The 57,671-nt window shown below is 58.1% G+C and carries 44 protein-coding genes, 5 tRNA genes and 2 rRNA genes (2 of these 51 only partly in view); 20 read left to right on the top strand and 31 right to left on the bottom strand.

The features are described 5' to 3' along the window. The 7 genes from CIC07_RS00765 to CIC07_RS00735 form a co-directional block, all read left to right on the top strand. Positions 1 to 654, top strand: partial view of a bifunctional glycosyltransferase family 2/GtrA family protein gene (locus tag CIC07_RS00765; RefSeq protein WP_076359589.1) — the 3' portion only. The gene continues 384 nt to the left of window position 1, outside the view; 654 of the gene's 1,038 nt are visible here — the last part of the coding sequence; the start codon falls outside the window, past its left edge; it ends in the stop codon at positions 652 to 654. A 373-nt stretch (positions 655 to 1,027) separates the two neighbouring features. Beyond that, positions 1,028 to 1,942: a class I SAM-dependent methyltransferase gene (locus CIC07_RS00760; protein ID WP_175619222.1), complete on the top strand. Its 915-nt coding sequence runs from the start codon at positions 1,028 to 1,030 to the stop codon at positions 1,940 to 1,942. Between the two features lie 211 nt (positions 1,943 to 2,153). Next, on the top strand, positions 2,154 to 4,055 hold the full coding sequence (locus CIC07_RS00755; protein ID WP_076359591.1) for an S-layer homology domain-containing protein: 1,902 nt from the start codon (positions 2,154 to 2,156) through the stop codon (positions 4,053 to 4,055). Positions 4,056 to 4,348: 293 nt separating this feature from the next. Further along, positions 4,349 to 5,041, top strand: a complete 693-nt coding sequence (locus CIC07_RS00750; protein ID WP_076359592.1) for a response regulator transcription factor — start codon at positions 4,349 to 4,351, stop codon at positions 5,039 to 5,041. Positions 5,042 to 5,121: 80 nt separating this feature from the next. Next, on the top strand, positions 5,122 to 6,048 hold the full coding sequence (locus CIC07_RS00745; protein WP_076359593.1) for an ABC transporter ATP-binding protein: 927 nt from the start codon (positions 5,122 to 5,124) through the stop codon (positions 6,046 to 6,048). Further along, positions 6,041 to 6,796 (top strand): ABC transporter permease, encoded by a 756-nt coding sequence (locus tag CIC07_RS00740; protein ID WP_076359594.1) that lies wholly within the window; start codon positions 6,041 to 6,043, stop codon positions 6,794 to 6,796. The genes CIC07_RS00745 and CIC07_RS00740 overlap by 8 nt, the downstream gene beginning before the upstream one ends. Before the next feature lie 21 nt (positions 6,797 to 6,817). Continuing rightward, the gene (locus CIC07_RS00735; protein WP_234993105.1) at positions 6,818 to 7,717 is read left to right on the top strand and encodes a sensor histidine kinase; all 900 of its coding nucleotides are present in this window, start codon (positions 6,818 to 6,820) and stop codon (positions 7,715 to 7,717) included. A gap of 104 nt (positions 7,718 to 7,821) precedes the next feature. Here the strand turns inward: CIC07_RS00735 and CIC07_RS00730 are convergent, their stop codons facing one another. Continuing rightward, positions 7,822 to 9,213, bottom strand: coding sequence for an MFS transporter (locus CIC07_RS00730; RefSeq protein WP_234993106.1), 1,392 nt, complete (start codon positions 9,211 to 9,213; stop codon positions 7,822 to 7,824). A gap of 137 nt (positions 9,214 to 9,350) precedes the next feature. On the opposite strand from CIC07_RS00730, the gene CIC07_RS00725 reads away from it, so the two are divergent. Both CIC07_RS00725 and CIC07_RS00720 read left to right on the top strand, forming a co-directional pair. After that, entirely contained in the window at positions 9,351 to 10,196 is an 846-nt protein-coding gene (locus CIC07_RS00725) for a helix-turn-helix transcriptional regulator (RefSeq protein ID WP_094248304.1), read from the top strand. Between the two features lie 152 nt (positions 10,197 to 10,348). Then, positions 10,349 to 11,881, top strand: coding sequence for a carboxypeptidase M32 (locus CIC07_RS00720; protein WP_076359596.1), 1,533 nt, complete (start codon positions 10,349 to 10,351; stop codon positions 11,879 to 11,881). A gap of 150 nt (positions 11,882 to 12,031) precedes the next feature. Here CIC07_RS00720 and CIC07_RS00715 read toward each other — a convergent pair whose 3' ends face one another. The 4 genes from CIC07_RS00715 to CIC07_RS00700 all read right to left on the bottom strand — a co-directional run bounded on the left by CIC07_RS00715 (position 12,032) and on the right by CIC07_RS00700 (position 16,948). Next, on the bottom strand, positions 12,032 to 13,786 hold the full coding sequence (locus tag CIC07_RS00715) for a methyl-accepting chemotaxis protein (protein ID WP_076359597.1): 1,755 nt from the start codon (positions 13,784 to 13,786) through the stop codon (positions 12,032 to 12,034). Between the two features lie 116 nt (positions 13,787 to 13,902). Further along, positions 13,903 to 14,454 (bottom strand): MORN repeat-containing protein, encoded by a 552-nt coding sequence (locus CIC07_RS00710; RefSeq protein WP_076359598.1) that lies wholly within the window; start codon positions 14,452 to 14,454, stop codon positions 13,903 to 13,905. Between the two features lie 195 nt (positions 14,455 to 14,649). After that, positions 14,650 to 16,248, bottom strand: coding sequence for a hypothetical protein (locus tag CIC07_RS00705; protein ID WP_076359599.1), 1,599 nt, complete (start codon positions 16,246 to 16,248; stop codon positions 14,650 to 14,652). Then, positions 16,232 to 16,948 (bottom strand): ABC transporter ATP-binding protein, encoded by a 717-nt coding sequence (locus CIC07_RS00700; protein WP_076359600.1) that lies wholly within the window; start codon positions 16,946 to 16,948, stop codon positions 16,232 to 16,234. The genes CIC07_RS00705 and CIC07_RS00700 overlap by 17 nt, the downstream gene beginning before the upstream one ends. 206 nt (positions 16,949 to 17,154) lie before the next feature. Here CIC07_RS00700 and CIC07_RS00695 point away from each other — a divergent pair, with 206 nt between their 5' ends. Continuing rightward, positions 17,155 to 18,138, top strand: coding sequence for a diaminopimelate dehydrogenase (locus tag CIC07_RS00695; RefSeq protein ID WP_076359601.1), 984 nt, complete (start codon positions 17,155 to 17,157; stop codon positions 18,136 to 18,138). Positions 18,139 to 18,749: 611 nt separating this feature from the next. Here CIC07_RS00695 and CIC07_RS00690 read toward each other — a convergent pair. From CIC07_RS00690 to CIC07_RS00680, 3 genes are all read right to left on the bottom strand, one after another. Beyond that, positions 18,750 to 19,955, bottom strand: a complete 1,206-nt coding sequence (locus CIC07_RS00690) for a hypothetical protein (protein ID WP_139334465.1) — start codon at positions 19,953 to 19,955, stop codon at positions 18,750 to 18,752. 655 nt (positions 19,956 to 20,610) lie between these two features. Further along, positions 20,611 to 21,657, bottom strand: a complete 1,047-nt coding sequence (locus CIC07_RS25260; RefSeq protein ID WP_234993107.1) for a sulfurtransferase — start codon at positions 21,655 to 21,657, stop codon at positions 20,611 to 20,613. 434 nt (positions 21,658 to 22,091) lie between these two features. After that, the gene (locus tag CIC07_RS00680) at positions 22,092 to 23,609 is read right to left on the bottom strand and encodes an MFS transporter (RefSeq protein WP_076359602.1); all 1,518 of its coding nucleotides are present in this window, start codon (positions 23,607 to 23,609) and stop codon (positions 22,092 to 22,094) included. 132 nt (positions 23,610 to 23,741) lie between these two features. On the opposite strand from CIC07_RS00680, the gene CIC07_RS00675 reads away from it, so the two are divergent. Next, the gene (locus CIC07_RS00675; RefSeq protein WP_076359603.1) at positions 23,742 to 24,242 is read left to right on the top strand and encodes a GNAT family N-acetyltransferase; all 501 of its coding nucleotides are present in this window, start codon (positions 23,742 to 23,744) and stop codon (positions 24,240 to 24,242) included. Positions 24,243 to 24,353: 111 nt separating this feature from the next. Here CIC07_RS00675 and CIC07_RS00670 read toward each other — a convergent pair whose 3' ends face one another. Then, entirely contained in the window at positions 24,354 to 25,583 is a 1,230-nt protein-coding gene (locus CIC07_RS00670; RefSeq protein WP_076359604.1) for an EAL domain-containing protein, read from the bottom strand. Between the two features lie 254 nt (positions 25,584 to 25,837). Then, entirely contained in the window at positions 25,838 to 26,131 is a 294-nt protein-coding gene (locus CIC07_RS00665) for a hypothetical protein (RefSeq protein ID WP_076359665.1), read from the bottom strand. A 209-nt stretch (positions 26,132 to 26,340) separates the two neighbouring features. Here CIC07_RS00665 and motA point away from each other — a divergent pair, with 209 nt between their 5' ends. Further along, positions 26,341 to 27,144 (top strand): flagellar motor stator protein MotA, encoded by an 804-nt coding sequence (motA, locus tag CIC07_RS00660; RefSeq protein WP_048745204.1) that lies wholly within the window; start codon positions 26,341 to 26,343, stop codon positions 27,142 to 27,144. After that, complete coding sequence (gene motB / locus CIC07_RS00655) at positions 27,128 to 27,958, top strand: flagellar motor protein MotB (RefSeq protein ID WP_021882141.1); 831 nt, start codon at positions 27,128 to 27,130, stop codon at positions 27,956 to 27,958. Before motA ends, motB begins: the two co-directional genes overlap by 17 nt. 266 nt (positions 27,959 to 28,224) lie before the next feature. Here motB and rluF read toward each other — a convergent pair whose 3' ends face one another. Both rluF and CIC07_RS00645 read right to left on the bottom strand, forming a co-directional pair. After that, positions 28,225 to 28,947 carry a 23S rRNA pseudouridine(2604) synthase RluF gene (rluF, locus tag CIC07_RS00650; RefSeq protein WP_076359605.1) on the bottom strand — a complete coding sequence of 241 codons (723 nt, stop codon included), beginning with the start codon at positions 28,945 to 28,947 and terminating at the stop codon, positions 28,225 to 28,227. An 87-nt stretch (positions 28,948 to 29,034) separates the two neighbouring features. Further along, the gene (locus CIC07_RS00645; RefSeq protein ID WP_076359606.1) at positions 29,035 to 31,236 is read right to left on the bottom strand and encodes a HAMP domain-containing histidine kinase; all 2,202 of its coding nucleotides are present in this window, start codon (positions 31,234 to 31,236) and stop codon (positions 29,035 to 29,037) included. Positions 31,237 to 31,706: 470 nt separating this feature from the next. On the opposite strand from CIC07_RS00645, the gene tadA reads away from it, so the two are divergent. Then, on the top strand, positions 31,707 to 32,189 hold the full coding sequence (gene tadA, locus CIC07_RS00640) for a tRNA adenosine(34) deaminase TadA (protein WP_076359607.1): 483 nt from the start codon (positions 31,707 to 31,709) through the stop codon (positions 32,187 to 32,189). Between the two features lie 57 nt (positions 32,190 to 32,246). On the opposite strand, the gene CIC07_RS00635 is transcribed toward tadA, so the two are convergent. From CIC07_RS00635 to CIC07_RS00625, 3 genes are all read right to left on the bottom strand, one after another. Then, positions 32,247 to 32,459 (bottom strand): aspartyl-phosphate phosphatase Spo0E family protein, encoded by a 213-nt coding sequence (locus tag CIC07_RS00635; RefSeq protein WP_234993108.1) that lies wholly within the window; start codon positions 32,457 to 32,459, stop codon positions 32,247 to 32,249. 162 nt (positions 32,460 to 32,621) lie between these two features. Further along, a complete protein-coding gene (locus CIC07_RS00630) occupies positions 32,622 to 33,728 on the bottom strand; it encodes a DUF1648 domain-containing protein (RefSeq protein ID WP_076359608.1) in 1,107 nt (368 codons plus the stop codon). Continuing rightward, a complete protein-coding gene (locus CIC07_RS00625) occupies positions 33,725 to 34,141 on the bottom strand; it encodes a GntR family transcriptional regulator (protein WP_076359609.1) in 417 nt (138 codons plus the stop codon). The genes CIC07_RS00630 and CIC07_RS00625 overlap by 4 nt, the downstream gene beginning before the upstream one ends. Positions 34,142 to 34,355: 214 nt before the next feature. Between CIC07_RS00625 and CIC07_RS00620 the strand changes: the two genes are divergently transcribed. The 6 genes from CIC07_RS00620 (at position 34,356) to CIC07_RS00595 (ending at position 37,663) form a co-directional block, all read left to right on the top strand. After that, entirely contained in the window at positions 34,356 to 34,556 is a 201-nt protein-coding gene (locus CIC07_RS00620) for a hypothetical protein (protein WP_076359610.1), read from the top strand. A gap of 49 nt (positions 34,557 to 34,605) precedes the next feature. After that, positions 34,606 to 34,682, top strand: a tRNA-Arg gene (locus tag CIC07_RS00615). 129 nt (positions 34,683 to 34,811) lie between these two features. Further along, complete coding sequence (locus tag CIC07_RS00610) at positions 34,812 to 35,189, top strand: PH domain-containing protein (RefSeq protein WP_076359611.1); 378 nt, start codon at positions 34,812 to 34,814, stop codon at positions 35,187 to 35,189. 85 nt (positions 35,190 to 35,274) lie between these two features. Further along, positions 35,275 to 35,351 (top strand) — tRNA-Pro (locus CIC07_RS00605). 134 nt (positions 35,352 to 35,485) lie between these two features. Next, a complete protein-coding gene (locus tag CIC07_RS00600) occupies positions 35,486 to 36,553 on the top strand; it encodes an SPFH domain-containing protein (RefSeq protein ID WP_076359612.1) in 1,068 nt (355 codons plus the stop codon). Positions 36,554 to 36,559: 6 nt separating this feature from the next. Beyond that, positions 36,560 to 37,663: a TFIIB-type zinc ribbon-containing protein gene (locus CIC07_RS00595; protein ID WP_076359613.1), complete on the top strand. Its 1,104-nt coding sequence runs from the start codon at positions 36,560 to 36,562 to the stop codon at positions 37,661 to 37,663. 75 nt (positions 37,664 to 37,738) lie between these two features. On the opposite strand, the gene CIC07_RS00590 is transcribed toward CIC07_RS00595, so the two are convergent. The 16 genes from CIC07_RS00590 to CIC07_RS00515 all read right to left on the bottom strand — a co-directional run. Continuing rightward, positions 37,739 to 43,927: an alpha-amylase family glycosyl hydrolase gene (locus tag CIC07_RS00590; protein ID WP_094248302.1), complete on the bottom strand. Its 6,189-nt coding sequence runs from the start codon at positions 43,925 to 43,927 to the stop codon at positions 37,739 to 37,741. A 250-nt stretch (positions 43,928 to 44,177) separates the two neighbouring features. Further along, a complete protein-coding gene (locus CIC07_RS00585) occupies positions 44,178 to 45,248 on the bottom strand; it encodes a hypothetical protein (RefSeq protein WP_076359615.1) in 1,071 nt (356 codons plus the stop codon). A 183-nt stretch (positions 45,249 to 45,431) separates the two neighbouring features. Then, positions 45,432 to 45,587: a small acid-soluble spore protein P gene (locus tag CIC07_RS00580; RefSeq protein ID WP_076359616.1), complete on the bottom strand. Its 156-nt coding sequence runs from the start codon at positions 45,585 to 45,587 to the stop codon at positions 45,432 to 45,434. Positions 45,588 to 45,615: 28 nt separating this feature from the next. Beyond that, entirely contained in the window at positions 45,616 to 45,789 is a 174-nt protein-coding gene (locus CIC07_RS00575; protein ID WP_165895281.1) for a hypothetical protein, read from the bottom strand. Positions 45,790 to 45,807: 18 nt separating this feature from the next. Beyond that, complete coding sequence (locus CIC07_RS00570) at positions 45,808 to 46,155, bottom strand: hypothetical protein (RefSeq protein ID WP_076359617.1); 348 nt, start codon at positions 46,153 to 46,155, stop codon at positions 45,808 to 45,810. Positions 46,156 to 46,349: 194 nt separating this feature from the next. Further along, positions 46,350 to 46,438: transfer RNA gene (locus tag CIC07_RS00565), tRNA-Ser, on the bottom strand. Between the two features lie 107 nt (positions 46,439 to 46,545). After that, entirely contained in the window at positions 46,546 to 47,829 is a 1,284-nt protein-coding gene (gene serS / locus CIC07_RS00560; protein ID WP_076359619.1) for a serine--tRNA ligase, read from the bottom strand. A 78-nt stretch (positions 47,830 to 47,907) separates the two neighbouring features. Beyond that, entirely contained in the window at positions 47,908 to 48,498 is a 591-nt protein-coding gene (gene pdxT / locus CIC07_RS00555) for a pyridoxal 5'-phosphate synthase glutaminase subunit PdxT (protein WP_076359621.1), read from the bottom strand. 31 nt (positions 48,499 to 48,529) lie between these two features. Further along, a complete protein-coding gene (gene pdxS / locus CIC07_RS00550; protein WP_200801164.1) occupies positions 48,530 to 49,414 on the bottom strand; it encodes a pyridoxal 5'-phosphate synthase lyase subunit PdxS in 885 nt (294 codons plus the stop codon). Positions 49,415 to 49,655: 241 nt separating this feature from the next. Next, positions 49,656 to 50,981, bottom strand: a complete 1,326-nt coding sequence (locus CIC07_RS00545) for a D-alanyl-D-alanine carboxypeptidase family protein (RefSeq protein ID WP_234993109.1) — start codon at positions 50,979 to 50,981, stop codon at positions 49,656 to 49,658. A 148-nt stretch (positions 50,982 to 51,129) separates the two neighbouring features. Then, positions 51,130 to 52,587 (bottom strand): IMP dehydrogenase, encoded by a 1,458-nt coding sequence (guaB, locus tag CIC07_RS00540; protein WP_076359625.1) that lies wholly within the window; start codon positions 52,585 to 52,587, stop codon positions 51,130 to 51,132. A gap of 186 nt (positions 52,588 to 52,773) precedes the next feature. After that, positions 52,774 to 53,730, bottom strand: a complete 957-nt coding sequence (locus CIC07_RS00535; RefSeq protein ID WP_234993110.1) for a putative glycoside hydrolase — start codon at positions 53,728 to 53,730, stop codon at positions 52,774 to 52,776. A gap of 543 nt (positions 53,731 to 54,273) precedes the next feature. Then, positions 54,274 to 54,390: ribosomal RNA gene (gene rrf / locus CIC07_RS00530) — 5S ribosomal RNA — on the bottom strand. A gap of 88 nt (positions 54,391 to 54,478) precedes the next feature. Continuing rightward, positions 54,479 to 57,407 (bottom strand): 23S ribosomal RNA (locus CIC07_RS00525). A gap of 146 nt (positions 57,408 to 57,553) precedes the next feature. Next, positions 57,554 to 57,629: transfer RNA gene (locus tag CIC07_RS00520), tRNA-Ala, on the bottom strand. 25 nt (positions 57,630 to 57,654) lie between these two features. Beyond that, positions 57,655 to 57,671, bottom strand: a tRNA-Ile gene (locus CIC07_RS00515); it runs 60 nt beyond the window's last position.

The following is a 57,671-nucleotide window of genomic DNA, read 5'->3' as shown; positions in this document are numbered from 1 at the left end:
GGGAATTCGGCGACGCGGATGGTCTATGCCCTCGCGACAGGAAGGCCTGTCCAGGATACGCAGACCGGCCTGCGCGGGTATTCCTCCGACATGCTGGACTGGCTGTGCGAGGTTCCGGGCGAGCGCTTCGAATACGAGATGAACATGCTGCTCGAAGCTCCCCAAGCCGGCTACGGACTGGTCGAGGTGCCGATCGACACCGTCTATCTCGAGGACAACAAGTCCTCCCATTTCCGCCCGCTCGCCGATTCCGCCCGGGTCTACTTTCCGTTCCTGAAGTTCTGCGCGTCCTCCGGGTTCGCCGCGATTGTGGACTTCTCGCTGCTGCTCCTGCTCCAATGGCTGACGTCCAGCCTGCTCCTGTCGGTCATCGGAGCGCGGCTATGCAGCTCCATCTTCAATTACACGATGAATCGCCGCATGGTTTTCGACCCTGGCAATAAGGCCGCGATCCGAAAATCGCTGCCCCGGTACTTCTCGCTCGTTCTAGTGATCGTCCTGCTGAACTACGGCCTGATGCTCCTCTTCCATTCCGGCATCGGCATTCCGCTTGTCGCCGCCAAGCTGATGACGGAAGCTTCCCTCTTCCTGTTCAGCTATTGGGCGCAGCGGCAATTTGTATACGCACTGGAGGCCAAAGCGACAGACTGTTGACGAGAGCCGATCCCAGAGGACCCAGCTGTCCAGCAGACTTAAGTCCAGGCGCCATCCTGCGGCACGGCTGCTTGATCGAGCAGATCTTCGGCCTCCAGCCGTGCAGCGGGTTGTCCGTCCTTGCTTTCATCACCGTCTTTCCTGAAGCGCAATCAAAGCAACCAAACGTATCGCGAGTTCGTTCTGGCCCCTCTCGATCGACAGAGTGAAATAGCAGACTGATTGGCCAGACACCCAAAAAATCGCCTCAAATATGTCTAAATCGTGAAATATGCAAAAATTAACGCAATATTATAACATAAATATACAATAAAGTCAAGTGTTGTTTCTTCATTCACCCCAATGATACAACGGAATAGAGGTGATGATGATCATGGAAACAAAAAGCTTGACGGCACTCGTCAGCGCTTTCTCGCGCGCCTACCACGCCGAGCACAATCCGGTCAAAATCTTCGACGACCGGATCGCCAGGCTGCTGCTGACCGACGAAGAGTACGGCGGCATCTCCGCCAACATGTCGCAGGCGATCGCGTTCTTCAAGCCCGGGTTCTCCGGGACGAGGGAGCAGGCTCTCCGCCAGGTTGTCGACCATCAGCTTTCGCCCACTCCGCTCGGGCGGGCGGCCTTTGCCGAGCAGGCACTGGCTTCTGCCGCCGCGCTTGGAGCCCGGCAGTACCTCATCTTCGCCGCTGGCTACGATACGTTCGCCTACCGCCAGCCGGAATGGGCCTCGCAGCTCGACATCTTCGAGATCGACCATCCCGTCACCGCCGCCGACAAGCAGGCCCGCTTATCCGGCCTGGACATGGACCCGCCTCCCAATCTTCATTTCATCTCCGCCGACCTCCGCGAGCCGGACTGGCGGAGGCATGTGCTGGCCAGCCCCGGATTCAATCCCGAGCGGGTCAGCTTCTGCAGCCTGCTGGGCATCAGCTACTACCTGGCCAAAGAGGACTTCCGGCAGCTGCTGTCCGGCATCGCCTCCCTGCTTCCGGCCGGCAGCGGCATCGTCTTCGATTATCCGGATGAGCAGACCTTCACTCCGCAGGCAGGCGAACGGGCGCAGAAGCAGCTCATGATGGCCGCCCGTGCCGGCGAGCCGATGCAGGCAGCCTACTCCCGCTCCGAGCTGGAGCGGATGCTTGAAGGGCTGGGCTGGCGGATCGATCGGCATCTGGAGCCGGAAGAAGTCACCCTTCAGCTGTTCCAAGCCTATAATGACAGCCAGCCTGAGCACCCGATTGCGGCTTTCGATCATGTGAACTATTGCTTGGCGGTCAAAAGGTAGCCTGTCCTTTTTCTGCCTTCCCTGTGCCGGCAACAACCCGCATCCATGCTTTCCTTTGAGGTCGACGGCCTGCTCTCATCTGCAGGCTGCCGGCTTCTTTCTTCATGCGCGATCGCCCGTCGCCCGGCTTGCGGCCTACCGATTCTCTCCTTTGCCGCCGATAACGAGGTGAAGGCCATGAGATGAAATAGAGAGAAGAGGGTGGGAACAAATGAACCGCAATCAAACCGCTTCAAAGCCCCGCGATTGGATGCCGAGGACGGCTGCCGTCTTCTGCGCAGGCGCCCTGGCCGCAGGCATGCTGGCCGTTTGGCCGCAGGCAGCCGAGGCTGCTGACAACATCAGCAGAACGACCGCAGAGAGAACGAAGGAGCAAATCGTCGAGAAATGGATGCAGAATTATTTGCCGATGAAGCGCTCTTTCTCCTACATGAGCGGAAACGACATTTACGAGCAACTGCCGAGCCTGACGGCTCCTTTCCAGGAAGGCAAATTAAAGGCCGAGTATATCGAAGACGGCGTGCGGGCGGCGAATTTCGTCCGTTATTTGGCCGGAGTCCCCGATGACGTGCAGCCGGACTGGAGCCTCGACCGTCAGGAGCAGACCGCATCGCTGATCAACGCCTTGAACGATAAGCTCAGCCACTCCCCGGCCAAGCCGGCTGGGATGGAGGAGGGACCATACAAGCTCGGATACGCCGGAGCGGGCAGCAGCAACCTCTATATGGGCAGCCCGACGCTGTACAGCAGTGTCCTCGGCTACATGTCGGACAGCGATCCGAGCAATATCGACCGGGTCGGCCATCGCAGATGGATTCTGAATCCGGCGATGACCAAGACGATGTTCGGCTACGTCCGGGCAGCCGAGACGGGCGGTTACGGGTCGCCATACTCCTCCATGTACGTTTTTGACAAGGGAAGGGCGGCAGGCAGCGTCGATTATGATTTCATCGGCTGGCCGGCGGCAGGCTACTTCCCGTCCGAAGCGTTCTCGCCCTCGGATGCCTGGTCGGTATCGCTGAACACGGACCGGTACGACAAAACCGACACGGACTCCATCACCGTAACGGTGACCCGGCAAGGAGACGGCCGGAAATGGATGCTGGACAAGTCGGATACGGACAAGTCCGGCGAATACTTCCGTATCGACAAAGGCGGTTACGGCGGCATTCCGGTCTGCATTATATTCCGTCCGGAAGGCATATCGGACTTCAAAGAGGATGACCGCTTCCATGTGCGCATAGACGGCCTCCGCTCCAAGACCGGTCCGGAAACGTCGATCGAGTATGATACGGTCTTCTTCCGCATGACGGAAATGAAGCGGTTCGGCAGCGACGCGATCGCGATAACGCCGGGCGAGAGCGTGCCGCTGCGCCTCTACTCCACAGGCGAAGGCGCGGTGGCAGGCCGAGTGGCCGGACAGCTGGAATCGAGCGATCCTTCCATTGCATCGGTGGATTCCTCCGGCATCTTGCGCGGCGTGAAGGCCGGTGCCGCCTATATCCGCTACAGCAACTATTTGGGACAGGAGAACTCGCTCTACGTCACCGTGCGGCCGTCAGCGCCGGGCGACACCCCGAGCGGCTGGGCGAAGGAAGCCTATGCGAAGGCGAAGGGCGCCGGTCTCATTCCCTACTCCCTGGACACTCAGTATCAGACGCCGATCCGCCGCATCGACTTCGTCCGCATGCTCGTCGGGGTTTACGAGAACACGACGGGAAGCAGCCTTCCGGCCGACCAGAAGCCGTTTCAGGATACGAGCGACTCCAATGTCTCCAAGGCGGTGTCTGCCGGACTGATCAGCGGCATCTCCCCGACCGAATTCGCTCCCTTGGCGAAGATTACCCGCCAGGAGGCCGCGGCTCTGCTGACCCGGCTGGAGGGCAAGCTCTCAGCCGCTGCCGGAAGGCCGCCAGCATCCGCCGCTCCAGCCGCTGCGTTCGCCGATGACGGAGCCATCGCCTCGTGGGCGAAGGCCGACGTCTACCGCTCCGTCGGCCTCGGCCTGATGCAGGGCGTCGGCCGCAACAGCTTCGACCCGATAGGCAGCTTGACGGTGGAGCAGTCGATTCAGATTTTCCAGAGAACGTTTGAGCGATTCACGGAGAACTAGATCCGCTTGCCGTGCGGCTTCAGCCTCCGCCGCTGTTCTCCTGCCGCATGAAAGGCGCCAAGGGACACCTCGCCGGGTGTCCTTTTTTTCATGGAAGAGAGGCTTCGGATCGTCGTGCCGCCGCTCCTCCACCCTCGCATATTGCCGGCACGGGCGCATGGCGGAGATGCGGCATGCGCGGGCTCATAACCCGCGGCGGCGTCGCCTCCGTCTCGATATGCAAGCAGAAATCGGCTATCATAGGGGCTAGACAACCCGATGACGGCAAATTACAGATCGGGAAAGGAGAGCCCATGGACAGCCCGATCCATATTCTGGTTGCTGAAGACGACAGCGATATCAGCCGGCTGCTGTGCAGCATCATCAAAAAAAGCGGGTACACGCCGCAGCCCGCCTTCTCCGGCACGGAAGCGCTGCTCTATCTGGAGCAGCGCCGCTGGAGCCTCGTCCTGCTGGATCTGATGCTGCCCGGAATGCCGGGCGAGGAGCTGCTGGAGCGCATCCGATTGATGGCGGATACGCCTGTGGTCGTCATTTCAGCCAAAGCGGAGCAGCGGACCAAAGTGTCGGCGCTGCGCGGAGGCGCGGACGACTTCATCACGAAGCCTTTCGATATCGAGGAAGTATCCGCCCGGATCGATTCCCATCTTCGCCGCTATGCGAGGATTGCCCAGCCCGTCATGCCCGGGCTGCTGCGGCATAAGGGCCTCATGCTGGACCGCAGCATGAATTCGGCGGCGGCGGATGGAACGGAGCTTGCGCTGACCGTCCGGGAGTATGAAATTCTCGCGCTGCTTCTGTCCGCACCGACCAAAGTATTCACGAAAGCCAATCTGTACGAAAGCGCATGGAACGAACCCTTCTATGGAGATGTGAACACGATCAACGTCCATATGAGCAATTTGCGGAGCAAGCTGGCGAAAGCCGCGCCAGGGAGCGATTTTATCGAAACCGTCTGGGGCATCGGGTACCGGCTCAAGCCTTAAGACATTCTTTAGAATCGGCTTTAGCTCCTCTTATGGTTTCGTTTCTATACTTGGTCTATCAACAGAAGGAGGCCAAGACCATGACGGGCGACTATGTCCTGCAGACGAACCAGCTGTCCAAGAAATTCAAAAGCAGCACAGCGCTTCACAACGTGGAGCTGTCTATCCGCAAAGGCTCCATATATGGATTCATCGGGCAGAACGGGGCCGGGAAATCGACCTTGATCCGCATCGTTGCCGGACTCGCCTTTCCGACCGAGGGCTCGATCGAGCTGTTCGGGGCCAGCGACGAGCGGTCCTTGATCGAGGCCCGCAAGCGGATCGGGTCCATCATCGAAAGCCCCGCCCTGTTCCCCCATATGACCGCCAGCGAGAATCTGGAGGCGAACCGGATCCTGCGCGGCATTCCCGGCAAGGATTGTGTCCCGAGGACCCTTGAATTGGTCGGACTGCAAGGAACCGGCAAGAAGAAGGCGAAAAACTTCTCGCTCGGCATGAAGCAAAGGCTGGGCCTGGCGATCGCGCTTCTGGGCGATCCGGAATTCCTCATTCTGGATGAGCCGACCAACGGGCTGGATCCGATGGGCGTCGTGGAAATGCGGGAGCTGCTCAAGCGTCTCAACCGCGAGCGGGGCATAACGATCCTGATTTCCAGCCACATCCTGAGCGAGCTGTATTTGCTGGCGAGCCATTACGGCATCATCCATCGCGGCCAGCTGCTGGAACAGCTTACCGCCCAGGAATTGAACGGCAAATGCCAGCAGTACGTGCTGATCAAAGCCGACAATCCGAACATGGCGGCAGCGGTTGTCCAGCGCGAGCTGGGCACGGCCGAATTCGAAGTGCTGCCGGATGGCGCGATCAAGCTGTACAGCCCCATCGACCAGCCGGGCAAGGTATCATCGGCTCTCTTTTCGGCAGGACTGGAGATCGAGCAGTTCACTCCGATGGGAGAAGATCTGGAGAGCTACTTCACCAAGCGGATCGGCGGTGGTTCCCATGTATAATCTTATCCGTGCCGAGCTCTTCAAGCTCCGCAAGGACCGTTCGTTCCGGATGCTGATGCTTCTGCTCGCCTGCGCTTCGCTGGGCTATCCGCTCCTGTACTATTTCGACAGCGTCGGAGAGCCGCAGAGAACGGGCGCCGATTTTCTGGTCCAGTTCATCTCGGGAAACGGATTCATCATTAAATTCGGAGTCGCGATCCTGGCCGGATTTTTCATCGCCAACGAATATTCGACCGGTGTCATGAAGACGATCGCCTCGTCGGGCAACGACAGATGGAAGCTGTTCGCAGCCAAGCTGGCCGGCTTCCTGGCCGGAGCCATGGCTCTCTCCCTCGTCTTTCCGGTCGCAAGCACGATTGAAGCTTCGATTCTATCCGGCTTCGGCCATCTCCCGGAGGGAACCTCGGCTCTCTACATCCCGAGGGCGCTCGGACTTACGATGCTGTATGCGGCCGGATACGCTGCTCTCGGGGCTCTATTCACCGCCATCCTGACCGATAGCGGCAAGACGATCGGCTTCAGCATCATTTTTTTCGTGATGATCGATTCCGTTCTGGTCGGCTTGGGCACACGCATTCCTTTCCTGGCTACCGTGTATGACTATTCCATCTTCAAGCGGATCGGCGATATCGGCGCTCCCCGCATCGACAGCGGCGAGCTGCCCGCTATGGTGCTTGTGCCCGTGCTGACGATTGTCGCATCGGGACTGCTCGGCATTGCCGTCTATCGCAGAAAAGAAATCAAATAACAATAAAAAGGCGGCGGGAGAATGCTGCTGATTCTAACGATACTGTCCGTTGCAGCGGCGGCTCTCCTGCTTGCCCGTCTGCTCCTGACGAGGCGGGAGCTGGGACGGATGACAGAGCAGCTGCGACGCTACAACGAGCGGACAACCGGCAAAAAGCTCGATGCCGCTCTGTTCGACCGAAAGCTCGAAGACCTTGCCGGGCAGATCAACCGCCAGTCGGATCTCATCGTGGAAGCGGAGGCTCTGAGAAGACGAACCGAGAATGAGCTCAGGCAAGCGGTAGCGAACGTTTCCCATGATATCCGCACTCCTCTGACCTCCATCATGGGCTACATTCAGCTGCTGGAAGCGGACTCGATCACTCCCGAAGAGAAGCTGGAGTACGTCGCCATCGTGAAAAACCGGACGAAAAGGCTGCAGGCGCTGCTGAACGATTTCTTCGAGCTGTCCGTCGTCGAATCCACGGATTATCATCTTGCATCGGAGCGGCTCGGGATGACCGCGCTCCTGTCCGACATCCTGGTCGGGTTCTACGACCGGTTCAGCGAACGCGGCATCATGCCGAACCTGATGCTTCCGGATGAAGAAATCCTTGTATATGCCGACGGGCAAGCCGTGCGCAGGGTCGTGGAGAATCTGCTCGTCAATACGATCAAGCATGCGGACGGACGGGTCGACGTCTTCTTCGAGCGGCGCGGGGAGCAAGCCGAGCTGCGAATCGTCAATGAAGCCAAGGAATTATCCGGCAGCGATTTGAGCCTTCTATTCGACCGCTTCTATACGCTTGACCGCACCCGATCCTCCCAAGGATCGGGGCTTGGCCTTTCCATCGCCAAAAGCTTGATGGTGAAGATGAACGGCTCGCTTGCCGCGGAAATGGACGGCGACAGCTTGACGATGACTTGCCGCTGGACGCTCTGAACCGGGTATTCCGTCGCTCCTATCTGTCATTGCCTGACGGTCAAGGCCGGCCTTCGAGGCCGGTTTATTGCCTGCATGGAGGCTGCAAGAAACTTGCAGCCTTTTTACTTTCGGTCCTGGTCTTTGCCGATGTACAGGAACGAAAGCAAGCCGCCGCCGATCAAAACAACCGCCGTCACGATCAGCGCCAAGTGCATCCCGGCCCTCAACGAATTGCTGCCGCCCAGTATCGAGCCGAGAATGGCGACCCCCAGCGCCGCTCCAACCTGGCGGCTGGAATGGAGAGCGCCTGACACCGCGCCGGTCTGCTCCCTTGGGACGGAAGACATTACGGCCGTCATCAACGCCGGAATCGTAAAGGACACTCCGAAGCCGAACAGCACCAATCCAATCGGCGCAAGGGCGTCGCTTGCGTCCGCATCCGTCCACACCAGCAGCCATGTGCCCGCCGCCGCAAGGCCAAAGCCTGCTGCCATCGGTATCCGCGCGCCGATGCGGGCCACGATCCGACCGGTCAGAATGGGATTGAAGGCCATCGGAACCATCATGGGAAGGAGCGCGAGGCCTGTTGTGTGCGCCGAAAATCCGCGTACTTGCTGAAGGAACAAGGGCAGCACAAATAGAATTCCCGCCAAGCCGATGTTGATCGCCATCCCGGCAAGCAATCCCGCCGATACCGTCGCATTCCTGAATAAGCGCAGCGGAAGGAGCGGCGTCTTGCCTTTGGCTTCCACAAGCACAAAGAGGACGGCGCCAACCAGGGCCAGACTGATTGCCGCCATGACAGCCGGCGATCTCCATCCGTACGTTTGCCCTTGCATGAGTCCGAACGATAAGGCAGCTATGGCTGCAACAGCCGTGATTTGCCCGCCCCAGTCAAAGCCGCGGCTCGGCTTGAGCTCCGTTTCCCTGACGAACAGGAACGTCATGAGCAAGCTGATGAATGCAAGCGGCAGGTTGAGGAGGAATATGCTGCGCCAACCGAACGAGTCCGCAAGCAGCCCTCCGACAACAGGTCCTGAAGCCATCGCTATCCCCGTAACCGCAGCCCATATGCCAAGCGCCCGGGCACGTTCCGCAGGCACAGGGTAAGCATGGGCGATCAGGGTGAGCGAGGCCGGCGTCAGTGCCGCCGCTCCTACGCCAAGCAGCGCGCGCAAGCCGATAAGCGCCCCGAGAGTCGAAACGGCTCCCGATAAGGCCGATGCTGCGAGAAAAAGGGTAAGACCGACTGCATAGACACGCTTGGCCCCGAGCTTGTCGGCAAATGCGCCCATGGACAGCAGCAGCCCGGCAAATACGATCGTGTAGGCGTTGACCACCCATTGAAGGCCGGATATTCCGCCGCCCAAGTCATCGCGGATCGCCGGCAGCGCGACGCTCACCACCGTCATATCCAGAAGCACCATAAAGTATCCGATCGAAAGCCCGAAGAGCAGCATGGCTTTAGCCGGCTTGCCCAAGCTGTTGGACTTTGTTTGCATTGCTTTTTCCAAAGCAAGTCCCCCTCCATGACAATGGTAAGCATTCTCCGTGTCTTCATGGATAGGGTATAATGATTCGCATACTGGAATAAGATGAGGGATTATCCTAGGAGTCGTCCTCCTACGATAACAAGGAGGACAGAGGAGCTATGGAACCATCCGACTCTGCGAGGCTTGTTGAACTGGCGCAGTTTCTGAAAACGCGCCGAGCCCGGATCTCGCCCGAGCAAGCCGGCTTGCCTCATGGCGGCCGGCGGCGCACGCCTGGACTCAGGCGCGGGGAAGTGGCCCAGCTGTCAGGCGTCAGCGTGGACTGGTACACATGGCTGGAGCAGGCGCGGAGCATTCAAGTATCCGCCCAAGTGCTGGACAGCATCGCAAGGGCTCTCCAGCTTGATTCCAATGAACGGAACCATTTATTCCTGCTGGCCCTGCAGCAATCGCCCGTCAGCCCGATGCCGGCCGTCAACACGATCAGTCCGACTATCCAACGCTTCCTTAACCTCCAGGGAACAAGTCCGGCCTATGTGACCGATCAAGGCCTCAATATTGCGGCTTGGAACCGAGCTGCGAACTTGATCTACGGGAATTACGAGGGGATGTCGGCACGCGAGCGAAATACGATATGGCGGACATTCACTTCGCCGTATGTGCGGCAGCTGCTTCGGGATAACTGGGAAACTCACGCCCGGCACCGCTTGGCTCTGTTCCGATCCAGCTACGGAAAATTCGCCGGCAATCCTTGGTGGGTGGAGCTCATCGAGGATCTCAACCGGGCTAGCCCGGAGTTTAAAGCATGGTGGCCGAAGCACGATGTTCTGAATGGCCCTGAAGGAAAGAAAAGAAATCATCTCCCGGAAGTCGGGCTGCTCGTATTTGATCAGGTGTCGTTTCTTGTATCGGATGCTCCCCACCTTACCATCACGATCAATATCCCATCCGATGACGATACGACCTCCAAGGTGGGCAGGCTTCTATCCCAACCCCCCTCCTAGCAGCGGGCCCTCTTCCTCTGCCGCGGAAATCTCCCGGATATTTCTGTTCCTGAATTCTCTTGATGACAGGAAAAAAAAGTGATTAAATAAAATAGACTGATCAGTCTTTTTCATGAAGGAAACAACAATCGTTTCTAATGGGAGGCTTTTGCATGGAACTGAAATCCCTCGACCCTAACATTCGGACAGCTGTCGGCCAGTTCAAGGCATTGGAAGAGAAGATCGCTCATCTAAGCATGATCTCGAGTCTGGTCGGGTGGGATCAGAAGGTGACCGCTCCCAAGAAAGGGAGAGACTTGTTCGCCAAAGCATTCGGGACCTTCCGCACGGAGCAGTTCAAATTATCCGTGTCGGAGGAGATGGGCTCGCTTCTCCGCCTCCTGTCCGCTCCCGAGGTAATGGCTGACCTGGACGAAATGACGCAGGCGCAGCTTCGGGAGCGCACCGCAGAATATGAGCGCTTCAAGAAGATCCCCGAAGACATGTACCGCGATTATGTCGTCCTCACCTCCAAAGCCAACCATGCATGGGAAGAAGCCAGAGAGAAGAGCGACTTCTCCCTCTTCCAGCCTTATTTGGAGAAGATCGTGGACTTCAACCGCAGGATGGCGGAGATTTTCGGCTATGATCACCATCCTTATGATGCGCTTCTGCATGAATTCGAGCCGGGCTTGAGCGTCGCGGCATTGGATCCGTTGTTCGCCAAGCTGAGGGAGAGCAGCGTAGCCTTGCTGGAGAGGATCAACAGCTCCGGCAGCAAGCCTTCGACAGCCGTCTTCGAGCAAGCCTTCGAGGTGGATCAGCAGAAAAAATTCAACCACTACTTCCTTCCGATCCTCGGCTTCGACATGAACGCGGGACGGCTGGACGAGACGGTGCATCCGTTCGCCCAGTCCATGAACACCGGGGATGTCCGGATTACGACCCGATATCTCGAAAACAATGTGCGTTCTGCGGTATTCGGGACGATCCACGAGGCAGGACACGGCATTTACGAGCAGAACATCGATCCGCGCTACGAAGAAACCGTTCTATCCAGCGGAGCATCCTTCGGCATCCACGAATCCCAGTCCCGCTTCCTGGAAAATATGATCGGCCGCAGCGAGTCGTTTTGGGCGTATTTCTATCCCAAGCTCCAGGAGCATTTCCCGAAGCAGCTGGAAGACGTCAGCCGGCATGACTTCTACCGGGCGATCAACAGCGTGCAGCCGACGATGATCCGGGTGGAAGCGGATGAGCTGACGTACAACCTCCATATCATGATCCGGTATGAGATCGAGAAGGCGCTGATCAACGGAGACATCGAGGTGGCGGAGCTGCCGGCGATCTGGAACGGGAAGATGCAGGAATACCTCGGCATTACGCCTGCCAACGATACGGAGGGCGTCCTGCAGGATGTCCACTGGTCCTTCGGCGGCTTCGGCTATTTCCCTTCCTACTCCCTCGGGAACCTGTACGCAGCCCAGCTGCTGAACACGATTCTGCGCGAGAAGCCCGACTTCTATGCCGACATCGAAGCCGGCCGCTTCGAAGGCATCCAGGAATGGCTGAAGGACAAGATTCATCGTCACGGCAAGCTCTACACGCCGGAGCAGCTGATCCGCCAGGTCACCGGCGAGGATCTGAAGGCCGACTATCTAGTGGACTACCTGGAAGAGAAGTACAGCCGCATCTACGGTCTTTAGCTCAGGCGCAAGACAGGCAGCGGCATATCGCTTCAACAAAGAAAGATGGAGGATCCATGAGGGATCCTCCATCTTTCTTTGTTAGGTCCGCATTAAAAAACCAGAGCCGAGGTGATCGTCCCCCCCCCCCGGCTCTGCATGCCTGATCCGTCACAAATTGAACCTTCCGACCGCCGACTCCAGAGTGGAGCTCCTTTTCTTCAGCAGCTCCGTTGTATCCGTAATCCGTTTGGCCGCTTCCAGCTGATTCGTTGACATCCGCTGGATCGATGCCGCGTTCTCCGCCGTTGCCGCTGTGATCCGGGCGATCTGCTCTACCGATGCGGCGGCCTCCTCGGAGCCCGCCAGCACCTCTTCCGCAGCGGCGGAAATCTCCTGGATATGGCTGTTCACCATATGGAACCGATCCACCGTATCGACAAACAGCGCCTCCACCTGGGTGGAAAGCTCTGTTCCTCTGGCCATCTCCTCGGCTTCCTCCGCCATCCTCTCGCCGATAAGAACCGACTCCTGCCGGATTTGCTGAAGGAGCGAGGTAATCTGCGTCACGGACACGGAAGACGACTCCGCCAGCTTCCGGACTTCGCCGGCCACGACAGCAAATCCCGCTCCATGCTCTCCCGCCCTCGCAGCCTCTATGGAGGCGTTCAGAGCGAGCAGCTTGGTCTGTTCGGCGATGGTCGCAATCGCGTAGAGCACGGGTTCTATCTCATGCATGTACCTGTTCAGCACCTGCACGGAATTCGTCGTCTGCTCCGCCACATCGGAGATGGATGCGACCTGCTCTCTCAGCCAGAGAATCGAGCTTCTGCCCTGCTCCGCTGTTTCCAGCGCTCCCATGGAAGCGATCGACACGCTGGATGAAGCTTCCGACACCCGTTGGATGGCCTGGGTAATCTCCTCCATCGATTTTGCGCTTTCCTCCGCCCCGGAACGCTGATGCTCCGCTCCCTCGGCCATGTCCGCGATCGATTGTCCGAGCTGCACGTTCAAAGCTACCATTCCGTCCGCTTCCGTCTGGAACTGATCCGTGGAATGGACGAGGTCATGCGTGGTCATCTTCACATCGCGGACGACATCCCCGAGCGTGACGCCCAATCTCTCGGTCATCTTCATCATGGCCGAATAAGCTTGTCCGATCTCGTCCTTCGAGCTCGCCCGCCGAATATCCAGATGGCTTTTCGCCTCCGCGAGATCCCCCCGGGCCATCGCTTCCGCACCCTGGACGATCATTCCCAAGGGCCTCAGAGCCCGGGACATGAACAGCGCGATGAGCAGAAACACAGCCAGCGTCAGGATTCCCATCAGAGCGAATACGGGCATGCTCTTATGCATGACTTCCCGATAGATCGTATCGTATACCGATACATCCGTATCGATTCCAATCGCCCCGATAACCGTTCCGGCCGAATCGTGAAGCGGCGCATAAGAGGAAATGTAATCCCCGTACTCCGGATTCTCGATGATGCCGGTTTTGGCTGTATGTCCCTTCAGGATCGCTTCGACCGCTTCCTTGGGCACATCGGTCACCTCGCCGATCGGCGACGCCGAATCCGATCCCTTCGGCTGGCCGTCGATGACAATGATGGGCTGACCTTTATCGTCGATTCTCACCGTATAGACGTACTGCGCCCCGATCTGCAGCCGATACCGGTTCAATTGCTCGCGAAGGCTCCAATAGAGATCATTTGCCCGCGCATCCTTCAGATACGTTTCATAGGACTTCAAATCGAATTGCCCCGCATAAGCTTCCGCCGTGTGCATGCTGAAGCTGCCTATCGCTTCTTCGCTTGCCTTCTTGGTGCTGCGTATCTGCAGATAGATCAAGGCGGAAGACAGGATGACGAGGGTCGACAAAATCATGATCGACAGCTTGAATACCAGACGGCTTCTAAATCTAAACATGCAGTCCATGCTCCCTTTGAAATCGTTTGCTAAATCGGCCCTGTTTCGGCTGGGTCCCCCGGCAATGAAGGGATCATCCTTATATCGGAATCAGCCGAGGGCATGTTTAGAGGATCCTATTTCAAGGGAACCTGCTTGGACAACCGTTCAAACTCTTCCATGTAGGGCCCCAAGCGGGTCTGAATGCCCTGCAAATACTTGAGGGCCGCATCTTGCTCACGCTGAGCCGCCTTGGTGTCTGCCGGGAATATGGAGCAGCTCTTGCGGATGGAGCCCTTGCGGTAATCGATGCTGAAAAGAGTTCCCTGTTTCAAGGAGGCCTTCAAATTCTCATGTCCTCCCATGATCTGCAGCGTCTCCTGGTTGCTTCTGTAGCTGAAGCTGAAATCGGGATCCGCGACCGCATGGATGACATCATATCCGTATAGAAGCGAGCCGTTCTTGAACGTACCGGTTTGAATCTCGTTCATTCGGACAACGCCGTCTTCCTTGGTTGCTTTGCGGGTAAGAGTTCCGTCTCCATCCATCCGATCCTGTTTCCAGGCTCCGGAGTACACGACTTTTTGCCGTTCGCCTTCAAGAACGTATTCGTTGATATATTTTCCGGTTCCCGCACGTTTGCCGTCAATAAAATCACCCGAGTATTGCTTGCTGTATCCCCAGTTCATCGTGCCTGTCTTTGAGATGATCAGGTTTTGCCAACATCCTTAAAGACGCCATAACGGCCGGATATGTTGTTTCAACCCTAAACATGAAAAGCAAATCGGCCGCGACTGCACGCGGCCGATTGCGCTTGAACCGTTTCGGAGAGGCCGCTGGGCGAGCTCTCCCTCCCCTTTTGAGCAGCCGATGTCCGCTCTTCTTCACTTCACGCGGAAAGTGCGCTTGCCGCTGCGGCGGATGATCAGCAGCGCGGCCGCCAGATACACCAGCGCCAAGCCTGCCGCCAAGGAGGCGAAGGCGCCCGCTGCCGGCTTAAGCACGATGCAGGCTCCTCCCAGCATGGAAATGATCAAGCTGAAGATGAAGTACAGCGGATTTTTCACATTGAGCTCTGTAGAGTAGGGCTGGAAGAAGTAGTACATGAAGAGATGATGGACGGAGTAGAAGAGCGACAGGAACACGACCGATATCCATGCCAGCGCAACCTCCATCCCCCACCATTCCTTGCCCGCCGCGGCTTGCAGGATGGTGAGGACCGTGCCGAGAGCCGCAGCGATCAGCAGGTTGAACGCTGCGATCCGGACAAGGCGCAGGCGGAAATGCTGACTCGCTGCCGACCGGTAGAAGCTGTGCCGCATCAGGCTGAGGTCGCAGTGATAAAACATGGCCTTGCACATTTTTTCGCCGACCGCGATGAAGTTGAACCCCAGCAAAAGATACGGATATATCATCGCCAGCTCCAGTCCGAGCCCGTCGAGCTGCCCGCGGAATGCCAGCGCGGCTCCGGCCAGCAAGGCTCCCCCCGCTCCAATGACGATGAGGCGCATTTTGACCGGAGCCGCGAGCAGGCTCCGATGGCGGGCAAAAAAGATCGCATTCAAATAGCGGTAGCCTTCCAGTCCTTCCAGCTTGCGTCCGGCTTGCAGGGAGTAGTCGCTGTCCTTCGATCGGACGCTTGTCTTCTGCGCCTCCGACATCATCCGTCCGACGTCCAGCAGCGGGTCATCCCGCTTGGCGGCGGCATCGACCGTCCTTCTGTAATGCTTGTAGCGCCACAGCCGGACGGCCGCAAGCAAGCCGGCCGCCGCCATCAGGAGCTGAATCGGCAGGCTGAGCATCCAGGCTCCGGCCGCGGGTACGGCATCGTTCAGGAGCGGCGCATACGCAGCCGCGAACGAGAGGCAGATGACGGTCCAGACCAGCCCGACTTTCTTGATCAGGATGATGCCCTTGCGGTCATAGAGCAGCAGATGAAGGTATTCCATGAGAATCCGCCACAGGGTCAGCGCCGCTGCAAGCAGGATGGCATCCAGCGCGCCAGCCCCTAGCGCCGAAGCGAAAATGATCAGGACCGGCACATAAAAAACAAAATATGTCCCATAGCGGTACGCCAGAGTCGCCTTCATGTATCGGACCGGAGACAGCCTCATCAGCTTGACGGCGACGTACTTCTCCCGCTTGGGCTCCAGAATGGTCGCTGCGCTGACGCCAGCCGCGACAAAGCTGGTCAGGAAGAACAGATGAAGAAACAGCGTCCACCGCCCGTCTCCGGATAGATCCGGCATGACCGACACCGGCAGATAGAGAAGAAGTCCGACAAACGCCAGCTTGCCGGCAAAATTCCCGAGCAGGCTGAGAAGGAATGCCGCTGCCGACAAGATCCTCTTCGCGCCCAGCTTGGCGTAGAGCCCGTCGGGAATTCGCTTGCCGACAAGCGGCAGCTTCTGCAGGTAATAGACGAACAGATTCGCCATCGACGAGGTGCGGATCGCGATGAGAATGCTAAGCGTTCTCTGCATGGCTCTCATCCTTCAGCAGATCGATGACGCTCTGCTCGAACTCCGGGCTGCGCAGCAGATCGGCAGGCACGGAGGACAGCCTGCCCTTGCTCAGAACGACCAGCTCGTCGCATAGGTCGGAGGCGAGCTGCAGGATATGCGTGGAGAAGATGAGGATATGGTCCTTTTTCATTTCCCGCAGCATGGTTTTCATTTCCAGCGCCACGATGACGTCGAAGGAAGTAAGAGGCTCATCCAGCAGGATGACCAGCGGCTTGGTGATGAGAAACAGCAGCGTCTGGAGCTTGTTCTTCATGCCGTGGGAATAACCTTTGATCAGCTTATGCCGATCCTCCTCGGTCATGCTCATCATGTCGAAGTATTCATCGATGGTCCGGTCCATTTGCAGCCTGCCCCGGTTGATGTCCATGAAGAACCGCACGAACTCGTAGCCGGTCAGGAACTCGGGCAGGATGGGCAGCGAATAGACGTAGCCGACGTCCTGCTCGTCCAGCTCCCGCGCCTGACGGTCTTCCTCCAGAAGCACTTTCCCTCCGTCCATCCCCATTTCTCCGCTCAAGCAGTTGAACAGCGTTGTTTTGCCCGCGCCGTTGCGTCCAAGCAGGCCGTAGATTTTCCCTTTCTCAAACGTATAGGACGCTCCCTGGAGCACCTTTTTGCCGTCGAATTCCTTGACGACTCCATCGATCCGCAATCGCATTCGCAGTCCCTCCATCTTTGCCAAAAAACGGATTTTTGTGTTATCCGTACTATACGGACCAACCGCGGAGAGGTCTCAAATGGGAACGGGACGGGGTCGAAGGGTTTCTCCCGAATCCTCTTTTTTCATGAACTAATTTACACTTCATGTAACCTCTATATATACTGGATGGATATACATAATGAACCCAATCGGGAGGGATTTTGGTGCAAAAGACAATCAAAATAGGCATCGTAGGTTACGGAAACCTCGGAAAAGGCGTGGAGAAAGCGATCGCTCAAAATCCGGACATGGAGCTTGCGGCTATTTTTACCCGCAGACAGCCTGATGAAATGATCGGCGGAGAAGGTATCCGCTTCGAACATATTTCAGCCGTAGAGCAGTATAAGGGGATTATTGATGTCATGATCCTATGCGGAGGCTCGGCTACCGACCTTCCTGAGCAGACTCCCGCGATTGCGGGAATGTTCAACACCGTCGACAGCTTCGATACCCATGCCAAAATTCCGGAATTCTTTGAAAAGGTCCATGCCGTAGCCCTGCAGTCCGGCACCCTCAGCATTATCTCGACAGGCTGGGACCCGGGTCTGTTCTCGCTCAACCGTCTTCTGGCGGAAGCCATTCTTCCCCAAGGCCAAGAGTACACGTTCTGGGGCAAAGGCGTCAGCCAAGGCCACTCCGATGCGATCCGCCGGGTACCTGGCGTCAAGGCAGGAGTTCAATATACGGTGCCGGTTCAAGAAGTCATCGACCAGATCCGTTCGGGTCACACGCCGGAGCTCGCGACGCGGGACAAGCATGTAAGGGAATGTTATGTCGTTGCGGAGGAAGGCGCGGACAAAGAGGCGATTGCCGAGACGATCGTCACCATGCCGAACTACTTCTCCGACTACGATACGACCGTAACCTTCATTACCGAAGAACAGCTGCAAGCCGAGCATCAAGGCATGCCGCATGGCGGTTTTGTCATCCGGAGCGGTGTGACCGGTACAGGAACGAAGCAGATCATGGAGTTCGGCCTGAAGCTCGAAAGCAATCCGGAATTCACGGCAAGCGTTCTGGTCGCCTGCGCGAGAGCGGGGCATCGTTTGAGCCAAGAGGGAAATAAGGGGGCGAAAACCCTTTTCGACCTTCCGATCGGCTATTTGTCGCCGAAGTCGGCCGAGCAGCTGCGGCGCGAGCTTCTGTAGCCGTTTCCTCCGAAATATAAAAAACGGCATTGCCAGGCAATCTTGCCCTGGCAGTGCCGTTCTTCCTTTTCACAGACTATGCCTATTCGCTAATCAGACGCAAAGAATTCAAAGAGATTTTCGTAGACGTGGTTTTCCTTGCTCCGCTTCTATTTGTAGCGCTAGGCCGCGGAGTCTGGGATACGAGGGAGAGAGCGGATAAGGCCTGAATGGCAGCTGGGGAAATTTCTCGGATGGCGGAACGATAAAGCGGAAAGGAAAGGCCCCTGCAGATCCTTCTGCGGGGCCTTTTTGGTGTAGCTGATGAGTCTGTGCTCAATGGTTGTCGCTTCGTGCTGAGTACAATAAAATAATTCCAGCTATTACAAGCAAAACAGGAGCAAGGAACCAGAATATATGGACGTCAAATAAGCTGTACCGGAACGCTCCTGCGTTGTCATAGCCTGCGGTATATAACGATTTTAGACATGAAATAATGAAGCCTGTACAGAGTACGATGACAGCTGAAAGGAGAGAAGTACACCCTAGAAAAATTCTAATGTTAATCCCCCCGTTTATTTATTTCCATCCACGATGATAGTATTCCTTTTCAATTGATAAGTCTAGTTCAGTCAGAAGCTGTAGGATAAATTCGTTGCCGTTGTCGTATACCATGTAAGGTTATTCGAATATAGGTTTCCGTTGCCAAATTGATGACTTGCCGAGAATGATAATACCTTGTTGGTTGCATTGATTAAAGCCCCATGGCCGACTGTGAATTTTGAACCGGAGAGCCCATATCCTGAAATGGAATTTCCATTTCTGGAATAATAATTGGTTGTAAGCCCACTTGTCTTATCCCCTATTCCCTGCATTACAGTGGAAGATTGACCTTGCCAAGTATAGTTGAAACTCAATTCAATTCCCGTACCGCTTACACTAGCACCAATTTGGTATTGAGTAGCATTTTCCAAATTAAGACCCGACGTATTAGGGGACCAACTAATCAGTTTATTGGTTGTTGAGTTCGTTCTAATATTGGATTTATAACCAGCCGTCCATACCGCATTGTTTGTATCCGCCACACCAGCCGGTGAAATTTGGGAATCCGCAAGAATATAAAAATGTGTACCCGCACTATTAGCATATAAAATATAATCAGTTACTGCCTTTCCAGCGACATAGCTTACTGAGCCTCCACCCGGAGGTGTATATGAACCATTTACAGAAAAGGACTTCCTAATGCTTGTTAAAATATCGCCTTGTTGTGCCGTTGCCTGAGTAGAAACCTTAAAGTCCCTTGAAGAAAACTTGGCATCCATGTCACTTTTAAATTGAGAAATCAACGGATTCATTTCATTTGTCCCAATCATCTCTTCGGCGGAATTAAGCTGATTCGCAGCTCTTGAGGGCTCCTCGTTTTGAAGGACCGTTACTTTACCATTGGCATTATAAATGGCAATTAGATTTGTTTTCATGGGGACAACAACGTTTTTTTCACCATTAACAGTAGGTGTACTTTCATCAAGCTGAGCGTTAGGCTCTATTTCAGAGAACTCATCATTATCCAAAAACAATGGTACATGCAATGGCCGCAAAATTTCTTGGTACAGCGAAAGCTTTTGAATATTCTCTCCAGTAAAAACAATAGTGTTTCCCGGTTTATCCAGATGGTTTTTAATTTCACTTAATTTAGGAGCTAGCTGCGATTGGGATAATACATCAAGATTATAAGTTATGGTCGTTTCATTTTCGGCGGCTGAAGCAGTAAGCGAATAGGTGCCAGAAAGAAGAATGCTCAATAAGGAAAGAATTATAGACCATTTAAAAATTTTCAACTTCTGAGCCTCCCCAAGAGAATTATCGGCCGATGGTGAATATTAAACAAAATGATTTTATCTAAATCCCATATTTTATAATATTATTAATTATCTTGGGTTTTCCTTGTCCCGGTTGACTGCCACTTGTTGTAACGGGGGTGGCAGCGAACGGGAATCGTAGCCTAAGGTGCAGCGGAACAAGATTTGTCACGCCCGAGATGCCGATGTGAACCCAAGAACAACTGAAATGCAATATTAGATGGCTCGGAACCGAGGTTAGAAGGTGACAGCGTGACAAAAGTTAAGCTCGGAGCCGCGGAGAAGGAGCGAAAGGAACTGCCACCAAGGTGACAGAAGGTGACCGAGGGTGACAGTGGAGTGACAGTGGAGTGACAGGACAGAGCAAAAGAAGAAGTTTCTTCTTTTAGTTTAGCTAGCGCTCCGCTTTTTGCCTTATAAGGGTGTGGCTGAATAATGCTTTTGACCTTACAGCTCTTCAACAACCATTTGACCCGATCACCTCGCTGTGGTTGGCTCCGGGGTTCCTGCACTGCTTTCTTCGGGTTCTTGTTTGCAAGCTGTTTGCAGAAAAGCCCAAAAAGGACTGCAACAGGCCACTCGCTCCTAACCTGTCACAGCCCCCAAACCCGCGTCCGACACGGCTTCTCGGTTCTTACTCGTCCCCTGTCGCCACCGGATTATCGCTGTACGAAATCCAATCACTCCAGCTGCCCGCATACAGCTTCACATTCGTGAAGCCTGCCGCTTCCAGAGCGAGCACGTTCGGCGTGGCCGTTACGCCGGAGCCGCAGTAGACAATCAGCTCGCGGTCCTTCGGAATGCCGGCGAAAGCCTCGTCCAGAGCCGCGCCGGACTTCCAGCGGCCCTGCTCGTCCTGAACGCCCTTCCAGAACCGGTTGACGGCGCCGGGAATATGCCCGGCCTTGGCGTCGAGCGGCTCCTCGATGCCCGCGTACCGGTTCGGGTCGCGGGAGTCGATCAGCAGCGGGGCGGCGGCTTCGCCCGCCCCTTCCGCTGCCTCGTTCGGCTCCTCTGCCGAGCCGAACGTCGCTTCGAGGCCGTCTACGACGGAGGCCTCGACGCCGAGGCGGTCAACCGGGGCCAGATTCCCCGGTTGGACCGCCTCCACGGATGCGCGCCCGCCGGCCGCATCCGTCCCGGCATGGCCGCCGCTGCCGCCGGCGGCCCAAGCCCCTGGCGCCGCCGCAGACGAGGCGGCGCGCACTTCCTCCAGGCCCGCGAGCCGATGCGGCTGCGGCCTGGCGGCAAAGCCGCCCGGGACGACGATGCGCGTCTCGGCCGTCACGGGAAAGCCTGCGGCTTGCCAGGCGCCGAAGCCTTCGTCCATGACGTAGACCGCGTCATGACCGAGCCAGCTCAGCAGCCACCACAGGCGCGAGGCCATCGCCCCGCCCTGGTCGTCGTACGCGACGACACGGGAGTCCGGGCCGATGCCCGCGCGGCGGAACACCGCCTGCAGCGCCTCCGGATCCGGCAGCGGATGGCGCCCGCCATGGTCTCCGACCGGAGCGGACAAATCCTGCTCCAGGTCCAGGTACACGGCGCCGGGAATATGGGCTTCCTCATAGGCAGAGCGCCCCGACAGCGGCTTGCCGAGCGCGAACCGGCAGTCCGCGATGACGACATCAGGTTCATACATCCGGGCCAGCAGCCATTTCGGCGAAACGATGGTTCCCATGGACGAAATCCTCCTCATAAGCGAATAGGCTTGGCTCCGATTCAAGCCTGCGCCGTGATCGGTTCCAGCGATTCTAGAAGCGTGTTGAAAAATAGGTGGCCTGCGGTCGGTATGGGTCTCCAATCGCTGTTGTCCTTCTGATTTCATTGAATAAGGGATTAGCAGTTGAAATCAGACGACTAAGGCGGACGCCGACGGTTTTCCGACTCGATTCCGACCCCCCGGTCACTTTTTCACCACGCTTCCAGAGCTTGTTCTGCAAGTACCCAGGCTGTTCATCCGAACAGGAGGCCAATGTCAGCCTCTTCTATTCGGCTGCTCGGCGCTCTTTCCCATTGCCGATGCAACTTTTCCGTCTTTTTTGCTTGACTCGGCCGGCTCAACCCGCTACCGCCGATACAGCTTTTCCATCTTTTTCAGTCCAACCTTCCGGCTCACTCCGCAGCAGCCGAAGCCTCCCCGCTCTTGCGCTCCCCGCCCCGCATCGCCAGAAGCGCAAGCAGCAGCACGAGCAGCATGGCGGCCATCGCGGCGGTCATCTGCAGCAGGACATGCCAGTCATAGGCGTCGAGAATCCAGCCCGCCAGCTTGGGAAAGAGCGCGCCGCCAAGGCCGCCGCAGGCGACCATGAGGCTCGTCGTGCGATCCGTCATGCCCGGCAGCTTCTCGTTGACGTAGATCAGCGCGACCGCGAAGATCCCCGCCATGAACAGTCCGGCGAGCGCGACGAGCACCAGCATCCAGGACAAGCCCGACTCCGATACGCCCGACATCAGAACGAGAGACACGAGCGATGCTCCTACGGATGCGAGCAGATAAGTCCGGTAGCCCGCCGCCTTGGTCGCCGCTCCGATGAACAGCCGTCCGGCCACCATCGTGCCCCAGAACAGGCTGAGAACGGCCGAGGCTTCCGCTTCCTTCAGTCCAGCTTGCGCGGTCATGACCGAGGGCAGATAGTTCGCGAACACCATCTCCATTCCCACATAGAGGAAAAAGAACAGCATGCCGGCCATCAACAGCGGCATCGAGCCTCTTGCATAGCGGGGACGGACAGGCCGGTCCGCCGGCTCCGGCGAGGAGCCGGCGATGCTGCCGGCCGGCTCGGCGAGACCTTGCCTCGCTGCGGCCGCCCCATGGCCTGGATGCCCGCTCTCCCCTCTTGCATCGGCCATAACAGCCGTACCTCTGCCGGAACCGGCAGCAGGCTCAGCGGAAGAAGCCAGCCTTTCTCCGGCAAGCCCTCCGTCTTCACCTGCAGTTCCGGCGGGCACGGCGCCCTTTTCTCCGGCGTCTTCGCCATCCGTCCTCTGCTTGACCATGACCGGACCATCCAGGCCCGGCGCAGGCGCTTCGCCAGACGAGCCTTCAAGGAGAACGGGCCGGCGCGGAACATAGGCCACCGCCTCTTCCGCCTCCCCGAACGACAGCGTCATCCAGAGCAGGAGGCAGATGCCCGCCAGCGCGGTGAGCACCGGGAAGCTCATGGGCCAGATTCCGCCCTGGATGAGCAAGGAAGCCACTCCGGGCATTACGAGCGCTCCGACGCCGAAGCAGACTTCGAGCCAGCCCATTGCGGAAGCTTTGCCTTTGACGAATACGTCCATGATCAGCGCGCCTACGACGGCCTCTGTCATGCCGAAGCCGAACCCGGCCACCGGCGCGACCAGCAGAATGATATCCCAAGGCGGCAGCGTGCTGTACACCGCTTCGGCAATTGTCAGCGCTCCCATAGCGAGCACCAGCGTGCTCCTGCGGCCGATCCGCGAGGAGAGAGCCGGCGCCGCCAGAACGCCGATCAGAAACCCGATGAATTGGTTGGTGATCCATTGCCCTGCCGAGCTGTAGTCAAGCGCATACTCCTTCATGACCGGCTCCAGCAGCGCCCCGGCGACGACATGGGCAAGCCCTATGACGAAATAGGACAGGCAACCTAGCAAAATCAGTTTTCGCATCGCAGCTCCCTCAGGTGCAAGTTTGACATGATGAGTTCCTGTTGTCTCCCCATCATATCATGAGAGCAATCGGGAATGGTATAATGGCCATGCTGGGCAACCGTTATCACGGCCGAAGGAGTGAACCCTTATATGACGAATAAACCCGACGGCGGGCTGGGCTGGCAGGTCGTGCCCATGACGGAGCGGCATGCCGAGGAAGTATGCGGCTGGCGCTTCGAGCCCCCCTATGACGTCTACAATAACGATCCTTGGGAAGTGCTCAGAAAGCTGGAAATCGAGATCGGCGATCCCAAGCTCAGGCAGGAGCAGTATGCAGCCGTGGTCGACCCGGAGGACGGCGAGCTGATGGGCTATGCGCAGTTCTTCCCCATCCAGGGCGTCACCCGCCTCGGTCTGGCGATGCGGCCCGATCTGTGCGGAGACGGGCTCGGCCCGGCCTTCGTCTCGCTGCTTGTCCAAGAAGCCAAGCGGCGCAAGCCCGGAGACGAGATCGACCTCGAAGTGCTCATCTGGAACCGCCGTGCGAAGCGCGCCTACGAGAAAGCCGGCTTCCGGCTGACCGACACCTACGAGCGGGGAACGCCGGAAGGACCGAAGATGTTCCACTGCATGGTGTACAAGGGACGCTGACCGTCAGCGGCTGGGATGGAACTCAGCCTTATTCATCCAGCCGCACGGATGGACACTGGCTCTATTCCTTCCATCATTTCGGACTCCCTGCAGCCTCCATACGCTCTCCCGTCAGCCCAGCTCATCCTCCCGGACGTCCACAAGCAGGAACATGTCCGGTCCAGCCGGCAAGGACACGGTGCGCACCCGGCCGTTCCGGTCGAGGTCCGTATAGGGCCTTGAGATGGCGAAGCGCCGTCCGGACAGCAGCTCCACGCTGCTGTAGACGAAGTAGGGACGCCAGCTCCAGTCCGAGCCCCGATACCGCTCCTCCTGAATCCACCCGCCCTCCGTCCGCTGGTAGTTGGCGGAGAGCTGAATGCCGTCGGACCGGCACAGATAGGCTCGGATGCAGCCTGCATCGAGCTTGCGGAGCAGCGGCGCCAGGAAAGCCTCTTCGCCGCCCTCCCCTCCGCTGTCCCGGAGCAGGCGCTCCGCCTCGCAGGCGAGCTCCTCGGCCTGCTTCCAGCGACCGCTTTCCTCTCCCGCCTGCTTCCGCTTGGTCTCCAGCAGCTCCGAGTCCAGCAGACGCTTGTACCGGTCCCGGCTGCCGAAGGCAGCCTCCGCTCCCGAGAACAGATAGCCTTGCACGTAGCGCGCTCCGGCCGATATCGCCCGCTGCAGATCCTGCCGGGTCTCGACCCCTTCCATGAGCAGGGAGGCGCCGATGCCGTCGGCGATGGCCGAGAGCGATCTCAGCACCCCGTGGAAGCCTTCGTGATGGGCGCTCCTGGACACCATATTCATATCGACCTTGAGCATGTCCGGCTGGATATGCGCGATCCGGTCCAGATTGCTGAACCGGCTTCCGACGTCGTCGACGGCGATGCTGCAGCCCGCCCGGCGGAACTCCCGCACGGCTCCCACGAGGCATTCGATTTCACCGTCGAAATCCTCTTCCGTCACTTCGATGCAGATCAGGGCTGGATCGACGGCCCATCTCTCCAACAGCTTCAGCATATGAAGGACCGAGCTGTCCACGCTGCCGGAGGAGCACCCGGACAGCCAGCCCGGCTGCAGATTGATGAACAGCTTCTCGGTCCGCCTCATCCGGCCATGCTCCTGCACCGCCTGCTCCCGGATGAAGGCGTCGAGCTCCCTCTTGGCTTCCTCGGAAACGCCGGGATGGCTGAAATAAGCCCCCAGGCTGCGCGCGCCGAAGGCTCCGCAATCTCTTCCAAGGACTTCGTATCCGGTTACGATCCGGGTATCCAGGGCCAGGATCGGCTGATAGTAGGCTCTCGGGTTCTGCGGGCGGGACGGCTGGTCCGCCTCCGGCCGCTCGCTTGAATCCATCGTCATCGCTGGGGCCTCTCCTGTACCGGTCAATTATGTAAGGTAATCTGACATTAATTGCTATTGTATCGGACTCTCCCTTGCGTGACAAGCTTTCGAAGAGCTCCGGAGAGAGCAGGGAACCCTTTCCCCAGCCTTTTTTCGCGCATCGCGATCAGCCGGCATGCGGCACGCATCCGGCTGATCGTTTTTTCCATCTCCACTTTCCCGGCGCATTCCTGCCCGCTCCCGGCTGACGCATCCCCATTCCCGGCGATGGCTCAGATCAGCCGCACGATGCGGGCTTCCTTGCCGTCCACCAGCACCTCAATGACATGGAACTTGGGCTTATAGGCGACGATGCCCTCGCCCACATGCAGGATCGGCTCCTCGCCGAGGCCGTAGAAGACATCGTCCGCCAGCGCCTCCATCACTTCATGCTTCTCCTGGTCGCCAAGCCCGCTCCAATCCTCCTGGCTCATATCGAAAAAGGAGTAACTATCGCGAATCGCGCTCACCGCGACCGTCAGATCTTCCAATATTTCCTTGTATTCCCTCGCATGCTTCACGCCCATGCCTTCCGCCATCCTTCCTGTAAATACGGATCTATTTTCCTATTGTACACGGATATGAGGGGCCTTAACGCCTGGTGACACAATAAAAGCCAAAATTTCTCTAATCGCAACCAGCCGAGAAGTCGATATATAGGACACAAAGGGCTCGGCTCCGCATCGCCTCGGCGCTTGGAGAGCCTGTCATCAACCATTCTTGGACGGGGTGTATTATGGAAAAATCCACATTCATCGGTATTGTACTGGGTTTTGCGGCCGTATTGGTCGGCATGGTGCTTAAGGGAGCTCCGCTCCACAATCTCGCTAACCCAGCGGCATTTATGATCATCATTGTCGGAACGGCCGCGGCGCTCTTCATCGGCTTCCCGATGTCGGAGATCGCCAAGTTCCCGACTCTCCTGAAGCTCGTCTTCTTCAGTCCCAAGCTGCTTTCCCGCCAAAATCTGATCGGCATGTTCGCGGACTGGGCTTCCGTAACCCGCCGCGAAGGACTGCTCGCCCTGGAGACGAAGGTCGAAGACATCGAGGACCCGTTCCTGAAGAACGGCATGCGCATGATCATCGACGGCAACGACCAGGACTTCGTGCGCGAGGTGCTGCTCGAGGACATCGCGGCGACGGAGGACAGGCACAAGGCCGGCGCCCTCATCTTCACCCAAGCCGGCACCTACGCCCCGACGCTCGGGGTTCTCGGAGCCGTTGTCGGACTCATCGCGGCCCTCTCGGACATGAGCGACATGGAGAAGCTGGCGCATGCGATCGCCGGCGCGTTCATCGCGACGCTGCTCGGCATCTTCACCGGCTACGTGCTGTGGCATCCAATCGCCAACAAGCTGAAGCGGATCTCCAAGCGCGAGATCCAGCTCAAGCTGATGATGGTTGAAGGCCTCCTCTCCATCCAGTCGGGCGTCTCGACGATCGCCATCAACCAGAAGCTGTCGGTCTACCTGACGCCGAAGGAACGAATCCAAATGCAGGAATCGAAAGAAGGGAAGCTCATTGAGCAAGAAACATAAGCACGACGACCACGAAGAGCATGTGGACGAGTCCTGGCTCATCCCCTATGCCGACCTGCTCACCCTGCTGCTCGCCCTCTTCATCGTTCTCTACGCCTCCAGCTCGGTCGACGCCAAGAAATTCGAGCAGATGAGCCGCGCCTTCAACATCGCCCTCAGCGGCGGCAACGGCGTCCTCGAGAGCTACAAGTCGATCGACGCCCAGGCGATGGTATCCGACAAGAAGGAAAAGGAGCAGGGACAGTCCTCCTCGCAGTCGACCCAGGACTCCCAGAGCCTGGACAAGGCGATGCAGGAGCTGATGCGCAAGGAGCAGGAAGATCTCGAGAAGCTCAAGCGCCAGGTGGACAAGTACATCAAGGACAACGGCCTCAGCACCCAGCTGGAGACGAAGCTCAATCAGTCCCGCCTGATGATCACGATCAGCGACCGCGCCTTGTTCCCTTCCGGCAGCGCGGCCGTGAAGCCCGAATCCCGCAAGCTCGGCACCTTCATCGGCGGCATGCTGCAGAAATATCCCAATTACGAGATCATGGTGTCGGGCCATACCGACAACCAGCCGATCAACAATTCGGAATTCAGCTCCAACTGGGATTTGAGCACGATGCGCGCCGTCCGCTTCATGGACGTCCTCCTGCTCAATTCGAACCTCGACCCGAAGCGCTTCAGCGCGGTCGGCTACGGCGAGTACAAGCCTCTGGCCACCAACGACACCGATGTCGGCAGAGCCAAGAACCGGCGGGTCGAGGTGTCCATCATCCGCAACTACGCCGAGCCTTCAGCCAAAAGCGAGGTATCGGAAGTATTCAAGTAGGAGAGCTTCCTCTCCCTCCGACCGCAGCAAGCTCTTGCACCAATGTGCCGGCGCGCAGGCATCCACCCTCGCATGGCTGTACCCAGTCATCGCCGCTTCAGCGCCCGTCATCACAAAAAGCCCCGCTTCCGCCGGTTCAACCGGAGAAAGCGGGGCTTTTCAGCATGGCTCGCGCGGGCCACGCTCGGCGGCGGAGCCAAGGGAGGCAAACGATTTCCTGGACACCCTCAAACGGCTCCATCGGCAGCTTGATTCCTGCCGCCGTCTCAGCTCCGGCTTCCTGCGGGCGAAGCCGGCTCATAGTCCAGATCGGAGAACAGCTGCTGCAGCTCCTCGCGGCTGAGATCGCGCCACTTGCCGACCGGCAGGCTGCCGAGCTGGATGTTCATGATCCGCAGCCGCTGCAGCCGGCGCACCTTGTAGCCGAAGGCGCTGCACATGCGCCGGATCTGCCGGTTCTTGCCCTCGGTGAGAATGATCCGGAAGGTCCTCTCTCCGACCTTGGTCACCTTGCAGGGCAGCGTCATGCTGCCGAGGATGCGGACCCCCTCGCTCATTCCCTTCAGGAACATCGGCGTGACCGGCTGGTCGATGGTCACGACGTACTCCTTCTCATGGCGGCCTTCCGCGCGGAGAATCCGGTTGACGATGTCTCCGTCGTTGGTGAGCAGAATCAGACCCTCGGAATCCTTGTCCAGGCGTCCGATCGGGAAGATCCTTTCCTTATGGCCGACAAAATCGACGATGTTGCCTTCGATGTGGGACTCCGTCGTCGACGTGATGCCCACCGGCTTGTTCAGAGCCAGATAGACATGGCCCCGATGGACGGATACCAGCTCGTCCTTCACCCGGACCTCGTCGCCATCCTGGACTTGGGATCCCAGGACGGCAAGCGCGCCGTTGATCGTAACCTGTCCGCCTTCTACCAGCTTGTCCGCTTCCCTGCGGGAGCAGAACCCCGTTTCGCTGATCCATTTATTGATACGCAATCGATCCACCTCGGCTCTCGCTGCCTGCCTAAGCGCCGCTTCGGCAGCAGCTTCAATGGTACCATTGTACCACACCCGCAGCCGCTCTCAAGAAGCTGCTCCGTCTCCGCCGCTGCGCCGATCGGGGGACATGGGCAGCGTAATGAGGATGGATGTGCCTTGGCCAAGCTTGCTTTGGATTTCCATGCGGCCTTTGTGGCTCTGGATGATCCGCTGGCTGACCATGATGCCGAGTCCCGTTCCGGTTTCTTTGCCCGTAAAGAAAGGATTCCCGATCTTGGGGATGATATCCTCCGGAATGCCGATCCCTTCATCCGTGATCCGGACCGAGACGGAATGCGGCTCTTCCCTTTGGATGTCGAAGTATACGTTGCCCCCTTGAGGCATGGCTTTGATCGCGTTTTTGATGACATTGATGAATACCTGCTTGAGCTGGTTCTCCTCGCAGGAGATCAGGCAGCTGTCCTTCGTGAAGCGGGTATGGAAGACGGCATTCTTGAGATGTCCCTCGCTGTCCAGCAGCGAGATGACGTCGCCGAGCGTATACCGGACATCCTTGATTTCGAACTTGGCGGCTTGGGGCTTCGCCAGGATGAGAAACTCGCTCACGATCAGATTGATCCGGTCAAGCTCGGCCAGCATGATGTCGTTATGCTGCAGATTCAGCCTGCCGCTCTGCTGCTGCAGCTGCAGGAATCCCCGCAGCGTCGTCAGCGGATTGCGGATTTCATGGGCGACGCCGGCAGCGAGCTGGCCGACCGTCGTCAGCTTCTCGGATTGCCGCAGCAGCTCTTCCATCTTGGCTCTGGAGGTGACATCGCGGGCTACCGCCACCAGGCTCCACACCTCTCCCTGCGAGTTGCGGACGGCGGACATCGTCACGCCCACCATCAGGTAATCCCCGTCCTTATGGCGCCATTTCTCTTCTCCGGGCGGCAGCGCCTCCCCCTGAAGCATGCGGGCGAGCTCCGGATTCCGGTAGGCATGCTCGACGGGATGGACGACATCCGTAATGCGCAGAGTCGAAATGTCCGCAGGAGAATACCCGAATGTATGGAGGAAGGATTCATTTACCCTCAGCAGATTCCCGTCCAAGCCGATGATGACGATGGAATCGGCCGTGTTGTTGAAGATCGATTCCAGCTCTTCCTTCATGAGTGCATTTTCATTGACGGCCGCCTTAAGCTTGTCCGTATACGATTTCAGGCTTCCCGACATATGGTTGATGCGGCTCGCCAGCTCTCCGATCTCATCGCTGCGCTTCACTTCGATATCCCGGTCGAACCTGCCGAACGCGACTTCGTTGACTTTGTGCAGAATCCCCTTGAGCGGCCGCAGGAGCAATTGGATGATGATCCATGTCCCGATCAGCGTGGCGGCAAGGATGAGCAGAGAGCTGCTGATCTGATTGCGGCGGTGCATGGAGGAAAGGCTCTCGATCTGGGTCCGGTCGACGACGACGGAAATGACGTAGCTGTTGTTTTGAGCTTCCTGGAAGGGATACCAGGAACGGAGCACGGACTTGCCTCCGATGACCGCTTGCTCCGACTGCGCCCGGCCTGCTTCCGCCAGCTTCAGCAGCTCCATGCCCCGCGGATCCGAGGCATACTGCTCGCTTCCGTACTTCAAGGCGCCGGCATCGGCTCCCTTTTGCCCGCTCAGGCTCCAGATGCCGATCTCAAGCACCTCGGGCTGATAGATCCTGACCTGATCGATCAGCGTATCTGGAGAGTATCCATGCGTATAGATCGTCAAGGCAATGATGTAGGGATGCTCGGAATCGGTGTAATAGCCCCAGGAGACAGGAGCCTTGCCTCCATCCGAGAAGGTATCCTTCATGAGATAGCGCTGCCCGCTGGCTGGAGGCCCCAACGTCCACTCCACAGGAAGATCGCTCCTCCCGAGCGCCAGTTGGCCGATCCGTCTGGCATCGCTGGATGCGACGATCTGATAGCCGCCGGACACCGGCTTCAGCAGCTCCAGCTTCTCGGCTCCCGTCAGCTTGGCCGCCTGCTTGAGGCTGGCCTGCGTATCGTCTTTCCCTACCAAGGAGGCCGCCTGCACGACAGCGTGGCGCAGAATCGTCGCCGCTTTCTCGCGCTCCTTCTCCCTTCCGTCAAGGAATTCTTCCACCAGAGCCGACGTATGCTTCCCCACCGTCTCCGAGAACATGGTCGTTTGCGAGTTCAGCTCCCGGCGGATGAAATGATCATTAATGAAGACATTCAGGACCAGCATCACGCTGACCAGCACGGAAATGATAAGGGAAAGCCTGGTTTTGACGGACAATGCCGGACACATCCTTATATGAGGATCAATATCCAGATGATACCACATATATCCAAGCTGCGGCCTCTTCTGTTAAGGGTCCATCGGCATAAAAGGACTTTTGATCCACAGATCGACGTCCCCCTCTACTCTCTTTCGGATGTATTCACAGCTCTGTCCACAAAAACGATGACTTATCAACATTTTAAGAGAGTTGTGCACAGCGTTTCGGTGGACAGTTTGCGGGAAGATTCTAATAATTTATAGTTATCCACAAAATTGTGCACAACATGTTAACAAAAGAATGTTTGTTCGTAGCATAAAACGCTATTATTCGACATCCCCTCCCTGTCGAAAGTCACTTCTTAACGGGAGGATCGCGCTGATTCGCTTGCTTCGGCCTTTTATGCACAGATTCTGTTGACAAGCGGCTTGCATCCGCCCCGGGTATCGGGGACAATAAGTCCATACACCCGCATCAGGAAGGAAAGATGGATTTGCTTCGTCAGGAAGAAGATGAACGCTGGATGCGCGAGGCGATCGCCGAGGCCAGAAAAGCGGAAGCGATTGGAGAGGTGCCGATCGGCGCCGTTATCGTGCACGAGGGAAAGATCATCGGGCGCGGCCACAACCTGAGGGAATCGCTGCCCGACTCCACTGCGCATGCGGAGATGCTGGCCATCCGCGAAGCGAGCCGGAGCCTTGCCGCATGGAGGCTGCTCGACTGTACGCTGTACGTCACGCTCGAGCCCTGCCCGATGTGCGCCGGAGCCTTGGTCCAATCCAGAGTCAAGCGGGTTGTGTACGGCGCTCCCGATCCCAAGGCCGGCTGCGCCGGCACGCTGATGAATCTCCTCGATGAGCCGAGGTTCAACCATGAAGCCGAGCTCACGTCCGGGGTGCTGCAAGAGGAGTGCGCTTCGCTGCTCACCGATTTTTTCAGGCGTCTGCGCAAATCCCGTGCCAATCGGTAAAAACAAGTAAGGGCCTGCAGGTCCGGTTCTCAAGGGAGGCATCATCCGCTCTCTTGCTCACCGGGCCGCAGGCCCTTTTTTCCATATCCGTTCGAGCTTGAACTCGCGCTGCTGCTGCTGCAGCTCGACAATCAAGCGGTCCGCTTCCTCGCTGATGGCCAGAACTTCGGGATCCGTCAGGCTCCCCCGCTCCTCTGCTGCCTGGTATAGCCTTCTGCGCAGCTCCTGCAGCCTCTCCAATCGTTCGTTCCTCATCATATCGTCGCTCAAGCTACGCTCCTCACCTGGATGCTTCTTCCGTCGGGCTGTTCTTTATTATACCCGTATGAGGAGGATTTGTTTGTAATAACTTGTCGACAAAATAACGATAAATAATGGAAATATTCGACAAATCCGCTTTTGGATTAAGACTTTTGACTCATTTGAATAGGACTAAAGATTCAAAATTAAGGGAATCAAGGCAAATCCGAGGATACCAGCGAGGATCACCCACGAAACCGGATGGCCCCAGTTGAGCGTAAACCCGATGCCCGTCCGCTTCTCGACGAAAATGGCGGAGTCCGACCGGTCCCAATAGAAAGCTCCCGCCTTCCATTTCGCGTCCTCCCCCGGTCTCGAAGCCTCCATCCTGTTCTTGCCGAGCTTCATCATGCGGACGACGACAGCCGCCGACATGACAAGCGGCGCAATGCCCGCCGCCCCGATCAGGACTCCATTCATCCGGCTCCCGCCGTACAGCATGAAGACTTGCAGGAACCCCATGAAGATCATCATGCCGAGGCCCAGCAGAAGCAGGAGCAAGGACATCCCTTTGCGGTAGCGGCGCTGCTGCTCCTCCGAGCGCTCCGGATCGGCCGGATCGATCTTCACCCGTGCGGCCCCCGTCGTGTAGTTGACGAAGATGAATACGGCCAGCATGAACAGCTGGACAAAATTCATCTGGAATACGGTGCCGTAGGATTTGGCCTCAATCCGGTCCGGAATTCCTCGATCGTTATAGTGGGTGATGATGCTGTCCGGTATTCGGTCGTACAGCAGCCAAGCGGCCCCCGCGCAGATCAGGATGACGAGCAGATGGGGAGCAAATGCATACAGCGGGTAGTGAAGCCGCTCCTTGCGGATCGACAGGCTGGCGGCGATCCTTCTCTCCTCCTGCCAGCCCGCCTCGCGCTTGAGGCGCTCCGCCTTCTGATGGAAGGCGACGAACAGGCCTCCGGCAATGCCGAGCAGCGCCAGCAGCGCGCCGACCGGCAGCGTCGCCAGCCATTGCGTAAGGTCATCGGCCGGCATCGACCCGCCTGTTCTCCAGAGGATTCCCGCAGCGACCAGGATGCCGAATGCGAGACCGTACCCGATCACCTGACCCGTATAGGAACGGCGAAGCCTGCGGACGCCATCATCGTCGACGGCCGACTTCGGAACCGAGATTCCGAACAAGATATTCCGCGGTGCAAGGGACGGCTGGAACGCCGCCACGGCCAGGATGAGCAGATAGACAGCCCCCATCGTCAAGCCGAATCCGTACATTGACATGTTCATTGCTCCTTTCCCCCTTCATGCGTATCTTTTGCTTGAGGCCGGATGCTCCGATAGGCGCTTCGGCATCTGTCCAGAAACTCTTCCTCCCGCATGCTTCGGCATAACGCCTCAGATGCAAGCGATTCCAGCTTCCGGTCCATCCGCGCTCGGAAAGCATCCGTGACTGGCAGCGATCCAGCCGCCTGCACGACCGCTCCCTTTTGCCGGTGGATGTGGACAAAGCCCTCCTGCTTCAGCAGCTGATACGTCTTGTTGACCGTATGCAGGTTGATGCCGAGGTCGCCGGCAAGGCTGCGGACCGAGGGAAGATTCTCCCCGGACTCCAGCCGGCCCGATGCGATGCCTCGGACGATTTCGTCGTATAGCTGCGTATAGAGCGGAGTGTCGGACTCGTAGTCTATGGAGACGATCATGGCGGCATCCTCCTCCTTGTTCACTGTGTGTTTGTTATATACAAAGTATAACAGATAGAACGAGGTGAGGCAACCAGGCTTCCGCCCGTTCTCCTTGCCGGCTTCAAGTTCTGAATCTCGTCCCATCCTCATAGAGATAGAGACAGAGAACAGGTTTGGCGGGCTCGCTCGACGGGAAAGCTGATAGGAACGCAAGCGGGAGGATGGATGAACGATGATGGAGAAGAAGCGCAAGGAGCAATTCGCCGCGGGCGCCAGAATGGTGTACTGTCTAGACACGCATCGCCTACTGGCCGCCGATGACCGGCTCTATGTATTCACCACGGCATTCCGGACCTGGAGAGGCGTCAACTATCCGATTGCGGTCCGCAGGGAATCGCTGCGCCCGTCCTATCCGATGGCCGTGTCGGATTGACTCACCGGTTGCAGGGACGCCGCCAACCATGGTATAGTAAATCCGATGCGCGCCCGTAGCTCAGCAGGATAGAGCGACAGTTTCCTAAACTGCAGGTCGTACGTTCGAATCGTATCGGGCGCGCCATATCTACCCAAATGACCAAGAACCGCACGCTTGTGCGGTTCTTTTTTTATTTTCGACCCGTAGAATTGGAACTTTCTGTCTCATTGTGCGTTAGAATTGGAAGCGTGATGAAGGAAAGGGCGATGATCAATGGGCTTATTCGACGGACTGATGGGGAATGCATCCGAGCTTGCTCCCGCCGAGGTGCAGAGGGAATTCCAGCATATGCTGGGCCGGAACGAACGCGTGGAGAAAGCCTACAAGCTGATAAGGGACATGTTCCTGTTCACCGACCGCAGGCTGATCCTCATCGACAAGCAGGGACTGACCGGCAAGAAGACGGAGTACCATTCGTACCCGTACAAAAGCATCACGCATTTCGCCGTCGAGACGGCCGGCCACCTCGATCTGGACGCCGAGCTCAAGTTCTGGGTATCCGGCAGTCCGACACCCGTCTCGAAGACGTTCAACAAGTCTCTCAATATTTACGAGCTTCAAGCCGTTTTGACCGAATACGTGTGCAAATAAGCGTGAGCCCTTCTTCCTCTAGGATGAGGGGCTTCCATCTTTACAGCTCCTTTGCAACCATGCTATTATTTTTTTGCAAAGTTTTCGAGACGTGGCTCAGCTTGGTAGAGCGCTTGCTTCGGGAGCAAGAGGTCGCAGGTTCAAATCCTGTCGTCTCGACCATCACAAACCCTTACAACCGGTGCCTGCAGGCAGCGGTTTTTTTGTTGTTTCCTCCGTTCTTTTTACCAAACGGTGTCGAATCGGCCCATGCAGCGTTTATAATAGGGTAAAACCTTACCGATCGGAGGCGTCGCATGGGACTGTTCGATTTTCTGAAAGGCCAATTCATCGAAGTGATCGAGTGGCTGGATGACACCGGCTCCATGGTATACCGTTTCCCCGTCTACGACAATGCCATCAAAATGGGAGCCAAGCTCGTCGTACGCGAATCGCAGGCTGCCGTCTTCGTCAACGAAGGCCAGATCGCCGATGTTTTCGGCCCCGGCACCTATACGCTGAGCACGCAGAACATGCCGGTGCTGACCGCCCTCAAGTCGTGGAAATACGGCTTCAACTCGCCGTTCAAGGCCGACGTCTACTTCGTCAGCACGCGCAACTTCACGCAGCTCAAGTGGGGGACGTCCAATCCGGTCATCATGAGGGATGCGGAATTCGGCATGGTGCGGCTGCGCGGCTTCGGCAACTACGCCCTGAAGGTCCATGATCCGGCCGTATTTCTCCGGGAAATCTTCGGCACTCAAGCGACGTTCTCTGCGGAAAATGTCGGGGGCTACCTGAAATCCGTCATCGTCTCCGGAATCAGCGACCTGCTGGGCGAATCGCGTATTCCCGTCATCGATCTCGCCGCATCGTACGACGAGCTCGGCAGCGCCGCGGCCGCCAAGCTGCAGCCCCAATTCGCCTCCATGGGGCTGAGCCTCACCGCCCTCACGATCGAGAACCTGTCTCTGCCCGAAGAAGTGGAGCGCGCCATCGACCGCAGATCGTCCATGGGGATCGTGGGCAATCTGGACACCTATATGAAATACCAATCCGCCGAAGCGATCCGTGAAGCGGCCAACAACCCGGACGGAGGCGCCGGCGCGGGCATCGGTCTCGGAGCCGGGATGGCGATGGGCCAGGCGATGGGCCGGATGCTGTCGCAGCAAGGCGAGGAGAGCGCGGGCAACCATTCAGCTGCGGGCGGAAGCCCGGCAGGAAGCGGCGAACCGGCAGGCGGCTCCTCTGGAGGAGGCTCGGCGGATAGCGATGCGCCGCAGAATTCCGGCACCGCTCCAGGCAGCAAGAAGTTCTGTTCGGAATGCGGTCAGCCGCTCGCACCCGGAGCGAAGTTCTGCTCCAACTGCGGAACCAAGGTGTAGATTCCGATGGCCGAAGAAGTGAAGGTTCCGGAGGTCATTGCGTTTCCTTGCGCCGGATGCGGGGGGCCTATGCTGTTCGATGCCGACAGCCAGCAGCTCAAATGCCAGTACTGCGGCCGCTTGCAGGAGATCGAGGAAGACCGCACCCCTCCCAGCGAGCATGACCTCGAGGATGGCAGGGACGATGCCGATACGGATTGGGGCATCTCCCAGATCGCGGTCAAATGCGGCAATTGCGGCGGCGAAAGCCTCATTCCTGCCCAGCAGACGGCGACGGTATGCGTATTTTGCGGCTCGCCCAAGGTGCTGCCCCAGCCGGAGTCGGCCAGCATCCGCCCGGAATCGCTCATCCCGTTTCATGTCGACAGCGAGGCTGCGGAGGCTTCCTTCCGTGCCTGGAAGAAAAAGCGCTGGTTCCTGCCCAACGCCTTCAAGCGGGAGCGCACGGCCGCGCGCCTGTCAGGAATCTATATTCCCTACTGGACATATGATTCGGACACGGACTCCTCCTACTCCGCCCAGCGGGGCGATTATCACTACCGGACCGTGACCCGCACCCGGACCGTGGACGGCAAAACCGAGACGTATACCGAGCAGGAGCGCTATACGGTCTGGCATTACGTGAGCGGCAGCTACAGCCATTTCTTCGACGATGTGCTCATTCCCGCCTCCGGCCAGTACGACGCCAAGCTGCTGGACCGGCTCGGCGACTTCCGCCTGGACGGACTGCTCGGCTACAAGCCGGACTATCTCAGCGGTTATGTCGCCGAACGGTATTCCATCGGCCGCTCCCGGGGCTGGGAGCTGGCGAAAGCGAGAATCGCCTCCTCGGTGGAAGGCGCCGTCCGCTCGCAGATCGGCGGCGACGAGATCAGCCATCTGAGCATCGGCACCCGGTACGCCAACCAGACCTACAAGCATCTGCTGCTGCCGGTATGGAACGCGGCCTACACGTACAAATCCAAGCCTTACCGCTTCATGGTCAACGGGCAGACGGGGCTTGTATCCGGCCACGCACCGCGCAGTCCTTGGAAAATCACCTTGTTCACGCTGGCTTGCCTGGCGGTCGTCGCGGCGGTCGTGCTGCTCGTGATGAGCCGCCAAGGATAGCGCCAAGCAGCCGGAACGCTTGATGGATAGACAAAGAGGCTTGGGGATGTGCATCCCCAAGCCTCTTTTTTGATCTTATCGGCTCAGCAAGCGGTAGAGCGCCGCTGCGCTTTCCGCGCGGGTCAGCTGCTCCGCCGGAGCGAAGGAGCCGTTGTCCCTTCCGCCGAGCAGTCCAAGCCCTGCGGCTCCGACGACATCCTTCGCTGCCCAGCCGCTGATGGCGGACTGGTCCTTGAAGGTGGAAGCGGACGGATTCGACGGCAATGCCGTCACCATGCCTGCTTTGACTCCGTACGCATAAGCGCGCATCAGCATGACCGCCATTTCCTCGCGGGTGACGGGCACTCCCGGAGCGAAGGCGTCATGGCCCCTGCCGCCGATGATTCCGGCCTCATAGGCGCTGCTGACGGAATCCGCATACCAGGCGTTCTCGCCTACATCCGCAAAAGGTTTGGCGCTGCCCGGCTTCAGCTCCAGAATCCGGGCGAGCATCGCGGCGAATTCGGCGCGGGTGACGGCCTTGTTCGGAGCGAACTGCTGCTCCGAGACGCCGTTCACGAGCTCGCGGGCCGCCAGGAACTGGACGGCCGCTGCCGACCAATGCCCGGCAGGGAGATCGGCGAACATGCGGCCGGCATGAAGCAGCACATAAGCGAAGCTGCTGTCAGCCGGAACGGTCCAGCTGCCGTCGGCGTCGTTCCACGTTCCGCGGACATAGGTCCCCGTTCCGGTTCCGTCGATCCGGTATACGTTAGCCGTCTTCCCGTCCGCCGCGGAAGCCGCTTTGAAGCTCAGCTTCATGCCCTTCGCGGATACCGCCTGCTCGGAATCTCCGTTCTGGACGAGCAGTCTCGCCTGAATGGCAGAGCCGGTCGCCGCGAGGCTGCCGAATCGGCCTTGCTTCTTGAGTCCGGCCAGAAGAGCGTCCGCCTCGGTGCCGGAGATTTCATCCAGGCGGAGGACAAGGCCGCCCTTGCCTTCCGCAGCCGCTGCGGCCAACAGTTCCTGCGGCAGCACGATCGTGGCTGTGCCCTTATGGATCCGCAGCACGGAGCCTGCGGCCAGACCGGCGGCTTCTCTAGGAATAAGCACCGTCTGGACGGCCTCGCCCAGCGTCACGTCCACTTCGCCGCCTGTATCCGGCTTGAGGTCGGCAGCCGAGATCGAGAAGGTGTGCCCGGCCGGCGATGGAGACGGAGAAGCGCTTGGAGCAGCCGTCGGGGACGGCGTCCAAGGCGCGCTGCTCGGACTTGGCGTTGCAGCCGGCGACTCGCTCGGCTTCGTGCTCGGCGTCGGGCTTGGCGACTCACTCGGCTTCGCGCTTGGCGTCGCCGGGGATTCGCTCGGCTTTGTGCTCGGCGTCGGGCTTGGCGACTCACTCGGCTTCGCGCTTGGCGTCGCTTCGTCCGAAGAGCGGTCAATGACGACATTGATATTCTTGGTTGCTTGGCTCGCCCGTCCTTTATCCGTATAGAACGGCAGGTTCAGCGTCTCCTGCGTCGGCTCGATATGGAGCACGAACCGGTTCTCGCCCGGCTCCAGAGGGATGTTCGGCAGATACACATTGCCCTGGGCATCCATGGCTCCGTCAGCGATCGGCTGGTTGTTGATCGTGAAGGCCACGCCGTACGGAACGTTGGCGCTGAGCGTCCAATGGTCCTCGTCCGTGGAGTAGCGGATGTCTTCGCCGTAAGAAATGCGCGGCTGGAGAACCATCAACGGCATGTCCACCCAGCGGAGGACGTAGTCGTCGATCACCATGCGGTTGCCGCCTTGATTTTTAATGTTCAGCTGCATATTGGTGTCGGTGGAGCTGTAGGCCCAGTTGCCCGGATCCTTCGTATCCCCGGCAAGATGGCTGTGGCTGGTGAGAGCTTCCTTGCCCCAATCGCCGCGGGCGTATTTGTACTGGATCGACTTGCCGGCCATCATCTTGAACGTATACTCAACCACGCTGCGGTTCGTCGCGCCGCTCGGCACGTTCAGCTTGGTCGATGTCACATTCCAGCCGTTGAAATCGCCCGCGATGGTGATGTCATCCGTGCTGGGCGTATAATCCGGCAGATGGAGACGGAGTGTCACATCCACCATGACCAGCTTCGGCGTCACGCTCTGCTCTTCCGAGAAGCTGCGGTTGTACGCCATGTCGTAGGCCGCGACCTTGTAGCGGTAAGCCGTGTCGTTGCTCACCGTAAAGTCGGTATAGCTGCGCTTGCCGCCCGTGACCGAAGCGATCCGCTTGAACGGGCCGTCCGCTCCGGCAGCGCGATAAATTTCGAAGCCATAGACGGAGTCGTCTCCGCTCGTCCAGTTCAGCACCGCCCGGCTGGATTCCACCGTAATGGCGGCCAGCTCCGGAGCGGCCGGCGCATCCGTGTCCTCATTCGGGAACACCGTGACATGGGTCGTCTCCGGCGATTCCGTCCAGGTTTCCCCATTGTCGGACGAAAAGGCTGCGTAATAACGATACACGCCCGCTTGCAGCGGTTCGAAGGAAGCCGCATACACCTTGTCCCCGCCGGCTCCGTCCGCCTTGAACTTCAGCGGCTTGGAAGCGGCCTCGCCCTTGGCCGAGCCGTCCGGGAAATACATCAGCTTGCCGATGAGACCTTCCGGCTGCTGTCCGTCTCCCCGGTCCGTCAGGCCGGGAGCCTTCACGGATACGGTCAGCTCGCCCGTCGTCCGGCCTACGCCGAGATAGACGTCCGCTGCGACGGTCGATACGGCCGACACTTCCGTGATGGGATAGGCCGGAGTCGCCGATACGGTCGGGCCCGGCAATCCTTCGGAAGCGCCTTGGAAGGCAGCGACGCTGTAATAGTACTTGATTCCGTTGGTTACGGCCGTGTCGGTGAATGCCGCTTCCGTGCTCGTGCCGGCCAGCTCCAGCTTGCCGCCGTCGATCAGGGAACGGTAGACGCGGTAGCCCTCGGCGCCGTCAACGGCGTTCCAGGCAAGCTCGACGCTGCCGTTGCCCGCCTTGGCGAGCAGGCCGCCGACTTCCGATACTGGCGACAACGCGCCTTCGGAAATCATCATGACCCCGGAGAGAGCCGGCAGCGTATATTCCAGCTTGCCTCCGGTTACGACAGCGCTGATGCCGCTGCCCAGGCCGTCGACAAGCTTCAGGCCGTCCGGCAGGTAGCCCGTCACGTCGGCGGTTACTGTCTGCTCGGCATTGCCGCGGTTGATGGAGACGAGCGCGGCCTTCGTGTCGTTCTTGCGGGCGTAAGCGATGGCGTCGCCGCTGGCGTAGACCGCCTTCAGATCGCCTGTGCGCAGCACCGCCTCCGCTTCGCGGAGCTTGGCCGCCTTTTGGTAGGAGTCCAGCAGGCCGGCGTAGGGACCCGTCGCCGTGTAGCTTTTGCCGTCAGAGCCAGCGTTCTCCACGACCCGCTCCCATGGGAACGTGCGGCGGGAATCCGGATCCTTCGTGCCCGTCACTCCGACCTCGTCGCCGTAATAGATCGTCGGCGCGCCGGGATAGCCCATCTGGAACAGGGCGACCAGCGCCTGCTGCTTGAGCGCCTTGTCGTCCGCATCCTTGGCGATGACCAGATGCTCCTCCTCGTAGTTCGGGAACATCAGCTTCGTGATGGAACGCGTCGTGTCATGGGAATCCACCAGGTTGAGCATGGCCTGCCAGGCCTGCTCCGGATAATCCTCGCGGATGGATTCAAGCGTATCGTTGAAGGTTTTGGCGTCGCCGCCGATGAGGAACGCCTGCAGAGCTCCGCGGAAGCGGTAGTTCATGACGGAGTCGAATTGGTCTCCGAGCAGGTAATGCGTCGCTACGCCCCACTCCTCGCCCAAAATGATCGGATCCTCGATAACGTTGCCGCCTGCGTCCTTGAGGCCCGCCGTCGACTTGACGGCTTCGCGGAACTTCTGCCAGGTTCCGGTCGAGACGTCGGGAGCGACGTCCAGCCGCCAGCCGCCGGAGCCCATCCAAGGCCAGCGCTGCGAGACGACGTCCTGCATGGCCGCTTCGGCATCCTCGGCGGATTTGCCGCTTAGATCATGCCCGATGACCGCTTCGCGGTAGCCGATATTGTTCCACTCATGCTGCTCCTCGGAGGAGCCGATCGCGTCCGCGTCGCCCGGCTGCGGCGTCTTGGCATCCATCGCCGGCAGGGAATCGTAGCCCCACCAGGCATCGTATTTGTAATGCGTGCTTGCGCTGTCCTTGTCCGGCACCTTCACGTTCTCCACCGTGAACCAGTCGATGAAGCCGAAGTCGGCCGGGTATTCGTAGTTCTTGCCCGTCGCGGGGTTCACCTTGCCTGTGAAGAAAGCACGGGCCTGCTGCTCGGCTGCCGCCTTGTCGAGGCTCTCTCCTTTATCTTTCGCCGCGTTCTGCAAGTCATAGACCTTCGCCCAATACTCGTAAGCGCCGATCTCCGGATATTTGCTGTAGCGGTCGAAATAAATGCTGTCGTCGCCGACGTGGTTGAACACGCCGTCCGTAATGAGATGCATGCCCCTGGCCTTGACGGCCTTGGAGAAGTCGATGAACACTTTGTCCGACGCCTTGCGCGTCTCCTCGTAGTTGAGGCCGGAGGCCGGATCGCCGGGCGTGTTGTACACCGGCTCGCCGAACATCGGGTCCAGATGCTTGTAGTCGGTGGCATCGTATTTGTGGTTGGACGCCGCCCAAGCGACGGGATTGAGGTAGATCGCGGTCACGCCGAGTGACTGCAGGTAATCCAGCTTCATCCCGATGCCCTGGATATCCCCTCCGTAGAATTCGTTGGTCCAGGTGCCGTCCGAAGTCGCGTTCGGGTAATACGGCTTGTTTTCCGGCTTCACGCGATCCGGATTTTCCGGTACGTCGCTCCACTGGCCCGCGACTTGTCCGGGAGCGGGGTCGTTCTCCACACCGCCGTCAAAGTATTGCAGGGGCAGCGACTTGATCGGAGCGTCCTTGACGGCCCGATCCTCGTTCCGCTCCCCGCGGTAGCCGTCCACCAGCTTGGCGCGGTTGTTGTCCGGGTTCCCGTCGAAGAAGCGGTCCGGGAAGATCTGGTACACAACGGCGTTCTTCATCCAGTCCGGAGTCTTGTAGTCGGCTTTGTATACCGTCAGGTCGAACGGCACCGCGCCGTCCTCCATCGCGGCGCCCGTTCCGCCGCGGCTTGCCGTGCCGCTCTTGTCGTCGCCGAGCTCCAGCTTGGCCGAGCCGTCGATGAGGATGAATTTATACCCCCAGATTCCAATACCGGTGAAGACGGATTTCGGAATGAAGGCTTCCCAGTAATCCTTGCCGTCCACGGTCGTCACCTTGCGCATTTCATGCGTCGATGCGAGACCTTCCGCATTCGTTAGCTCCACCCGCGCCATCTCCACATCATCCTGGGCAGCCGCCACGCGGAGAGTGAGATCCGTACCGTTCTCGGCGATGGCGCCGAACGGCTTCTTGAAGGTGAGCGAGCGGCTGTCGAACTGGATGGCGTCCTTGTTGATCTTGCCGTTCGAGCCGCCGCCGGCAAGGAAGGTGTCGGCCGTCAGCTTTTGATCTCCTTTGTAGTCGATGCTGAAGATGGCGTACAGGTCGTCGCCTCCGACAATGTTCAGATTGTCGCCGTTTTGACCTGTCGCTCCGTAGTTCTCATCCCAGTTAGGGCCAAAGGCAACCTTGGCCTCATACCGGCCTTCAGGCAGCTGCACTTGGAGCTTGTACACGCTGCCGTCCAGGTTGTAATCGAGGAACCGGTATGTCGCTCCGGCCGGATCCCAATCCGCGGGATCGCCGAGCTTCTTCTGCATGGTTCCGACCAGACGCGGCCATTTGTTCTCGTCCAGCGACGGAACGTATTGAGCCAGTCCATGCACCCCGGGCGCCGAGATACGGGCTTGTCCGATCTCGTCGTTGACGAAGAAGGTGACCGATTCGGCTTGATTCAGCTTCAGCTTGAAATTTTCCCCATTGTCGCCGAAACCGTCCCAAGTGCCGTTCTTGGTCAGCTTGAACTCGTAATCCCCGGCATCGAGCGCCGCCGTATAGGCGTACAAGCCGCCGGTCAGATGCTTGAACTTCCAATTCGCGTCGGCATTGTTCCAGCCGTTCACGGTGCCGGCGACATACCAGCTGGACGTGCCGCCCGGCTGATCCTCATAGACGCTGGATGATGCCGTAGGAACAGGCTTCTCGCTGTTAGCGCTTACAATCGGAGCCTGTCCAAGGCCGGCCAACAGCTGCATGACGAGCAAGCAGGCCATGACGGCGCCTAGGCTCCGGTTGCGGATGATCCGCTGCCATTTCATCTTGTTTCCCCCCAGATTGGAATAGGGCCTTATTAAGGCCGGATGAAAAGAATAGTGCAAACGTTTGCGCATGTTTCTATTATTTAGCATATCATTCCTGTTTTTCCTCTGTCAATGAAAAAAGTAATCGCTTCCATTTTCATTCCAGGGAATGCCTCTTCCGCATTTTGCCCATGCCAAAAACCGCCTCGGGACGAGGCGGCTCCATGGAAGGACAGAAGCCGTTTGAAGCAAGGCTTCAGACCTGTTCTTATTTGCTGCCGGCGGAACCTTGCAGCGCCGCTTCAAGCTGCTCGACCGGAATCGCATCGGTCGGAATGGCGCCCGTGAAGGCAGCCTTCTCGCCGATCTTGCTGTACGACGTCGTCGAATGCATGACGAGCTTGAGCGGACCGGATTCGCCTCCGGCATACTCGATGCTGGCGTCGACGCTCTCGTAGGCCATTTTGCCGTCCTTGACCGCTCCCAGCACCTTGACCTCGCCGAGCTTCAGCTGTTCCTTCAGCTTCTTGGACAGCTCCGACTGCGGATCTTGCAGCTGCTTCTTGCTGGTCTCCGCTTCCGCCTTGTCCATGCTGAGCGCCTTCAGGTACTGATCGTTGCCGAGCAGCACGTCGAGCACGGCAGGAATCGCCTTCTGCGCCGCGGTAGCCTTGGCATCCTCGGCATTGGAGGAGTCGATCAGGAATTGGGAGACGGAGTCCGGCTCCAGACCTTCAGGAAGACCCTGCACGTCTTTCGCTTTCAAGCTTTTGAAGTAGGTCTTCTCTTCAAAAGGCTTGATGAAAGCCGCTCCGGCTTCCAGCATAAGCCTCTGCTGAACTGCAGGATCCAGCGCCGCGGCTTGCTGACCCTGCTCCTCGGCCAGCTTGTCCGTGTCGATGACGACATATTTGTCCGCCAGCTGCGCGGTCGCAGGCAGGGCCGGAATCGACGGCACTTTCATATACAGCTTGTTGCCGGTCATGATGATCGGCAGCGTCAGATTCATTTGGGGATTGCCGGGAAGCGCCAGCTGGACGTCGGCGTCCGTGCGCATCGGATCCTTTTGATAGACGCCGTCCATCGTTATGTTCATTCCCTTCAGCAGGCTGGCGGCTTCGCCGGATGCGGCGCCGGCGGCTTGACCGGAAGGGAGCTGAAGATCGTCAATTTCAACGGTCGAATGGAAAGCATAGGATGAAGCCGCTGCGATGCTCGCAAGGGCGGATTCGAGCTCTGCCTTCGGAGATGGGGATTTGCTGCATCCGGCGGCCGCTACAAGCGCCGCAGCGGACAGGACTGCCAGCGTTTGCTTCCAGGGCCGGTTTTTCGCGTTCAATGTATTTCCTCCTTTGAATCCTGCGTGAAATCTACTCTTTGTATTCTACCATTGTCGATGGGACTTGAATAAGGGGGAGAACAAGTAATCAAAAAATTATTCGATTTGAATAATAATCCACATAAGGAAAAACCGCTCCCGCGATACGGAAACGGCTTCGATCCCACTGCTGTTCCTTCCGGCTCAACCGCCCTCGGGATTGTGATGGTCGACATGATTGCGGTTTTTGACCGTCTTGCTGCCCGACATCGGCTGCTGCGGCTGTCCGTGGTCCCGGTCGCGGGATGCCTTGCGGTCCTCATCCGGATTCGGTACCGGAATGCTGTCCGGCTTGCTCATCGGCTTTTCCTCCTTTTGCTGTCTAAGGTCAGGTCAATGGATGATCCAGATCGGTCTCGTCTTCGTGGTTGAGGTTGTCCTGATGCCTGCGGTCCTCCGACTGGCGCTGCAGCTGGTTGGCATTATGCGCGTTCACCGGCTCCAGCTCCAGATCCTTGGCCACATTCTGCAGGTTTTTATCCGGTCCTTTTTGCTTCGTCAAGCTCCATCACCCTTTGCTTCAGACTTTGGTCAAGCGGTGCAGCGCCTGGGCGCATTCATGCAGATGCCGGATATAGTCGGCTACCTGCTCCTGAACGAGCTCCTTGCGTTCATCGATCGTCTGCTTGTCCTGGTCGACATCGATCAGCGTCACCTTCACTTCCCGGCTGTCGACATACGTGACCTTGAAATCGTACGAGTACATCTGATGCCCGGCGCCGAAGATCGTGACGCGCAGCGAGCGCGGATCCTCTTCATCGGCATGGACTTCGCAGCGGTCGGTCTCATTCATCGTTGTCGGGAGCGTTTCGTTCCAGGCCTCGACCAAGCGGGACTGGTCCAGCAGAAGCATATCGGGATTGCTCATTGGCCTTCCACCTCCATCCCGTAGGTTGCATCGAAATCAGGTTTTCTATGCCTCGGCACAACGCAATACGACGCATGACGATGATGCGCCCAAAATGCTCTCTGAGCGCTGAACGACAAGCCGTCTCGGTAGCAGCAAAAACAAAAAAAGCCCGGACATTTGCTGTCCAGGCTTGTGCGTTAGTTGAAAGGATATGGCGGAGAGAGTGGGATTCGAACCCACGTGGGCTTGCACCCTAACGGTTTTCAAGACCGCCCCGTTATGACCGCTTCGGTATCTCTCCATCGCTCAATACCTGAGCATTGTACCATAGCCGTTTCCCTCTAGGCAACCAATCGAAGCCAAAAAAAGCGCCATTCCTTCAAGGGATGGCGCTTCAAAGCATAAGAATCAACCGCGCGGACCGATGACCTCGATGCCGCCCATGTAAGGACGAAGCACCTCAGGCACGAGGATCGTGCCGTCGGCTTGCTGATAGTTCTCCAGGACTGCGGCGACCGTACGGCCTACCGCGAGACCCGAGCCGTTCAGCGTGTGCACGAACTCCGGCTTGCTCTTGGCGTCGCGCTTGAAGCGGATGCCGGCACGGCGGGCCTGGAAGTCCTCGCAGTTGGAGCAGGAGGAGATTTCGCGGTACGTATCGGCGCTTGGAAGCCATACTTCGAGATCGTAAGTCTTCGCGGCCGAAAAGCCCATGTCGCCGGTGCAGAGCTGCAGAACGCGGTAGGGAAGGCCCAGCAGCTGCAGCACACGCTCGGCGTTCTGCGTCATGGACTCCAGCTCGTCATAGGACTCCTCCGGCTTGGCCAGCTTCACGAGCTCCACCTTGTTGAACTGATGCTGGCGGATCAGGCCGCGCGTGTCCCGTCCTGCCGCTCCGGCTTCGGAACGGAAGCATGCGCTGAAAGCGACAAAACGCTTCGGAAGGTCATCTGGGGCGAGAATTTCTTCCCGGTGCAGGTTCGTTACCGAAACCTCCGCCGTCGGGATCAGATAATACTCGCTGTCCTTGATCTTGAACAGATCCTCCTCGAATTTCGGCAGCTGCCCGGTTCCGACCAGGCTGTCGCGGTTCACGATCTGCGGAGGCAGCACCTCGGAGTAGCCGTGCTGGTCGCTGTGCAGATCCATCATGAAGTTGAGGAGAGCACGCTCCAGGCGTGCGCCCAGACCGGTGTAGAAAACGAATCGGGAGCCGGTGACCTTGGCCGCCCGCTCGAAGTCGAGAAGGCCGAGTCCTTCAGCCAGATCCCAGTGGGCCTTCGGCTCGAACTCATACGTGCGGGGCTCGCCATGACGGCGGATCTCGACATTGTCTTCCTCGCCGCCGCCGACCGGCACGCTTTCATTCGGCATGTTCGGAATCGCGAGCAGAAGAGCCTCAAGCTCCTCGTCCAGCACGCGCAGCTCTTCGTCGAGCTCCTTGATGCGGTCGCCGACCTCGCGCATCTCTACGATGAGGGCTTCGGCGTCGCCGCCGCTTTTCTTCAGCTTGGCTACTTCCTGAGACACCGTATTGCGGCGGTTCTTCAGCGTTTCGCCTTCCTGCAATATTCCGCGGCGCTTCGCGTCCAGCTCCGGGAAGGAGGAGATCAGGTCCAGCGGTTTCTTGCGGTCGGTCAGCGCTTTGGCTACCCGGTCATATTCATTTCTAAGCAGTCGTACGTCAAGCACGGTCGGGGCACCCCTCTCTGATTCTTGAAAAAAACAGACATCAGGGCGGACGTTGTAACGTCCACCCTGACGGATTGATTATCGCTTCACCTGGGCCGCTTCTCGAACCATGTTCGCGAAGTAGGCGTGCAGGCTGTAATCGTCGGTAAGCTCCGGATGGAACGATGCCGCCAGCAGCGTTCCTTCGCGGGCGGCGACAATCTCGCCGTTATGCGTCGAGAGGACCTCGACGCCGCTGCCTACCTCGCCGATCAAAGGAGCGCGGATGAACACGGCTCGCACCGGATTGTCGATGCCTTGGATGGCGAGTTCCGTCTCGAAGCTTTCGCGCTGGCGGCCGAATGCGTTGCGTACGACAGACATGTCCATCAAGCCGAGATGAGGCTCCTCGCCCCCTTCGATCGTCTTGGCCAGGACGATCAGCCCTGCGCAGGTTCCGAACAGCGGCTTGCCCGCCTCATGGAACTTGCGCAGCGCGTCGATGAAGCCGTACTTGCGCATCAGCTTGCCGATGGTCGTGCTCTCGCCGCCAGGGATGACAAGCCCGTCCAGCTGCTCCAGATCCTCGACTCGCTTGACCGCGACCGCTTCCGCGCCGGCTGCCTGGAGACTGCGGATATGCTCTGCTACGGCGCCCTGGAGCGCCAGTACACCGATCTTCTGGGTCATTCGCTAAGGCCTTCTTTCTTTCTGCCGCCGCTTACCAGCCGCGGTCGGACATGCGCTCATGCGGCGCCAGCTTGGAGATCTCGATGCCCTTCATCGCTCCGCCGAGGTTTTTGGATACTTCGGCAATCAGCTTGTAGTCCGTATAGTGAGTCGTCGCCTCCACGATGGCGCGGGCGAATTTCTCCGGGTTGTCGGACTTGAAGATGCCGGAGCCGACGAATACGCCGTCAGCGCCCAGATGCATCATCAGGGCTGCGTCGGAAGGCGTAGCCACGCCGCCTGCAGCGAAGTTGACGACCGGCAGCTTGCCCGTCTCGTGCACGTCGAGCAGCAGCTCGTAGTTGACGCCAAGGTTTTTGGCTTCCGCATACAGCTCGTCCTTGGACAGGCCTTTGATCTTGCGGATCTGGCCCGTGATCAGGCGCATGTGGCGAACGGCTTCAACGATGTTGCCCGTTCCCGGCTCGCCCTTGGTACGCATCATCGATGCGCCTTCCTGGATGCGGCGCAGAGCCTCGCCCAGATCCTTGGCTCCGCATACGAACGGAACCGTGAATTCGCGCTTGTCGATATGGAACACTTCGTCGGCCGGCGTGAGCACTTCGCTCTCGTCGATATAGTCGGCGCCGAGCGCTTCCAGAACGCGCGCTTCCACATAGTGGCCGATGCGGGCTTTGGCCATGACCGGGATGGAAACGACCTTCATCACCTCTTCGAGGACGGTCGGATCCGCCATGCGGGCTACGCCGCCTGCCGCGCGGATATCCGAAGGCACGCGCTCAAGAGCCATGACTGCCGTAGCGCCTGCCGCTTCGGCGATCTTGGCCTGCTCCGCGTTCATGACGTCCATGATGACGCCGCCTTTTTGCATCTCCGCCATACCTCGTTTAACTCGCGATGTTCCTGTTTCCAACATGGTCTGAAAGCCTCCTATAGTCTGTTCGCCCAAGACAGGGCGATGACAACTTTTCCGAGTTGATTATCCCAAATTCTATCATGTACGCCAAGCGGCGACAACTCATGCATGAAACTATTGCGGGAAGGCAATAACTGCAAATGTCCGTTCCCGATGGATTGTTCCGTGGACAGCTTGGACTGTCCGAGCCCCCACTTCATGCAGCACGGCTTCGCTTGCTTATTCCGCTGTTAGCATTCGTTTAGAACAAGTCGACGATGCCCTTGAACAAGCCGGAGAAAAAGCCTCCGATTCCGCGCAGCATCAGCTTGAACCAGCCGGCCTTCTCCACGCCTTCGGCCGCGATGAGATTGATCTCTTTCGTTACCGCTGTGCCGGTGTCGGCATCCGTGTACTTATACGTAACCGTTCCGATCTTCTGTCCCTGTGCGACCGGAGCGACAAGCTCGCCCGCCTTGGGAATCGACGTCGAGATGATCTTCGGCTCGACTGCCGCGCCTTTCTTCACCATGAGCGTGAAGTCGGATTCCGTCACCAGGCTGACGGTTTTTTCTTTGCCTTTTGTTATTGTAGCCTCCGCCGCGGATTCTACTACGGTTTTCGGCTGAACGATCGTTTTGCGCTCCAGGTTGCTGAATGCCCAGTCATACAGCTTGCGCGTCTCGAGGAAGCGGGCGCCTTTGGTCTTGGTATGGTACACGACGCTGATCAGACGGGTGTCGCCGCGCTTGACCGTTCCCGTGAAGCAATATCCCGCTGCGCTGAGATAGCCCGTCTTCATGCCGTCCACGCCGTCATAGACATACTGCTTGAAGTTGGTGTTGCCTTTGTTGCCTTCAAGCATCCAGTCGTTGTTGATCATCGGCTTGGCGTCCCGTTCGCGGAACTTGACGGAAGGAATCTTGGAGTAGTCGAGGAACTCCGGGGTTTCCTTCAAAATGATCATGGCGAGCTTGGCCATGTCCTTGGCCGCGATGACGGTCGTGTCGAGAAGCCCTGTAGCACTCGTGAATTGGGCCGTCTTGAGGCCGAGCTCCTGAGCCTTGGCATTCATCTCGGTGACGAAGCCGGCCTCGGATCCGCCCAGGAAGGAGGCCAGCGCGACAGTCGCATCATTGGCCGACGCGACCGACATAGCCGTGTACAGCTCCTTGACCGTATGGGTATCTCCTTCCGCCAGATAGATCTGGGATCCATCCTTCGGCGTGCTTGCCGCTTCCTTGCTGACCGATATTTCCTGATCCCATTTCAGCTTGCCGCTTTTGACAGCGCTGAGAACCATATACTCCGTCATCATCTTGGTCATGCTTGCCGGAGGCAGGGGCTTGTCCACGTTATAGGAATAGAGGATTTGTCCCGTGTCGGCATCGATCAGGATGGCCGCGTCTGCAGCCAGGCCAAGCGGGTTGTCCTTGCTGACTGCCGGGGCGTTGCTGCTGCTCGTATTGGGTGCCGCGGATGCCGCGGGAGTAATAGCCGGAGCGATATAAGAGCCTGTAATGAGAGTAACCGCCACGATGGCGGAGACAACCGGCTTCACGAGAGCCGGAGCGAATCTTGCTTTCAACTTTGTTCTCTCCTTCACCATGGATTAATCAGGTTTTATTGTACCATACCGTTAACGAGGCGGGGGATGTTTTTGCTTTGTCCGACACGCAAAAAGAGCAGTCCGCGCGCGGCGCGGACTGCTTCTTAGAAAAATCTAATCCTTGTTCCTAGAGCGAATAGTTCGGGGCTTCCTTCGTGATCTGAACGTCATGCGGATGGCTCTCGCGAAGACCCGCGCCCGTGATGCGGATGAACGACGTATCGTTCTTGAGCGCTTCTATGTTCGCCGTTCCGCAATAGCCCATTCCTGCGCGCAGACCGCCGATCAGCTGATGGACCGTATCGGCCAGCGGCCCTTTGTAAGGCAGGCGGCCTTCGATGCCTTCCGGCACGAGCTTGTTCTCGTTCTCCTGGAAATAGCGGTCCTTGCTGCCTTCCTTCATCGCGCCGAGCGAGCCCATGCCGCGATAAACCTTGAAGCGGCGGCCTTGGTAGATCTCCGATTCGCCCGGGCTTTCTTCGGTGCCGGCGAACAGGCTGCCGATCATGATCGCGCTGGCGCCTGCTGCGATCGCTTTGGTGATATCGCCGGAGTACTTGATGCCCCCGTCGGCGATGACCGGCACGTTGTATTCGCGTGCCGCCGTCGCGCAGTCATAAATCGCCGTTACCTGCGGCACGCCGATGCCGGCGATGACGCGCGTCGTACAGATGGAGCCGGGACCGATGCCGACTTTGACGACCGAGGCTCCAGCCTCGATCAGGTCTCTCGTCGCTTCAGCCGTGGCGACGTTGCCGGCGATGATCGTCAGCTCGGGATAAAGGCTCCGCAAATTGCGGACGGCTTCGATGATATTGATATGATGCCCGTGCGCGGAATCCACGACGAGAACGTCGATGCCTGCTTCGACGAGCGCCGCAGCGCGCTCTTCCGTGTCCTTGGAGATGCCGACGGCAGCTCCGCATAACAGCCTGCCCTGCTTGTCCTTGGCAGCGCTCGGGAATTGAATCGCTTTTTCGATGTCTTTGATCGTGATGAGGCCTTTGAGCGTATTCGTCTCGTCTACGAGCGGCAGCTTCTCGATCTTATGCTTCTGAAGCAAGACTTCCGCTTCTTGCAGCGTCGTACCCACAGGAGCCGTCACCAGCTCTTCGTGGGTCATCACTTCTTTGATCTTCATGGAGTAATCATGCACGAAACGAAGGTCGCGGTTCGTCAAAATGCCGACCAGCTTGCCCTCTTCATTGACAATCGGCACGCCGGAAATGCGGTATTTGCCCATCAGCTCTTCCGCGTCGTACACATGATGCTCGGGAGTCAGGGAGAACGGGTTCGTGATGACGCCGCTCTCGGAGCGCTTGACGCGGTCGACCTCTTCCGCTTGCTGGGCGATCGTCATGTTCTTGTGAATGATGCCGATGCCGCCTTCTCTCGCCAGCGCGATCGCCAAGGCAGCCTCCGTTACGGTATCCATGCCCGCGCTGATCAGCGGGATGTTCAGCTTGACGCTCTCGCTCATCTGGGTACCGACCTGGACTGCGCGCGGCAGCACCTCCGAGCGGCGGGGTACAAGCAGCACATCGTCGAACGTGAGGCCTTCTTTAGCGAATTTCGATTCCCACACGAATGATTTCCTCCTATTTGTTATGGCTTGCCGAAATATATTATTGACCATCTTAGCAGAGGGGTATAGGGCTGTCAACCTAGCGGAATCTTGCTTTCATAGTCATTTTCAGAGGCTCTTCCACGTCTTTCCAGACCATGAGCCTCTTGGATGGCTGCCGCGGCAGATGCTGTTCCTTCTGGCAGTTCATCCTCGCTGTTCGCCCATCAATGAAGATGATGAGGTCAAAGGATAGATGCAGCGCGGACTCCAGAGCAGATACTGATCGACCCCTGCTTCGCGGGCGGCTCGGATCTGCTCCCGGATTTCCTTCTCCCCATAGGCAAGGTGAGGATGCAGCCATGTCGCTGTAAAGCTTTGCAGCCAAGGCCTGATCTGAGCGGGCTTGATTCCGCTCTGGATCAGGTAGCGGTTGCGGGCGGCGGCGTCGCTCATCGATTTCCGGATGACAGCGGATGGATTGAGATCGGGCTGCGGAATTCCATACATGCCCGCCGAGTAATGCGAAGGATAGACCATGGGCGAGATGGCATCCACGCTCGAAGCGACCGAACGCCATGTCTGGCCGATTCCCATATCATCCGATGAGGATGTAACCAGGCCGAATACATCCGCCGATATCGGCTTTCCATGCAGCCCGTCCCGCGCGCGGCCGAGGAATTGCCCGATCGCTTCCGGTTTCGTTGTCCCGTGCGAGCCGTAATCAATGACCGCCTCTGCCCGCTTTCCATTGGCGGGAAAGCGGACGTAGTCGAATTGAATCTCATCAAATCCCAGCCGGGCGGCTTCCTTGGCGATCGCGATATTATAATTCCAGACCTCGGTTCGATAAGGATTGATCCAGGCCTTCCCCTTTGAATCCTTCCATACCTTGCCGCTCCGCTCATGCAGAGCCCAATCCGGTACGCGGCTGGCCAGCCAGGCATCCTTGAAAACGACTAGCCTGCCGATCACATAGAGCCCTTCGGCATGCAGCTCGTCGATCAATTGCTTGGGCTGAGCCATGAGAGGCCTGCGATCGGCTCCGATCCGATGGGCAAGCCGCACTTCCGAAGGATAGGTCAGCAAGCCGTAATCATCTTTGACATCGATGACCATGGCATTGATTTCTGTCCGCCTCGCCAGTTCGCGAAGCCTTCCCATCGCCTTCGGGCTTCCTGCTGCGTATCCGGATACATAGATGCCTCTGACGGGTTCGGCAACATGACCTTTGACTGAATCGGCCTGTTTCCCGAATCCGGCCGGCGCCTTCGCACCCGCTGCCGCGGCTGTGCCGCCGGCTTCGAAAAGCTTTTTATGCGTTTCTAAAGAATGTTCAGCGACGGAATGTGCATGGCCATTCTGCTTTTTGAGATCATCCGGGTGTTTCCCGATACCGGTGTTCCAGCCTTGGATGGAAGCCGTCAGCCTATACGCTCCGGGTGCGATTCCATTGCCTTCGGGAATGGCAAGCCCCAACATCATGATTCCGGCTGTCGCCAACGCGACTCGAATGCTTCGATTCCCCTTCATCTGCTTCACCTCCAATGTCTAATTTGGTGATGATTAGTATGAGCGGATTGAAGGGAATTAATCGGGCAAAGACCGTTTGTTGAAAATGAGCATCTGTCCCAAACAAATGAGCTTGTCCTGAACATACAAAAAAAGCCTGATCGGCGATTGCTCGCGGATCAGGCTTCACTCTGTGCTTGGCGACGTCCTACTCTCCCAGGACCCTGCGGTCCAAGTACCATCGGCGCTGGAAGGCTTAACGGTCGTGTTCGGGATGGGTACGCGTGGTTCCCTTCCGCCATCGCCACCAAACGTTACGCGTGTTCAAGACGTGGCTTGCGCCTTGAAAACTGGATCGAACCAATAGGATGGATGCTGAGTCCATTTGCTTTTCTTACCATAGGATAAGCCCTCGACCGATTAGTATTCGTCAGCTGCACGCATTGCTGCGCTTCCACCCCGAACCTATCAACCTGGTCGTCTACCAGGGGTCTTACATACTGGGAAATCTCATCTTGAGGGGGGCTTCGCGCTTAGATGCTTTCAGCGCTTATCCCGTCCGTACGTAGCTACCCAGCGGTGCTCCTGGCGGAACAACTGGTACACCAGCGGTACGTCCATCCCGGTCCTCTCGTACTAAGGACAGCTCCTCTCAAATTTCCTGCGCCCACGACAGATAGGGACCGAACTGTCTCACGACGTTCTGAACCCAGCTCGCGTACCGCTTTAATGGGCGAACAGCCCAACCCTTGGGACCTACTTCAGCCCCAGGATGCGATGAGCCGACATCGAGGTGCCAAACCTCCCCGTCGATGTGGACTCTTGGGGGAGATAAGCCTGTTATCCCCAGGGTAGCTTTTATCCGTTGAGCGATGGCCCTTCCATTCGGTACCACCGGATCACTAAGCCCGACTTTCGTCCCTGCTCGACTTGTAGGTCTCGCAGTCAAGCTCCCTTATGCCTTTGCACGCTGCGAATGATTTCCAACCATTCTGAGGGAACCTTTGGGCGCCTCCGTTACATTTTAGGAGGCGACCGCCCCAGTCAAACTGCCCGCCTGACACGGTCCCTGTACCGGTTTCACGGTACCAGGTTAGAACTCCGATACGATCAGGGTGGTATCCCAACGGTGCCTCCACCGAAGCTGGCGCTCCGGCTTCCAAGGCTCCCACCTATCCTGTACAGATCGTACCAAAGTCCAATATCAAGCTGCAGTAAAGCTCCATGGGGTCTTTCCGTCTTGTCGCGGGTAACCTGCATCTTCACAGGTATTAAAATTTCACCGGATCTCTCGTTGAGACAGCGCCCAAGTCGTTACGCCATTCGTGCGGGTCAGAATTTACCTGACAAGGAATTTCGCTACCTTAGGACCGTTATAGTTACGGCCGCCGTTTACTGGGGCTTCGGTTCACAGCTTCGGGTTGCCCCTAACCGCTCCCCTTAACCTTCCAGCACCGGGCAGGCGTCAGCCCGTATACTTCGCCTTACGGCTTCGCACAGACCTGTGTTTTTGCTAAACAGTCGCTTGGGCCTTTTCACTGCGGCCCCCTCGGGCTATTCACCCTACCGAGGCACCCCTTCTCCCGAAGTTACGGGGTCATGTTGCCGAGTTCCTTAACGAGAGTTACTCCGCGCGCCTTAGCATGCTCTGCTCGCCTACCTGTGTCGGTTTGCGGTACGGGCACCTTCGCCTGGCTAGAAGCTTTTCTTGGCAGCTGGAGATCATGACCTTCGGTACTAAAATTTCCCTCCCCATCACAGCCCAGCCTTACGGTTTGCGGATTTGCCAACAAACCAGCCTCACTGCTTGGACGGACACATCCATCGGTCCGCGTCACTACCCTTCTGCGTCACTCCATTGCTCGTAACGGCTTACGGTGGTACAGGAATATCAACCTGTTGTCCTTCGACTACGCCTTTCGGCCTCGCCTTAGGTCCCGACTTACCCTGAGCGGACGAACCTTCCTCAGGAACCCTTAGGCTTACGGCGGATCAGATTCTCACTGATCTTTTCGTTACTCATACCGGCATTCTCACTTGTGTACTGTCCACCAGTCCTTGCGGTCTGACTTCAACCTATACACAACGCTCCCCTACCCAAGTACTCTAAAGTACATGCCATAGCTTCGGTGGTGTGTTTAGCCCCGTTACATTTTCGGCGCAGAGTCACTCGACCAGTGAGCTATTACGCACTCTTTAAATGGTGGCTGCTTCTAAGCCAACATCCTGGTTGTCTGGGCAACTCCACATCCTTTCCCACTTAACACACACTTGGGGACCTTAGCTGATGATCTGGGCTGTTTCCCTCTTGACGATGGATCTTAGCACTCACCGTCTGACTCCCGGTTATACATGACTGGCATTCGGAGTTTGACTGGACTTGGTAACCCTTGGCGGGCCCCGCACCCAATCAGTGCTCTACCTCCAGCATGCTCAACACCGAGGCTAGCCCTAAAGCTATTTCGGGGAGAACCAGCTATTTCCGAGTTCGATTGGAATTTCTCCGCTACCCCCACCTCATCCCCGAATTTTTCAACATTCGTGGGTTCGGGCCTCCAGTGCGTGTTACCGCACCTTCACCCTGGACAGGGGTAGATCACACGGTTTCGGGTCTACATCCACGTACTATGGCGCCCTATTCAGACTCGCTTTCGCTGCGGCTCCGTCTTCCCGACTTAACCTTGCACGTGAACGTAACTCGCCGGTTCATTCTACAAAAGGCACGCCATCACCCATATAGAGGGCTCTGACTTTTTGTAAGCGCACGGTTTCAGGTTCTATTTCACTCCGCTCCCGCGGTGCTTTTCACCTTTCCCTCACGGTACTGCTTCACTATCGGTCGCCAGAGAGTATTTAGCCTTGGCAGATGGTCCTGCCGGATTCCCACGAGGTTTCACGTGTCTCGCGGTACTCGGGATCCGTCTCGGAGGGAATGGACTTTTGGGTACAGGGCTTTTACCTCTTGTAGCGGGCCTTTCCAGACCTCTTCGCCTAACCCATTCCTTTGTAACTCCATGTGAGACGTCCCACAACCCCAGGAGGCAAGCCTCCTGGTTTGGGCTAATCCGCGTTCGCTCGCCGCTACTGACGGAATCACTATTGTTTTCTCTTCCTCAGGGTACTTAGATGTTTCAGTTCCCCTGGTATGCCTCACGCAGAGCTATGTATTCACTCTGCAGTAACTGGACATTACTCCAGCTGGGTTTCCCCATTCGGAAATCCCCGGATCAACGCTTGCTTACAGCTCCCCGAGGCCTATCGTGGTTCGCCACGTCCTTCATCGGCTTCTGGCGCCTAGGCATCCTCCGTGCGCTCTTAGTAGCTTAACCTGAGGCTGTATAGCCTGGTTAAGAAACAGCTAAGGATGTTTCAGCATTTCATATTGGTTCGTATCCAGTTTTCAAGGAACAAGTGTTTTACGGTCGAGCCCCCTACCGAGTGTGACCTCAGCAAAAGACACTTCCAATAAAATAGTTGGTGGAGCCAAGGAGGATCGAACTCCTGACCTCCTGCTTGCAAGGCAGGCGCTCTCCCAGCTGAGCTATGGCCCCGTATAAGGTTGTCTGCAAAGACAAATGGTGGGCCTTAGTGGA

Origin of the sequence: Paenibacillus sp. RUD330 (assembly GCF_002243345.2) — a bacterium.
Lineage (GTDB): Bacteria > Bacillota > Bacilli > Paenibacillales > Paenibacillaceae > Paenibacillus_O.
This window is presented reverse-complemented; position numbering and strand designations above follow the sequence as displayed.

Coding starts and splice junctions, on each gene's coding strand:
- CIC07_RS00680 (WP_076359602.1), bottom strand. CDS start 23,609: ATGCGAAAACTGATTTTGCTAGGTTGCCTGTCCTATTTCGTCATAGGG.
- CIC07_RS00630 (WP_076359608.1), bottom strand. CDS start 33,728: ATGAACATGTCAATGTACGGATTCGGCTTGACGATGGGGGCTGTCTAT.
- CIC07_RS00535 (WP_234993110.1), bottom strand. CDS start 53,730: ATGGGAAGGCTTCGCGAACTGGCGAGGCGGACAGAAATCAATGCCATG.
- CIC07_RS00710 (WP_076359598.1), bottom strand. CDS start 14,454: ATGAACTGGGGATACAGCAAGCAATACTCGGGTGATTTTATTGACGGC.
- CIC07_RS00600 (WP_076359612.1), top strand. CDS start 35,486: ATGGGACTGTTCGATTTTCTGAAAGGCCAATTCATCGAAGTGATCGAG.
- CIC07_RS00625 (WP_076359609.1), bottom strand. CDS start 34,141: ATGATCGTCTCCATAGACTACGAGTCCGACACTCCGCTCTATACGCAG.
- CIC07_RS00595 (WP_076359613.1), top strand. CDS start 36,560: ATGGCCGAAGAAGTGAAGGTTCCGGAGGTCATTGCGTTTCCTTGCGCC.
- pdxS (WP_200801164.1), bottom strand. CDS start 49,414: ATGTTGGAAACAGGAACATCGCGAGTTAAACGAGGTATGGCGGAGATG.
- CIC07_RS00740 (WP_076359594.1), top strand. CDS start 6,041: ATGTATAATCTTATCCGTGCCGAGCTCTTCAAGCTCCGCAAGGACCGT.
- CIC07_RS00570 (WP_076359617.1), bottom strand. CDS start 46,155: ATGAGCAATCCCGATATGCTTCTGCTGGACCAGTCCCGCTTGGTCGAG.
- motA (WP_048745204.1), top strand. CDS start 26,341: ATGGAAAAATCCACATTCATCGGTATTGTACTGGGTTTTGCGGCCGTA.
- CIC07_RS00735 (WP_234993105.1), top strand. CDS start 6,818: ATGCTGCTGATTCTAACGATACTGTCCGTTGCAGCGGCGGCTCTCCTG.
- CIC07_RS00670 (WP_076359604.1), bottom strand. CDS start 25,583: ATGACGATGGATTCAAGCGAGCGGCCGGAGGCGGACCAGCCGTCCCGC.
- CIC07_RS00720 (WP_076359596.1), top strand. CDS start 10,349: ATGGAACTGAAATCCCTCGACCCTAACATTCGGACAGCTGTCGGCCAG.
- CIC07_RS25260 (WP_234993107.1), bottom strand. CDS start 21,657: ATGGGAACCATCGTTTCGCCGAAATGGCTGCTGGCCCGGATGTATGAA.
- CIC07_RS00705 (WP_076359599.1), bottom strand. CDS start 16,248: ATGCAGAGAACGCTTAGCATTCTCATCGCGATCCGCACCTCGTCGATG.
- CIC07_RS00675 (WP_076359603.1), top strand. CDS start 23,742: ATGACGAATAAACCCGACGGCGGGCTGGGCTGGCAGGTCGTGCCCATG.
- CIC07_RS00610 (WP_076359611.1), top strand. CDS start 34,812: ATGGGCTTATTCGACGGACTGATGGGGAATGCATCCGAGCTTGCTCCC.
- CIC07_RS00745 (WP_076359593.1), top strand. CDS start 5,122: ATGACGGGCGACTATGTCCTGCAGACGAACCAGCTGTCCAAGAAATTC.
- CIC07_RS00580 (WP_076359616.1), bottom strand. CDS start 45,587: ATGAGCAAGCCGGACAGCATTCCGGTACCGAATCCGGATGAGGACCGC.
- CIC07_RS00620 (WP_076359610.1), top strand. CDS start 34,356: ATGATGGAGAAGAAGCGCAAGGAGCAATTCGCCGCGGGCGCCAGAATG.
- CIC07_RS00725 (WP_094248304.1), top strand. CDS start 9,351: ATGGAACCATCCGACTCTGCGAGGCTTGTTGAACTGGCGCAGTTTCTG.
- tadA (WP_076359607.1), top strand. CDS start 31,707: ATGGATTTGCTTCGTCAGGAAGAAGATGAACGCTGGATGCGCGAGGCG.
- CIC07_RS00755 (WP_076359591.1), top strand. CDS start 2,154: ATGAACCGCAATCAAACCGCTTCAAAGCCCCGCGATTGGATGCCGAGG.
- CIC07_RS00665 (WP_076359665.1), bottom strand. CDS start 26,131: ATGGGCGTGAAGCATGCGAGGGAATACAAGGAAATATTGGAAGATCTG.
- CIC07_RS00715 (WP_076359597.1), bottom strand. CDS start 13,786: ATGTTTAGATTTAGAAGCCGTCTGGTATTCAAGCTGTCGATCATGATT.
- CIC07_RS00750 (WP_076359592.1), top strand. CDS start 4,349: ATGGACAGCCCGATCCATATTCTGGTTGCTGAAGACGACAGCGATATC.
- pdxT (WP_076359621.1), bottom strand. CDS start 48,498: ATGACCCAGAAGATCGGTGTACTGGCGCTCCAGGGCGCCGTAGCAGAG.
- CIC07_RS00760 (WP_175619222.1), top strand. CDS start 1,028: ATGGAAACAAAAAGCTTGACGGCACTCGTCAGCGCTTTCTCGCGCGCC.
- CIC07_RS00700 (WP_076359600.1), bottom strand. CDS start 16,948: ATGCGATTGCGGATCGATGGAGTCGTCAAGGAATTCGACGGCAAAAAG.
- CIC07_RS00590 (WP_094248302.1), bottom strand. CDS start 43,927: ATGAAATGGCAGCGGATCATCCGCAACCGGAGCCTAGGCGCCGTCATG.